58 protein-coding genes and 1 rRNA gene (1 of these 59 running past the window's edge) are annotated in these 57,671 nt (G+C 35.3%); 31 read left to right on the forward strand and 28 right to left on the reverse strand.

Annotated features, from left to right (window positions below):
- The first annotated feature begins 181 nt into the window (after nt 1-181).
- The 3 genes from rrf (at nt 182) to BUE24_RS11735 (ending at nt 1,938) form a co-directional block, all read left to right on the forward strand.
- Nucleotides 182-289: ribosomal RNA gene (gene rrf / locus BUE24_RS11725) — 5S ribosomal RNA — on the forward strand.
- Nucleotides 290-370: 81 nt separating this feature from the next.
- Entirely contained in the window at nt 371-1,216 is an 846-nt protein-coding gene (locus tag BUE24_RS11730; RefSeq protein ID WP_073316220.1) for a LytR/AlgR family response regulator transcription factor, read from the forward strand.
- A 116-nt stretch (nt 1,217-1,332) separates the two neighbouring features.
- Complete coding sequence (locus BUE24_RS11735; protein ID WP_139241985.1) at nt 1,333-1,938, forward strand: hypothetical protein; 606 nt, start codon at nt 1,333-1,335, stop codon at nt 1,936-1,938.
- 74 nt (nt 1,939-2,012) lie between these two features.
- On the opposite strand, the gene BUE24_RS11740 is transcribed toward BUE24_RS11735, so the two are convergent.
- From BUE24_RS11740 to BUE24_RS11755, 4 genes are all read right to left on the reverse strand, one after another.
- Nucleotides 2,013-2,579: a hypothetical protein gene (locus BUE24_RS11740; protein ID WP_073316222.1), complete on the reverse strand. Its 567-nt coding sequence runs from the start codon at nt 2,577-2,579 to the stop codon at nt 2,013-2,015.
- A gap of 112 nt (nt 2,580-2,691) precedes the next feature.
- Nucleotides 2,692-5,652, reverse strand: coding sequence for a DNA polymerase III subunit alpha (locus BUE24_RS11745; protein WP_073316223.1), 2,961 nt, complete (start codon nt 5,650-5,652; stop codon nt 2,692-2,694).
- A gap of 17 nt (nt 5,653-5,669) precedes the next feature.
- Nucleotides 5,670-6,881 carry a DNA polymerase Y family protein gene (locus BUE24_RS11750; protein WP_073316224.1) on the reverse strand — a complete coding sequence of 404 codons (1,212 nt, stop codon included), beginning with the start codon at nt 6,879-6,881 and terminating at the stop codon, nt 5,670-5,672.
- 173 nt (nt 6,882-7,054) lie between these two features.
- Complete coding sequence (locus tag BUE24_RS11755; RefSeq protein ID WP_073316225.1) at nt 7,055-7,876, reverse strand: hypothetical protein; 822 nt, start codon at nt 7,874-7,876, stop codon at nt 7,055-7,057.
- A gap of 292 nt (nt 7,877-8,168) precedes the next feature.
- Here BUE24_RS11755 and BUE24_RS11760 point away from each other — a divergent pair, with 292 nt between their 5' ends.
- Complete coding sequence (locus BUE24_RS11760; RefSeq protein ID WP_073316226.1) at nt 8,169-8,678, forward strand: DinB family protein; 510 nt, start codon at nt 8,169-8,171, stop codon at nt 8,676-8,678.
- A gap of 17 nt (nt 8,679-8,695) precedes the next feature.
- Here the strand turns inward: BUE24_RS11760 and BUE24_RS11765 are convergent, their stop codons facing one another.
- From BUE24_RS11765 to BUE24_RS11825, 13 genes are all read right to left on the reverse strand, one after another.
- Nucleotides 8,696-8,929 (reverse strand): DUF6095 family protein, encoded by a 234-nt coding sequence (locus tag BUE24_RS11765; protein WP_073316227.1) that lies wholly within the window; start codon nt 8,927-8,929, stop codon nt 8,696-8,698.
- Complete coding sequence (murQ, locus tag BUE24_RS11770) at nt 8,919-9,731, reverse strand: N-acetylmuramic acid 6-phosphate etherase (RefSeq protein WP_073316228.1); 813 nt, start codon at nt 9,729-9,731, stop codon at nt 8,919-8,921. The genes BUE24_RS11765 and murQ overlap by 11 nt, the downstream gene beginning before the upstream one ends.
- A 59-nt stretch (nt 9,732-9,790) precedes the next feature.
- Nucleotides 9,791-10,606 carry a DUF4249 family protein gene (locus tag BUE24_RS11775; protein WP_073316229.1) on the reverse strand — a complete coding sequence of 272 codons (816 nt, stop codon included), beginning with the start codon at nt 10,604-10,606 and terminating at the stop codon, nt 9,791-9,793.
- A 3-nt stretch (nt 10,607-10,609) separates the two neighbouring features.
- Nucleotides 10,610-12,988 carry a TonB-dependent receptor gene (locus BUE24_RS11780; protein ID WP_073316230.1) on the reverse strand — a complete coding sequence of 793 codons (2,379 nt, stop codon included), beginning with the start codon at nt 12,986-12,988 and terminating at the stop codon, nt 10,610-10,612.
- A gap of 259 nt (nt 12,989-13,247) precedes the next feature.
- Nucleotides 13,248-13,409, reverse strand: coding sequence for a hypothetical protein (locus tag BUE24_RS23955; RefSeq protein ID WP_170864595.1), 162 nt, complete (start codon nt 13,407-13,409; stop codon nt 13,248-13,250).
- 192 nt (nt 13,410-13,601) lie between these two features.
- On the reverse strand, nt 13,602-14,165 hold the full coding sequence (locus tag BUE24_RS11785) for an outer membrane protein (RefSeq protein WP_073316231.1): 564 nt from the start codon (nt 14,163-14,165) through the stop codon (nt 13,602-13,604).
- 11 nt (nt 14,166-14,176) lie between these two features.
- Nucleotides 14,177-14,827: a hypothetical protein gene (locus BUE24_RS11790; RefSeq protein WP_073316232.1), complete on the reverse strand. Its 651-nt coding sequence runs from the start codon at nt 14,825-14,827 to the stop codon at nt 14,177-14,179.
- Nucleotides 14,828-14,978: 151 nt separating this feature from the next.
- Entirely contained in the window at nt 14,979-17,201 is a 2,223-nt protein-coding gene (locus BUE24_RS11795; protein ID WP_073316233.1) for an NADP-dependent isocitrate dehydrogenase, read from the reverse strand.
- A 939-nt stretch (nt 17,202-18,140) separates the two neighbouring features.
- A complete protein-coding gene (gene rplS / locus BUE24_RS11805) occupies nt 18,141-18,491 on the reverse strand; it encodes a 50S ribosomal protein L19 (RefSeq protein ID WP_073316235.1) in 351 nt (116 codons plus the stop codon).
- 129 nt (nt 18,492-18,620) lie between these two features.
- Entirely contained in the window at nt 18,621-19,298 is a 678-nt protein-coding gene (trmD, locus tag BUE24_RS11810) for a tRNA (guanosine(37)-N1)-methyltransferase TrmD (protein WP_073316236.1), read from the reverse strand.
- A gap of 65 nt (nt 19,299-19,363) precedes the next feature.
- A complete protein-coding gene (locus BUE24_RS11815) occupies nt 19,364-19,984 on the reverse strand; it encodes a hypothetical protein (protein ID WP_073316237.1) in 621 nt (206 codons plus the stop codon).
- A 388-nt stretch (nt 19,985-20,372) separates the two neighbouring features.
- Nucleotides 20,373-21,821 carry a glyceraldehyde-3-phosphate dehydrogenase gene (locus BUE24_RS11820; protein WP_073316238.1) on the reverse strand — a complete coding sequence of 483 codons (1,449 nt, stop codon included), beginning with the start codon at nt 21,819-21,821 and terminating at the stop codon, nt 20,373-20,375.
- 145 nt (nt 21,822-21,966) lie between these two features.
- A complete protein-coding gene (locus BUE24_RS11825; protein ID WP_073316239.1) occupies nt 21,967-23,391 on the reverse strand; it encodes a S1C family serine protease in 1,425 nt (474 codons plus the stop codon).
- A 167-nt stretch (nt 23,392-23,558) separates the two neighbouring features.
- Here BUE24_RS11825 and dapF point away from each other — a divergent pair, with 167 nt between their 5' ends.
- The 4 genes from dapF to BUE24_RS11845 all read left to right on the forward strand — a co-directional run bounded on the left by dapF (nt 23,559) and on the right by BUE24_RS11845 (nt 26,908).
- Nucleotides 23,559-24,344, forward strand: a complete 786-nt coding sequence (gene dapF / locus BUE24_RS11830) for a diaminopimelate epimerase (RefSeq protein WP_073316240.1) — start codon at nt 23,559-23,561, stop codon at nt 24,342-24,344.
- Nucleotides 24,338-24,865: a GNAT family N-acetyltransferase gene (locus BUE24_RS11835; RefSeq protein ID WP_073316241.1), complete on the forward strand. Its 528-nt coding sequence runs from the start codon at nt 24,338-24,340 to the stop codon at nt 24,863-24,865. The genes dapF and BUE24_RS11835 overlap by 7 nt, the downstream gene beginning before the upstream one ends.
- Entirely contained in the window at nt 24,855-25,898 is a 1,044-nt protein-coding gene (gene mltG, locus BUE24_RS11840) for an endolytic transglycosylase MltG (RefSeq protein WP_073316242.1), read from the forward strand. Before BUE24_RS11835 ends, mltG begins: the two co-directional genes overlap by 11 nt.
- A 350-nt stretch (nt 25,899-26,248) precedes the next feature.
- Nucleotides 26,249-26,908, forward strand: coding sequence for a peptidoglycan-binding protein LysM (locus tag BUE24_RS11845; protein WP_073316243.1), 660 nt, complete (start codon nt 26,249-26,251; stop codon nt 26,906-26,908).
- Here the strand turns inward: BUE24_RS11845 and BUE24_RS11850 are convergent.
- From BUE24_RS11850 to dnaA, 3 genes are all read right to left on the reverse strand, one after another.
- Complete coding sequence (locus BUE24_RS11850) at nt 26,905-27,636, reverse strand: SAM-dependent methyltransferase (RefSeq protein WP_073316244.1); 732 nt, start codon at nt 27,634-27,636, stop codon at nt 26,905-26,907. The two genes, BUE24_RS11845 and BUE24_RS11850, sit on opposite strands and share 4 nt — an antisense overlap.
- A 115-nt stretch (nt 27,637-27,751) precedes the next feature.
- Nucleotides 27,752-28,216, reverse strand: coding sequence for a low molecular weight protein-tyrosine-phosphatase (locus BUE24_RS11855; RefSeq protein WP_073316245.1), 465 nt, complete (start codon nt 28,214-28,216; stop codon nt 27,752-27,754).
- Nucleotides 28,217-28,232: 16 nt separating this feature from the next.
- On the reverse strand, nt 28,233-29,660 hold the full coding sequence (gene dnaA / locus BUE24_RS11860; RefSeq protein WP_073316246.1) for a chromosomal replication initiator protein DnaA: 1,428 nt from the start codon (nt 29,658-29,660) through the stop codon (nt 28,233-28,235).
- Nucleotides 29,661-29,856: 196 nt separating this feature from the next.
- On the opposite strand from dnaA, the gene BUE24_RS11865 reads away from it, so the two are divergent.
- Nucleotides 29,857-30,276: an acyl-CoA thioesterase gene (locus BUE24_RS11865; protein WP_073316247.1), complete on the forward strand. Its 420-nt coding sequence runs from the start codon at nt 29,857-29,859 to the stop codon at nt 30,274-30,276.
- Here BUE24_RS11865 and BUE24_RS11870 read toward each other — a convergent pair.
- Genes BUE24_RS11870 through BUE24_RS11890 form a run of 5 tightly spaced genes read right to left on the reverse strand, consistent with a single transcriptional unit; the run spans nt 30,257 to nt 33,892 of the window.
- On the reverse strand, nt 30,257-30,871 hold the full coding sequence (locus BUE24_RS11870; protein WP_073316248.1) for an IMPACT family protein: 615 nt from the start codon (nt 30,869-30,871) through the stop codon (nt 30,257-30,259). The two genes, BUE24_RS11865 and BUE24_RS11870, sit on opposite strands and share 20 nt — an antisense overlap.
- Before the next feature lies 1 nt (nt 30,872).
- Nucleotides 30,873-31,745 (reverse strand): EamA family transporter, encoded by an 873-nt coding sequence (locus tag BUE24_RS11875; protein WP_073316249.1) that lies wholly within the window; start codon nt 31,743-31,745, stop codon nt 30,873-30,875.
- The gene (locus BUE24_RS11880; RefSeq protein ID WP_073316250.1) at nt 31,742-32,350 is read right to left on the reverse strand and encodes an HAD family hydrolase; all 609 of its coding nucleotides are present in this window, start codon (nt 32,348-32,350) and stop codon (nt 31,742-31,744) included. Before BUE24_RS11880 ends, BUE24_RS11875 begins: the two co-directional genes overlap by 4 nt.
- The gene (gene ribD / locus BUE24_RS11885) at nt 32,328-33,386 is read right to left on the reverse strand and encodes a bifunctional diaminohydroxyphosphoribosylaminopyrimidine deaminase/5-amino-6-(5-phosphoribosylamino)uracil reductase RibD (protein WP_073316251.1); all 1,059 of its coding nucleotides are present in this window, start codon (nt 33,384-33,386) and stop codon (nt 32,328-32,330) included. The genes BUE24_RS11880 and ribD overlap by 23 nt, the downstream gene beginning before the upstream one ends.
- Nucleotides 33,387-33,388: 2 nt before the next feature.
- Nucleotides 33,389-33,892 carry a hypothetical protein gene (locus BUE24_RS11890; protein ID WP_073316252.1) on the reverse strand — a complete coding sequence of 168 codons (504 nt, stop codon included), beginning with the start codon at nt 33,890-33,892 and terminating at the stop codon, nt 33,389-33,391.
- A 43-nt stretch (nt 33,893-33,935) separates the two neighbouring features.
- Between BUE24_RS11890 and BUE24_RS11895 the strand changes: the two genes are divergently transcribed.
- From BUE24_RS11895 to BUE24_RS12000, 22 genes are all read left to right on the forward strand, one after another.
- On the forward strand, nt 33,936-34,421 hold the full coding sequence (locus tag BUE24_RS11895) for a GNAT family N-acetyltransferase (RefSeq protein ID WP_073316253.1): 486 nt from the start codon (nt 33,936-33,938) through the stop codon (nt 34,419-34,421).
- Nucleotides 34,422-34,440: 19 nt separating this feature from the next.
- Nucleotides 34,441-35,292, forward strand: a complete 852-nt coding sequence (prmC, locus tag BUE24_RS11900; RefSeq protein ID WP_073316254.1) for a peptide chain release factor N(5)-glutamine methyltransferase — start codon at nt 34,441-34,443, stop codon at nt 35,290-35,292.
- Between the two features lie 7 nt (nt 35,293-35,299).
- On the forward strand, nt 35,300-35,890 hold the full coding sequence (locus BUE24_RS11905; protein WP_073316255.1) for an LOG family protein: 591 nt from the start codon (nt 35,300-35,302) through the stop codon (nt 35,888-35,890).
- A 62-nt stretch (nt 35,891-35,952) separates the two neighbouring features.
- Nucleotides 35,953-37,947, forward strand: a complete 1,995-nt coding sequence (gene ligA / locus BUE24_RS11910) for an NAD-dependent DNA ligase LigA (RefSeq protein ID WP_073316256.1) — start codon at nt 35,953-35,955, stop codon at nt 37,945-37,947.
- Nucleotides 37,944-38,636 (forward strand): lysoplasmalogenase family protein, encoded by a 693-nt coding sequence (locus tag BUE24_RS11915; RefSeq protein ID WP_073316257.1) that lies wholly within the window; start codon nt 37,944-37,946, stop codon nt 38,634-38,636. The genes ligA and BUE24_RS11915 overlap by 4 nt, the downstream gene beginning before the upstream one ends.
- Nucleotides 38,637-38,946: 310 nt before the next feature.
- Nucleotides 38,947-39,450, forward strand: a complete 504-nt coding sequence (locus tag BUE24_RS11920; protein ID WP_139241986.1) for a hypothetical protein — start codon at nt 38,947-38,949, stop codon at nt 39,448-39,450.
- Nucleotides 39,451-39,464: 14 nt separating this feature from the next.
- A complete protein-coding gene (locus BUE24_RS11925; protein WP_073316259.1) occupies nt 39,465-40,160 on the forward strand; it encodes a hypothetical protein in 696 nt (231 codons plus the stop codon).
- Nucleotides 40,161-40,259: 99 nt separating this feature from the next.
- Complete coding sequence (locus BUE24_RS11930) at nt 40,260-40,919, forward strand: hypothetical protein (RefSeq protein WP_073316260.1); 660 nt, start codon at nt 40,260-40,262, stop codon at nt 40,917-40,919.
- Between the two features lie 98 nt (nt 40,920-41,017).
- Nucleotides 41,018-41,539, forward strand: a complete 522-nt coding sequence (locus BUE24_RS11935) for a DUF6913 domain-containing protein (protein WP_244548141.1) — start codon at nt 41,018-41,020, stop codon at nt 41,537-41,539.
- Complete coding sequence (gene dapA, locus BUE24_RS11940; protein ID WP_073316261.1) at nt 41,536-42,411, forward strand: 4-hydroxy-tetrahydrodipicolinate synthase; 876 nt, start codon at nt 41,536-41,538, stop codon at nt 42,409-42,411. Before BUE24_RS11935 ends, dapA begins: the two co-directional genes overlap by 4 nt.
- Nucleotides 42,412-42,420: 9 nt before the next feature.
- Nucleotides 42,421-43,347, forward strand: a complete 927-nt coding sequence (locus BUE24_RS11945; protein WP_073316262.1) for an ion channel — start codon at nt 42,421-42,423, stop codon at nt 43,345-43,347.
- A gap of 222 nt (nt 43,348-43,569) precedes the next feature.
- The gene (locus tag BUE24_RS11950; protein ID WP_073316606.1) at nt 43,570-44,361 is read left to right on the forward strand and encodes an outer membrane protein assembly factor BamD; all 792 of its coding nucleotides are present in this window, start codon (nt 43,570-43,572) and stop codon (nt 44,359-44,361) included.
- A 14-nt stretch (nt 44,362-44,375) separates the two neighbouring features.
- Nucleotides 44,376-44,708 carry a DNA-directed RNA polymerase subunit omega gene (locus BUE24_RS11955; RefSeq protein WP_073316263.1) on the forward strand — a complete coding sequence of 111 codons (333 nt, stop codon included), beginning with the start codon at nt 44,376-44,378 and terminating at the stop codon, nt 44,706-44,708.
- A gap of 4 nt (nt 44,709-44,712) precedes the next feature.
- Nucleotides 44,713-45,945, forward strand: coding sequence for a bifunctional phosphopantothenoylcysteine decarboxylase/phosphopantothenate--cysteine ligase CoaBC (coaBC, locus tag BUE24_RS11960; RefSeq protein ID WP_073316264.1), 1,233 nt, complete (start codon nt 44,713-44,715; stop codon nt 45,943-45,945).
- A gap of 80 nt (nt 45,946-46,025) precedes the next feature.
- Nucleotides 46,026-46,913, forward strand: a complete 888-nt coding sequence (gene porD / locus BUE24_RS11965) for a type IX secretion system protein PorD (RefSeq protein ID WP_073316265.1) — start codon at nt 46,026-46,028, stop codon at nt 46,911-46,913.
- Between the two features lie 117 nt (nt 46,914-47,030).
- Nucleotides 47,031-48,686 (forward strand): DNA repair protein RecN, encoded by a 1,656-nt coding sequence (gene recN, locus BUE24_RS11970; protein ID WP_073316266.1) that lies wholly within the window; start codon nt 47,031-47,033, stop codon nt 48,684-48,686.
- An 82-nt stretch (nt 48,687-48,768) separates the two neighbouring features.
- On the forward strand, nt 48,769-49,587 hold the full coding sequence (locus BUE24_RS11975) for an enoyl-ACP reductase FabI (protein WP_073316267.1): 819 nt from the start codon (nt 48,769-48,771) through the stop codon (nt 49,585-49,587).
- Between the two features lie 76 nt (nt 49,588-49,663).
- Entirely contained in the window at nt 49,664-50,668 is a 1,005-nt protein-coding gene (locus BUE24_RS11980) for a glycosyltransferase family 2 protein (RefSeq protein WP_073316607.1), read from the forward strand.
- A 6-nt stretch (nt 50,669-50,674) separates the two neighbouring features.
- Nucleotides 50,675-51,646 (forward strand): CdaR family protein, encoded by a 972-nt coding sequence (locus BUE24_RS11985; protein WP_073316268.1) that lies wholly within the window; start codon nt 50,675-50,677, stop codon nt 51,644-51,646.
- A gap of 2 nt (nt 51,647-51,648) precedes the next feature.
- A complete protein-coding gene (coaE, locus tag BUE24_RS11990; protein ID WP_073316269.1) occupies nt 51,649-52,227 on the forward strand; it encodes a dephospho-CoA kinase in 579 nt (192 codons plus the stop codon).
- An 84-nt stretch (nt 52,228-52,311) separates the two neighbouring features.
- Nucleotides 52,312-53,880 carry a sensor histidine kinase gene (locus BUE24_RS11995; protein WP_073316270.1) on the forward strand — a complete coding sequence of 523 codons (1,569 nt, stop codon included), beginning with the start codon at nt 52,312-52,314 and terminating at the stop codon, nt 53,878-53,880.
- Between the two features lie 3 nt (nt 53,881-53,883).
- The gene (locus BUE24_RS12000) at nt 53,884-54,597 is read left to right on the forward strand and encodes a response regulator transcription factor (RefSeq protein WP_073316271.1); all 714 of its coding nucleotides are present in this window, start codon (nt 53,884-53,886) and stop codon (nt 54,595-54,597) included.
- A 37-nt stretch (nt 54,598-54,634) separates the two neighbouring features.
- Here the strand turns inward: BUE24_RS12000 and miaA are convergent, their stop codons facing one another.
- The 3 genes from miaA to BUE24_RS12015 all read right to left on the reverse strand — a co-directional run.
- Nucleotides 54,635-55,546, reverse strand: a complete 912-nt coding sequence (miaA, locus tag BUE24_RS12005; protein ID WP_073316272.1) for a tRNA (adenosine(37)-N6)-dimethylallyltransferase MiaA — start codon at nt 55,544-55,546, stop codon at nt 54,635-54,637.
- Nucleotides 55,543-56,298 (reverse strand): ion transporter, encoded by a 756-nt coding sequence (locus BUE24_RS12010; RefSeq protein ID WP_084549539.1) that lies wholly within the window; start codon nt 56,296-56,298, stop codon nt 55,543-55,545. Before BUE24_RS12010 ends, miaA begins: the two co-directional genes overlap by 4 nt.
- A gap of 107 nt (nt 56,299-56,405) precedes the next feature.
- Nucleotides 56,406-57,671: the 3' portion of a DUF3857 domain-containing protein gene (locus tag BUE24_RS12015; protein ID WP_073316274.1), read on the reverse strand. 699 nt of this gene lie beyond the right edge of the window; the window shows 1,266 of its 1,965 coding nt (coding positions 700-1,965); its start codon lies off the right edge, out of view — the gene reads right to left on this strand; the stop codon is at nt 56,406-56,408.

The raw sequence follows: 57,671 nt of genomic DNA on the forward strand, positions 1-57,671 counted from the left end.
TAGGCTATAGGTGTAAAGGCAGTAATGTCATAGCCGAGTAGTACTAATAACCCGTAGGCTTATGTCGCGATCTTCCCGGTTGCAAAACCGGGAGGGCGGTTTGCTTTGATGCATTAGTTTATCGTTTATGTTTTTCTAAATCAATATGTTAACTTATTATAGCTTAAAAGTGCTAAAAACTTAAGGTGGTTATAGCAACGGGGCTCACCTCTTACCATTCCGAACAGAGTAGTTAAGCCCGTTAGCGCCAATGGTACTACAATCGTGGGAGAGTAGGTCGCCGCCTTCTTTGAAAACCCTCATCATAATCGATGAGGGTTTTTTGTTGGAATAAAGTTTGTTACCTTTAGATAAGTGAACAAATATCGATATGAACTCTTTTATAGCAAATAGATTATTATCCAATATCCATTCTAAATCGGGAAAAGAAACAAGATTGCTATCCTTGATATGTGCTACGACCGTTTTTCTTTTGCTCATCTTTTTTCAACCATTACATTATAGATATCAATCTTTGGGGAGAGTTTTTGGGGATGCATTACTCACGGGTGGATTGGTAGTAATGATTACATTTATCTCTAGAAAAATAGTGGTCTTTCTATTTCAACCAGATGCTAAACGCATATATAGTTACGGTATGCAGATCATATTGGATGTGGTACTGTTTTTACTGTTAACTTTTTTGGTTAACCTAATTTCTGGTGGATTTCAGAATATCACTTATACCAAATGGTTAGGGTTAACCATTAAGTATGTCTTTATTTTTGAAGCTTTCTTAATCCCTCTTTCAATACTCCTAAACCATTATTTTGTTCTTTCATCACAAAATGCTGTAGTATTTCAGAAAGAAGAGGAATTAAAGTTGTGCTCTTCGAAATTATGTTTGAGATCCATCTCTAAGAAAGAACAATTAGAAGTATTTCCCGAAGATCTGATCATGATAAAAAGTGACGGAAATTATTTGGAGGTTTATTATTTTCAAAATGAAAAAATAAGATTTATGTTATTGAGAAATACAATTACTGCTATAGAAAATCATACAAAGAAATATCCTTTTTTGTTAAGGTGTCATCGCTCGTATCTAATCAATACAAATAAAATTGAGAATATAAAAGGAAATACTCGAGGCTATATAATTAACCTAGCAGGAATTGAATATAAGGTCCCTGTTTCTAGATCTAAAATAACTTCTTTTAAAGCATTTCTTAAAACTTAGTGAGGAATTTCATCAAACAAACGTTCCATTTCATCACAAATCATTCCTGTCGATCCCATAAATTAGATTCTTATCTTTTTTGAAGATTGTTTTGTAATCAGTTATTCAGAATAGTTATGAAATACTTTAGATTACACAACATCAGCAGATATATGGTATGTTTCCTTCTTATAAGTTGTGGGGCTTCAAAATCGGATAATTTATTGAACGCTCCGGAAACCTGGAGAAAAGAAGTATTGGAGTTTCCTTTGCTTTTTGCAAAATCATTACCTTATACCGGAGAAGAGCATATACGTTTTGCGGAAGGATGGGGAGAGCCAGAAAACGAAGAGTATTTCAGTTACGTTTTTGTATGGATTCTGGAAGAGGATCCAAATCTTGATGCTATAAAAATAACATCCGATATGGAAGCGTATTTTACAGGATTAATGAAAATGGGATTGCTAAGCAAACTCAGATTTTTTAAAAAGTTACCAAAAACCAAAGCCGCCTTTGTTTCATCTGGATCTGGGAATAAAAGATTTGAAGGAAGCATCGATGTTTATGATGCATTTTTTGCAAAAGAAACTATACGACTACATGTAAAAGTTTCTTCTTCATATTGTACAATACTAGAAAAACATCTGGTGTACTTTCGTTTATCCCCAAAAGCTTTTTCCAATGTTATTTGGACTGACCTAGAAGAAGTCACTATGAAACCTACGTGTAGTACTCAAAATTGAGCATAGTTATATCTACAATATTCATATTTTACAGTACTAAAATATGATAGCAGTTGATTCCTGTTTTTTTATGATCAATCCTGATTCCAGAGAATAGCATCTAATATAGTTAATACACCTATAGTGACACTCCCTGCAATCTCCATATTATTTTGATTTTTTTGTATCCGACGATCTTCTCTTACACGATCAATAAAGGACATATCTTCGCCATAACCATAGTGGTAAAGAAACTCATCATCAATATTTATTTTTACTGCAATAGCTTCAAAATATTTAGACGCGTATACCTCCTCTATATGTACATCTGGACCAAAATATCCTTGTACTCTATCTGTATATCCAGATTTGATAAATAGCAAGGCATTAGCACAGTTTTCCCATGCTTGATATTGTAAATGATCTAATACTTCTTCGTACGAAGCAAACTCATGTCCTTGTGCTTCTACCAGGCCAACTTTTTCATATGAGAATGGTATTTGTTCATCTTCAAAAAATAAATACATTGAAGAGGGAGGATTTGCACATGTACTGGTATTAATTTTTGTGTATTGACTTGCAGTAAATTCCCCATAAGTAAAACAGCCTTGAAGCATAATACTTGTGCCTACCAATAGAATTGCTAGAAGGATTCTTTTCATTAGTTATAGTCTTTTGATGATAGTTACCTTGTTATTTCTGTTGATTTAGGTATCAAACAATATGCCGAACAGTTATAATGTGCTAAAAGTGAGTTTAAAACTGAGAAAATGTTTAACTATACCTTGGGTCTTGTATATAATCTTGCTTCACAATTTTGATGATTTCTATACTTAAGAAGCCGAACTCTTCAACCACCTTACCATACATTCTATAAATACCTTTTCCTTTTAGCCTATATTTTTCTTGTACTGGAGGGAATAATACGGTATCGAATACGTCTCCATACTGGTCTAAAAATGTACCAAATGACATTCGCTTCCCGTTATGAGTTCTTGTATTTTTCATAGCAATAAGGTATCCGTAGATGTCAATTTTTTTATTTAGATACTCCTTTAATTGAAGCGCACGATTTTTATTTGCTGGGGGAGATGCCAATATGGGATAATATCCGCATACGGGAAAACCAAAGGATTCTATTTGCTCAAAAGCCATTTCTAATGACGACGTTATTAATTCGGGCAATTCATATTTAGTCCTTTTTTCATGAAATAGGAGTTGTTGGTTGGTATATGGAGTAGGTGTATGGTTGAGTTTGAAATGAGCTTCCCATAACAATTCGTGTTTGTTTTTTTGTGTAAATCTAAAAGCGTCAATTTTAATGAGAATACTCATTTGTTCGATGCCAATAGGTACGCGATCAATAAAATCGTCTAAACTAGAGTAGGAACCTTCTTTATTTCGATCCATCAAGATGGTTTCTATTGTTTTATGATCCAGGTCTCTTAAAATCATTAGTCCCAGAAAAATAGTTTTTCCTTTTAAGATATGTTCGTAATTACTGGTGTTTATACAAGGAGTCAACACGATAGCTCCTAGTTGCATTGCTTCATGTAGGTATACTTCTGGGCGATAGAATCCACCACCATTATTCAGTGTAGCAACCAAATATTCTATTGGGAAATAGGCTTTCAAAAACAGGCTTTGGTAACTTTCTACAGCATATGATGCCGAGTGACCTTTTGGGAAAGCGTATCCTGCAAAACTAGAGACCTGATTCCATATTTCGAAAATTAGAGATTCTGCATACCCTTCGGCTCTACAATTGGAGATAAACTTGTCTTGAACCTCTTTAAACTCTTTTCGGGATCTAAACTTTCCACTCATTCCTCGGCGCAACACATCAGCTTCATCAAGAGTGAGCTTTGCAAAAAAATGAGCTACTTTGATCACATCTTCCTGATATACCATAATGCCATAAGTGTCTTCCATTAGATCCAACATGATGGGATGAGAGTTTTTTCTTCTTTCTACATCATGTTCCCGTAGGATATACTCTCGCATCATGCCGCTTTTTGCTACTCCGGGACGGATAATAGAACTGGCAGCAACCAGACCTAAGTAATTATCGGTTTTTAATTTGCTTAGTAGCATCCGCATTGCTGGGGACTCTACATAAAAACAGGCAAGGCATTTGGCCTCTTTTATCAGTGTATTAATATTAGGGTCTTCTTTAAATCTTTTGATATCATGAATGTCAAAATCTGCTTTTTCAGGTTGATTATATGCTATAATTTTGATCGCTTCTTTGATTTTTGCTAACCCACGCTGGCCTAGAATATCATATTTGTATAAACCAAGGTCCTCGGCAATGATCATGTCGAATTGTACAGTAGGGAATCCTTTTGGAGGTAGATCGGTAGCAGAATAATAGTGCAATGGTTGTTCGCTGATTAAGATGCCGCTAGCATGAATACTGATGTAATTTGGCATGCCCTGGATAAGTTGACTATAGATAACTACCAGTTTATGGATATGATCCAGACTATTGTAGTTGTAATCCCCTTCACTAAGTTTATCAATCTCAAATTTGGGCAACCCAAATACTTTTCCGATTTCTCGTACAGCGCCCTTATAATGAAAGGTAACATAGGCTCCTAGTAATGCTACATTTTTGAATTCTTCAAAAATAAATCGTGTAACATCTTGTCGGTCTCTCCATGAAAAATCTACGTCAAAATCAGGAGGGCTGGTGCGATGTGTGTTGATAAATCGTTCAAAATAAAGATCTAATTCTATAGGATCTACGTCGGTAATACGTAATAGATAAGCTACGATACTGTTGGCACCACTACCACGACCTACATAATAATATCCTTGTTCTCGTGCATAATTAATAATCCTCCAGTTGATCAAAAAGTAAGCAACAAAGTTCATTTTGATGATTAGAGCTAATTCTTTTTCGAGACGATCAGTAACATCTTGTGTAACTGTTTTGTATCGATAGGGGAGACCTTCTTGGCAAAGTTTTCGCAATAGTTTGTTGTCTTCTTCTATCGTTCCTGTATATGTTTTTTGGTTGAGAGAGGGTTTGTTTTTTGAAAAATCAAAATCTATAGTACATTCTTTGAGAAGGTGTTCAGTATTGTGATTGATGAAATCAAATTCTGAAAAATGTTCTTTTATGCTATTTACAGGAATCATCTGTTCAGAAAAAGAAGCTTGTTGTTCTATAGGTAAGCGACTGAGTAAAATATTGTTATCTATGGCTCGAAGTAAACGATGCGTATTGAAGTCTTTTTTATTCCTGAAGGTAACAGGTTGAAGAATGACCAGTTTTTCTTTGAGGTGTACATATTTTGAAAATCGAAGTTTTGGGATTTCTTTGATAGAGACACCAATAAATTCGTTGGATTCAAATTCGGTTTTATGTATTGCAATTACTTGTTCTAGTGGATAGATAACAAATGCATGTTTGAAATGAGGTGCCAGAACGGGTAAATCAATTTTTTGGTGAGCATGAAATGATAAGAAATCATTAAGCTCTTTGTATCCTTCATTATTTTTGGCTAATGCTACATACAACGGTTGGTGGTTATTTCTGAAGTCGATACCAACGATAGGTTTTATTGCATACTCTCTGGCTTTTCTTACAAAATTTAGGCAAGCCGAAGTGTTGTTGATATCGGTTAAGGCCAGAGACTCTACATGGTTTTTTTTAGCCAATTCTAATAGCTCTATTTCGGAAAAGGTTCCGTAGCGTAAACTGTAATATGAATGGCAATTGAGATACATTACCGATATTATTTTGACTATTGTTTTCTATGGGCCAATACAACAGGAGGTTGCCCATTAAAAGGATTGTGCATTCTCCCGATAGTAGAAGCCCCCATAGCAGCCGCCCTGATGACACTTCGATCCCCGTATCGAATTCTTATGTCATCAAGGGCTTGATATAAATTGAGCTGCTTTTCATTGTCCTCAAAAAGATTAATCTGATAATTACCACTGACTAAATGGCTAAATCGAATCCCTATTAATCGTACCAATAATCGTTTTTGGTACAACTTTTCAAACAGTTCCAAAATTTTAGGTATAAGAATATGGTCTGCGCTGGTGTATGGTATTTTGAGTTGTTTGGAATAGGTGTTAAAATCAGAATATCTCACTTTTACAGCAATGCACGCTGTAAGCTTATCTCCTCTTCGCAATTGAAAAGCTAGGTTTTCGGTCATTGCGATCAGGATGTTTTTAAGTTTATATATATCGATGGTATCTCTATCAAAAGTTCGTTCTGTAGAAATTGATTTGCGTTCAGAAAACCCAATAACAGGAGTGTTATCGATACCATTGGCTCTTTTCCAGATGGTAAGACCATTAACTCCTAAAACACCTTTCATTACATCTGCAGGCATTTCTTGTACTGTTTTTACATAGCGAACACCAAGATTTCGTAATGTATGATAGGTTTTATCTCCTACCATTGGGATTTTTTTAATAGATAATGGAGCGAGGAAAGGTTTTTCGGTCCCGAAATCTATCTTTAACTGGTTGTTGGGTTTGGCTTCATTAGTTGCCACTTTGGAAACTACTTTATTGACAGATAAACCAAATGATATGGGTAAGCCAGTTTCAGTAATTACCTTTTGGCGTAACTCTGTTGCGTATTGATAGGCTCCAAAAAATTTATCCATTCCCGAGAGATCAGCATAAAACTCATCGATACTTGATTTTTCAAATACCGGAACTTTTTCTTTAATGATCTCTGTAACTACATCAGAGTATTTACTGTAGGTTCCGGCATTGCCTTTTATCACTACTGCTTCGGGACATAACTCTTTTGCAATTTTCATCGACATTCCTGAGTGTACACCATAAGCTCTTGTTTCGTAACTGCACGCGGCTACAACACCACGATCACTTGTACCACCCACCAACAAAGGTTTACTTTGAAGGGAAGTATCTATGAGCCGTTCTACCGACACATAAAAGGTATCTAAATCGAGATGTAATATTGTTCTCAAAACGCTGTATTTGGAATAATTCCAAAATTATGGAAAATTTCCAAACATATTGATGTTATACCTGATTTTTTATTAACACCGTGACATAAAAAAAACGACATCCAGATGACCGGATGTCGTTTTGTAAAAATTTTATTTTGGGGCTACAAAATAAAATTCAGCATTTGTTATCGTTAGTTCTCCAGGTTATAGCTAGCAAACTGTTGCATCGCTGTTTGGGTCAATTCTTTTGCTCTATTTACATAGAATGACTTTGTATCGTCTAAAGATTCGTTCTTTAATTCGTTTTCGCTTCTTAAATAATCTGATTGTGTTTCGAAACTAGACTCTTCGTTTAATACAACACTTAACTCTTGTAAAGCGCTCTCTAACTTCTTAAGTGCAGTTTCAGCTTTAGTCTTAACAATCGCTTGTTCTTTCAACTCAGCAGCGCGCTTTGCTTCAAGTTCAGCTTTCATTCTATTCTGCTCAGCAATTTGAGCCTCTAGTTTTTGTTGTTCTAATGCTAACTCACGACGTTGTGCTTCAAGCTCTTGCTGTTTTGCAGCCATTTCACTTTTCATCTCTGCAATTTCATTTTCCTCTTCTTCGATAGAAGCCTCATCTGTATATGCGTAATCACCAGCATTCGCCTGGCAAGTAGTCAATATATCTAATAATTTTGGACTAGCGTCTTTTGCTCTTTTCGCAAAATATCTACTACGTTCGTAAGTATCCTGCTCTAAAGCACTTTGCATATCTACTCTTGCTTGATATGCAATTTCGTTTGCAGCCTTACATCCGCATTCTTCAGCTAATGCTTCTACTTTTTCGAATGCCTCAATAGCTTTGTCTGCATATTCTTGAGTGTGATATACATTATTTGCACCATGCGCTTTTTTACTATGCGAGTACGCATAACTAGCAGCTGTTAGGGCATCATCATATATTTCCTGTGCATTAATCTGAAAAATAAAAAAAGATAATAATAAGGGAAGTGCAATTTTCTTCTTCATAATGGGGGCTTTTAAATCACATAGCAATTATACAATATTTTTTAGGTAACATCCAAAAAAATCCGTCATTAATCGATAAAATGCGCATTTTATCTTGAATTTTACGGGTAAACCACATTTTTAGTGAAAAATATCCTACTGTCTTGGTAAGAATAGGGGGATTTAATAACATCGGACTGTCCTTAACAACGCAGATATTTCGGTAATATTTTAAAAAATGCATAAAAAATAAATTTTCTATTCTCCTGGTTTATCTTGTAAGTTAATTGTGTATCTTACGTCTATAAATTTTATGAAAAGACAAATAATAGCATCAATTAATCATAACCTTGGCAGAGCGATTGCTTTGTTAGACGTAATAGACTCCAAAACCTATCAAGATACTTCTATCGGTCCTTACTATTCTAGTATTGGTTCTCATATTAGACATACGCTAGATTTTTTTGATTGTATCATTAGTGGATTAGACACCAATGACATTGATCTTACAGCTAGAAAACGCGATGAAGTTATCTCTACAGATAAGGACGCTGCAAAAGATCATATCTATAAAATTCAGGAGACACTAACCTCATATACTGATGTAAATACAGATTACCTAATCCATGTTACAGATAATATGGGGCAAGGAAAAATTACTGTTAATTATACGCTGGAGAGTATTTTGGCTCATGCCAATAGTCATGCTATTCACCATTATGCTACTATAGGGTATATGCTAGAACAATTGGGGGTATCTATCAAAATTCCTGGTTTTGGTTATAACCCTACTACGCCTGTAAATAAAAGAGAAGGAATTTAATTGTAATTGATATCCCTTTATTTCTTACCGAAAAGGGATTCCATGATGGTTCGAAGTCCTTTAAATGCCATAAAAATTGCGAAACCAGCACCAAGTAGCCCAAGGATTAATATGGGAATATACCAGGGATGATCTTGATTTTTGAAAGCAGAATGGATAATTACTGGGCTTATAAACATAAAAAGCAATGCCATAGCCATACGTTGTATTCCTTTTCCTAATAATTGTTTATCGGTTCTTTTAGGCTCCATAGTTTGTGATTGCATTACGAACACTTCCGTGTAGTTCTAATAATTCTGCTGCGGTTTCTTTGTCAATGTTTAACTCTTCCATAATCATTCTGGTTCCTCTATCTACCAGTTTGTTGTTGCTAAGTTGCATATCGACCATTTTATTGCCTTTTACTCTTCCCAACTGGATCATGGTAGCTGTAGAAATCATATTTAGTACCAACTTTTGTGCAGTACCAGCTTTCATACGAGAACTCCCGGTTACGAATTCTGGTCCAACGGTTACCACTATGGGATGCTTAGCGGTAGTAGCCAATGGGCTTCCTTGATTACAAGTGATACATCCTGTGCTAATATTGTTTTCATTACATTGTTGCAATGCCCCGATAACATAGGGTGTAGTCCCAGAAGCGGCAATACCGATTACCACATCTTTTTGTGAAATATTATATTTCTTGAGATCTTCCCATCCTTGATCTGTACTATCTTCTGCAAATTCTACTGCTTTTCTTATTGCCTGATCTCCTCCAGCAATTAATCCAATTACCAGATCATGAGAAACCCCAAAAGTAGGAGGGCACTCGCTGGCATCTACAATACCTAATCTTCCGCTGGTACCTGCCCCCATATAGAAAAGTCGTCCTCCATCTTTTAGTTTGTCTACGACGACAGAAATCAATATTTCTATTTGAGGAATCACTTTTTGGACTGCTAAGGGTACAGATTGATCTTCTTTATTGATATTGGTTAATAATTCATTAATGCTCATTTTTTCTAAATGATCATAATGAGAAGATTGCTCGGTAATTTTTGTAAACGTCATGATACAAAAATACTGATTTTTGAGTTGAGAAAAATAGATCTCGACGGGACTATTTGGGATTATTTTGCTTCGATAGTAAATTGAGAACGGTTAGCCTCAGAGAGATTAAAATACCCTAAAGGATAATTGTCTGGATTTGTTGTGTTTAAAATATTACCTCGCAATACCGCTGGAGGCGTTTGAAATGGGTTTCCTCCATCCTGTTCACTTTGTTCAATAAGTAAAGAAGAGTAATTAAAATAGCGTTCGTCTATTCCTAATATTTTGATAGTTACATCCTGTCCCGCAACCATATCTTCGTAGAAATAGGAGAAATTAAACGACTCTCCCTGGTAAAAACGGTCTTCGCTGGGTAGAAATAGGCTAAAATCAAAATCAAAAAGATAAAAATCATCTCGTGATCCATCATCGGTAAAGAAAATAATGACTTCAGTCTCATCTCCATCAAAAAGTGTGGCATCTCCTTGTACAATATTGTCGATAGGAACACCAGGTACCAGTTCTGTAGTTGCGATATAAGTTTCGTTGTCATGAACAACTGTAAGCGTATACGAAGTCCCGAATTCTGGAACAAAAACTCCAGCAGGAAGATAAAGCCCTTCTGTCGCTTCAAAAAAATTGATTATCGAGTCATCACTATTATTAGTTACAAAAACAGTAGCATCACTTACTGTGGGGACGTCATCATCAAAGAAAGGAGCAGATAAAGTAAGTCGAATTCCGCCTTCTACATCGATTTGGGGTTCGTTAAGATATACTTCAAAAGAAGCATCAATAACCAATCTGGGTTCTCCGGTAGGAAGATCAACATCTATCACATCTTCACAACTGGTAAACATAATAACAAGCAATAAAAGATATTGTAAATTTTTCATGCTCTAGAATTTAAAATTATAAGTCACTGCAGGAATGATTCCAAAAATGGATGTCCTGATTGCTTCATTGGCAAAGGTGTCTTGATTTCTACTAAAGGCAATCGAAGCAGCATTTCGTCGGTTATACAAATTATAAATGCTAAATACCCATTCTCCCTGCCATTTTCTACTTTGATTCTTTCTAGGCGTAAGTGTCGCAGAGACATCTATACGATGATACTCTGGTAATCGTTCGCTGTTTCGAAGTCCATCAAAAACAGGTACAGATAAGCCCTGAAATTCGAATTGTCCTGTTGGGAAATTTGTGGGTTGACCGGTTTGAAATACGAAATTAGCTCCAAATTTCCATTTTTCATTCAGTTCATAACTCCCGTTGAAGGATATATCATGCGTCTTGTCATATGGAGTGTTATACCATTCTCCATTATTAATCCCAGGCTCCAACGGAGTTCTCCCAGGTGTTCTTTGTTCTGATTTTGATAGGGTATAGGCTAACCAACCTTTAAATTTACCCTCGTTCTTTCTCAACAAAAATTCTAATCCATATGCTCTGGCCTCACCATTCAAAATATCTTGTTCGATGGCATTGTTGGCAATAAGTTCAGCCCCATCGATATAATCTATTCTGTTTTCGATCTCTTTATAGAAAACTTCGGTTTCTACAGAATACTCATTGTCTTTGATGTTTTTAAAAAAACCAAAGGCATATTGATTCAATAACTGTGGTTTGATGTATCTACCACTAGGAGTCCATACATCGAGCGGAGTAGGAGAGTTGGTATTTGATAATAGGTGTAAATATTGTGCCAATCGGTTATAACTTGCCTTAATAGAGGTGTTGTCGTTAAAAGCGTATGCCAGCGCTATTCTAGGCTCGAGATTGGTGAAGTTTTCGATTTGATCACTTCGGCTAAAACTTTCTGTTCCTATAGGTTCTGCAGATTCATAGATCTGTAGTTCTTGGTTAAAAAGTAATGGATTATCATTTTCGTAGACATTCAATTCGTTTTGTCCTAGTCTAATAAAATTACTGATTCGCAATCCGTATTGCAGGGTCAGTTTATTCGAGATTCGATGTTCGGCATCGATATAAGCTCCAAATTCGTTAGCATATTTATCGATCAGTTTTTCCCGGATAATACCGGATTCTTCACTATCCGGTTTTATTTCTCCAGGATTAAATCGGTAGTAGATGTTATTGATACCGTAATTCAACTGAAAATTATCACTCAAATAATGTTTCAGATCATATTTTACATTAAAATTTCGTATCCCAGAATCCCATTCGAAACCAACAAAGTCTAATTCTAACCCATAGAAATAATCCGAATAGATCAAAGAGAGATTAGAAAATAGTTTATCTGAAAACAGATGATTCCAACGCAGGTTAAGCACGGTATTGCCATATATATTTTCGAAACTTTCTGAAATGCCGAATACATCTCTACCAAAATAACCGGATAGATAAAGGTTGTTGTTTTCGTTAAGCTTGTAATTGAGCTTGGTATTTAAATCAAAGAAATAGGCCACATTATCATTATCGAATAAAGGAAGAAAAAGATGGGCATACGATGCTCTACCTCCAACCAAGAAAGCTCCACGATCTTTTACGATAGGGCCTTCTGCCAATAGCCTACTGGAAACAGCACCTAATCCTCCACTAGTCTTGAATTTTTTGCTATTCCCTTCTTTTTGATATATATCCAATACTGAAGAGACGCGACCACCATAACGGGCAGGGATTCCTCCTTTGTACAATTTGATGTCTTTGATAGCGTCTGGATTAAAAACAGAGAAAAAACCAAAAAGGTGAGAGGAGTTAAAAATAGTAGCTTCATCTAATAAGATTAGATTCTGATCGGCAGCACCCCCTCGTACATTAAAGCCCGAAGCTCCTTCGCCACCGCTGGTTACCCCAGGTAAAAGAATGATAGACTTAATGACATCTGCCTCTCCCAAAACCACAGGAATTTGCTTTATGGTATTGGCCGAAAGCTTGTTGATACTCATCTGAGGGTTTCGAATATTTAGTTTTTCGGTTTTTTCGGTAATCACAACTTCCTCCAACATTTCTGAGGATTCTGATAACTGAAAATTAAGTTTCATATCATCATTTAACACTACTTCCTGAACAATGTCTTTAAACCCAAGATAGCTTACCTGAATAGTATATGTACCTTCGGTAAGTGTAATAGAATAAAAACCATATTCGTTGGTAACGACACCATTCCCAATTTCTGGAAAAATTACGTTGACTCCAATCAAGGTTTCGTTACTTGATGCTTCGGAAATTGTGCCACTAATGGTGAATTTCTCTTGACTAAATATTGAAAAATGTAATGTACAAATGGCCAAAAGGCTCAATAAAATGTTCTTTTTCAAAAGCAATATTTTTAAAATTTGTACGGTTAGGAAGGTAATTAAATATATGCTAAAGTATCCAAAATTAATAAATAATCACTCTTCGTTGTTGAGTACATATCCTAAATAAATGTTATTTATCCGCAGGAATATACCAATAAGAAGAGTGTATCAACTAATTGTTACTTTAAAGAATTGTAAAATTATGTGGTTGAACAATTACGGTTGTGTTTGCCCATAGAGCACACTTAACCACAACCAGTATGGTTACATTGTTTAATTAAGATTCCCAGCAAAAGCTAATGGGTATCCATTCTGAGGAGTGTATAAAATTACTACTTCTGGATTGATCACCGGGATGGCATTTAAGATATACCTTGTCGTCTTCTGCAAATACATAGGCACTATTAATTTTGTTGGTTCGTATTTTGTTTTTTTTCATCCGGGGCTTGTTTAAAAGGTTTTTACCTATGTTTAGAGAATATCAATTACTGTGCCTAAAATTAAAAACAGCTTTTAACTAGCTTGTTTTACGGGGTCGAAGAGGTTGTTTTTTTTAATTTAAATTATTGAAAAACAGATGTTTATTTTGGGTTTGTGATTTTTTGGTTTTGGCTGTGTTTTTTTAAGTTTGTTAGATTCTATACCCTATTCCTATTTTCAAAATATTCACATTAGTGTTGAAAGTGGTATCAGGTACATCATCGTTTGTGCTTAGTTTTACAAAATCATATTGTAATTGAATAAAGAACTTTTTGAAAACATCATAAGCTATCCCTGCATTTAGGTTAATTCCACCTTCAGTTTCACTGGTGTTAATTGGAGCTATGCTAGATCCACCAGACGCATCAAAAAACATAATGGTGTATCCAACTCCAAGAGAAGGGTGCAATTTTTGAAGAGATGGAATGTTGAGTTCTCCAAAGATTCTAGGTTGCACTGCATATGCGGTGATATCGATATTTTGAAAGTTATCGTTGATGAATAGACTTCCATTTAAAGAAGCTCCAATTTTGATAAATTTTATGTTGGCAAATCTGTAATCTATACCCAGATCGATGATTCCATCATAATTCTCTCCTATAAAATTCTGATCGATAGGTAAAGGGTAGTTCAATTCTAAACTAATTTTAGAGTCTTGAGAAAAAGATGTACTTGCAAAGATTAAAAGCAGGGCGAATAATAGGTGACGTTTCATAATTTACAGTGTTAGTTTTGATGATCGTGTAATTGTTTTTTGTATCTATTTTTCCCTAAGTTGAAAACTCCAATTTTGGCGCCTAGCCCAATAGAAGTTCCATTAATGTTGTCTAGTACTGTAGGTACAGGATCAATAGGGGTAGAGAATCGGTATTTGATACCTCCTTCTAACTGGATGTATTTATTGAGGTTATAGAGAACGTTTATTCCTGGTTCTAATACTCCCATCATATCCGTGCTTTTTGTAAAATCGCCAGAACCGTCAATATATCCGATCCCTAGCAATACGGGTACAGATAATTTGACCTTCTTATTATTGAAGAATACATTCTCTACATGAAGTCCTCCGTAAATCCCTTGTAGGTCAAAATCCCCACCGGATGTTTTATCAATTTCTGTTAATCCAGAAAAAAGTGTTCTTACTGCTATTCCCAGTTCCATTTTCTGATTGGCTACATACGCCACTTTTATTCCAAAAATAGAGGTGTTATTTTTTCCATCGATTTTTCCATAGGCAACATCAAAACCCAGATAAACACCGTGAAGAATGTTTTTTCGATCGTTAAATTCTATATAGCCTTGTGATTCTTTTTTTTGGGAATGTCCAATGAAGTTGTATACCAGACAGCATAACAACAATAGTTTCGTTGAGGTTTTCATAGATGACGTTTAGTGTTATAGGTATAGACAATTCACTTTTACAGAGGTTGCATAAAACGCCAGATATTTTTATTTCCTAGATATCTACAAAATAAAAAAGGCTTGTAAAATATATATATCACAAGCCTTTCAGATGAAAATAGATCTTTTTCTATCCTATAATGTTGTTCAGCGTTTCACTTGGACGCATTGCGTTAGATACTTTTGACACGTTTGGCCAATAATATCCTCCCATATCCACAGCGCTTCCTTGAGCATCATTCAATTCATTGATGATGATGGTTTCATTATTGGCTAGAGCGTTTGCAATTGTTTCAAACTCATTTTTTAAGTCTGCATCTTTATCTTGGGCAGCTAGCGCTTGTGCCCAATACAATGCCAAATAATAATGACTTCCTCTATTATCAAGTTCGTTTACCTTTCTGGAAGGGGATTTTTTATTATCCAAGAACTTGATGGTAGCTTCGTCTAAAGCTTCTGCGATCACCAAAGCCTTTGGATTGTTGTTTACCTCTCCCAAATGCTCTAGAGAAACAGCAAGGGCTAAGAATTCACCTAAAGAATCCCATCGTAAATGACCCTCTTTATTAAATTGTTGTACGTGTTTTGGAGCTGATCCTCCTGCACCTGTTTCAAAAAGTCCACCGCCATTCATTAGAGGAACAATAGAAAGCATCTTTGCACTTGTTCCTAGCTCAAGAATAGGGAACAAATCTGTGTTGTAATCTCTTAATACGTTTCCGGTCACCGAGATGGTGTCTTTACCCTCTTTGATGCGCTCTAAAGAGAAACGAGTAGCTTCTACTGGAGACATGATTCTGATATCCAAACCTGTGGTATCATGAGCTGGTAAATAAGCATTTACTTTTTTGATCAACTCTGCATCATGAGCTCTGTTTTGATCCAACCAGAAAACTGCCGGAGTATTGGTAGCTTTTGCTCTATTTACTGCAAGTTTTACCCAATCTTTGATAGGAGCATCTTTGGTTTGACACATACGCCAGATATCTCCTTGTTCTACAGTGTGTTCGATCAACGTGTTTCCAGAAGCATCTACAATTCTTACGGTTCCGTTACCTGTAATTTCAAATGTTTTATCATGAGAACCATACTCTTCGGCTTTCTTCGCCATCAACCCAACATTTGGAACAGTACCCATAGTCACAGGATCAAAAGCACCATTCTTTTTACAGAAATCGATAGTTTCCTGATAAATACCTGCATAACTACTGTCAGGAATTACTGCTTTGGTATCTTGAGTATCTCCGTTAGTATCCCACATTTGACCAGAGTTACGTATCATTGCTGGCATCGAAGCATCAATAATTACATCACTTGGTACATGAAGGTTGGTAATTCCTTGATCAGAATTTACCATCGCTAATTTTGGTCTATTTTCGTAACATGCTTTGATATCTGCTTCTACTTCGGCTCGTTTAGCGTCAGGAAGTCTTTTAAGCTTATTGATTAAATCACCAAAGCCATTATTAACTTCTACACCTATTTCTTCAAGAGTTTCTGCGTGTTTACTGAAAACATCTTTAAAAAAGATTTCTACCGCATGGCCAAAAATAATTGGGTCAGATACCTTCATCATAGTGGCTTTCATATGCAATGAAAACAACACATTTTTGTCTTTGGCGTCTGCTATTTGCTCTTCAAGGAAAGCGATAAGCGCTTTTTTACTCATTACCGTAGCATCAATCACTTCACCTTCTAGTAATGGAGTTTTTTCCTTTAAAACCGTAACGCTTCCACTATCATCTACAAATTCAATTCGTACATCTCCTGCTTGACTAATAGTTAATGATTTCTCATTAGATCTGAAATCACCACTAGACATGGTAGCTACATGAGTCTTAGAATCAGCGCTCCATTCTCCCATAGAATGAGGGTTTTTTCTGGCATATTGCTTAACTGGTTTAGGAGCTCTTCGGTCAGAGTTTCCTTCTCTTAGTACTGGATTGACAGCACTACCTTTAATTTTATCGTATCTTGATTTGATATCCTTTTCGAAATCGTTCTCTGGTTCTTCTGGATAATTAGGGAGGTCAAATCCTTGTAATTGTAATTCTGCGATGGCTGCTTTTAGCTGCGGAATTGAAGCACTGATATTAGGAAGTTTAATGATGTTAGCTTCAGGTTTTTGAGCAAGTTCTCCTAACTCGGCTAGTGCATCAGCTTGTTTTTGCTTATCTGATAATTTTTCGGGAAAATTAGCTAAGATTCGTGCAGCAAGAGATATGTCTTTGGTTTCGATATCTATGTTGGCCGATTTTGTGAATTTTTTGACGATTGGTAGAAAAGAATAAGTAGCTAAAGCTGGTGCTTCGTCAGTTTTGGTATAAACAATCTTTGAGGTGTTAACTCCCATATTTCTTGTTTTTTCAGGATATCTGGTTGCAGTGTTAGAACCCGTGATATCAAATTAAATTATGATGTTGTTTTATAATGGAAATAATTAGTCGTTTGTATTTACGATGACAAACAAAATGTTCAAAAAAAGATCAATGTTTTGTTTGATCGGACTTATCAAATTTTTTCCGTGCGCGAAGATACAAATCTACTCACCCATATGCAACCTGAGGGATGTTAGTTTTGAGTTAAAGAATCTGTATTATAGAATACTAAAAATAAAGGGAGTATATTATGAAGAAGGGTAGAAAAGTACTTCAAAATTGGGATTTTGACAAAAAATAAAAAGCCATATCAAGAATACGAATATTTTGATATGGCTTCATTGGAAATACTACTACAATGTTAGCTGTTTTACCCGCAATAAAATAAAAACTTTCGTTTTTTATACCATAGAGTCCTATTTCCGGTTTGAATAGACTTAAACTTTCAAATCGTAATTTGTATAATTTACTTCTATTCATACGACTAATTCGAATGCTTTAAATCGCTGTACGATTTTCCTATATTCATTCGACAAGTCTAATGCCGTTTTAAATTAAAAAGGTGTCAAAACTTAATTTTTTCTTTTGAATTTCATTTTGAAATGATTTCAAAGTAAAGCCCTTTAAAGTTATTTCAAGGATGTACTCAAAAAAATAACTTTCGTCTTATATTTATTTTAATTTAATCTGGTCTTAAGATGTTCAAAGAACGTATTGTGTGAATTACATATCAGGAATCCTTTTGTCATCGCTAAATATTGTAATTTCTATATTAAATATAGTGAAATTTGATGAGGTAATCAAAAAATACTATAATCTTAGTTATCAACTATTTATGAACTAAGGTTGTTAACTTTTGTTCATAAAAAAAGCCGCTCGTTTGAGCAGCTTTTTTTGTATGCTTTACTAAAAAATTAGTTTCTTTTTTCTTTGATACGAGCTTTCTTACCAGTAAGACCTCTAAAGTAGAAAATACGTGCTCTACGTACTTTACCTCTTTTGTTTACTTCAATCTTTTGAAGTGCTGGTAAGTTAACTGGAAAAATACGCTCTACACCAATGGTTCCAGACATTTTTCTAATAGTAAATGTTTCTGTAGCTCCAGAACCTCTTCTTTGTATAACAACTCCTCTAAAGAACTGTGTACGTGTTTTATTTCCTTCCTTGATCTCGTAGTATACTGTGATCGTGTCTCCTGCTGAAAACTCAGGGAATTCTTTTTTGGTTACAAATTCGTCTTGTACGAATTTTACTAAATCTTCCATTTTGATATAGTTTCTTAGGTTTCTTTAAAGCAACATTCACGATTTTCGCCAGAGGTTGTTCTAATCAGGCTGCAAAAATAAATATATTTTGTGTATTCACAATGTTTTTATTGTATTTATTTTCAGGAGTTAATCATTTAATAGATCAGGTCTTCTTTCTTTGGTACGTTGATAGGCTTGTTCTTCTCTCCAGGCTTCAATTTTTGGGAAATTACCAGAGGTTAGAATTTCAGGAACTTTCCATCCTTTGTACTCTGCTGGGCGAGTATAAATAGGAGGAGCCAACAGATCATCCTGAAATGAGTCGGTGAGGGCAGAAGTTTCATTACCCAACACACCCGGAATTAATCGTATGATGGCATCGCACAAAATTAGAGCCCCGAGTTCGCCCCCAGATAAAACATAATCGCCTACTGATATTTCTTTGGTTACAAAATGGTCCCTGACTCTTTGGTCCACTCCTTTATAATGACCGCAAAGGATGATTAAATTTCCTTTTAGTGATAGTTGATTGGCAATCCCTTGATTAAGGGTTTCTCCATCTGGTGTCATATAGATCACTTCGTCATATTCACGTTCTGATTTCAATTTGGAGATACATTTGTCAATAGGTGCTATCATCATCACCATACCAGCACCTCCGCCAAATTGGTAATCGTCTACTTGTCGATAGTTATCGTTGGTATAATCTCTGAGATTGTGTAGGTGGACTTCTACTAAGCCTTTTTCTATTGAACGCTTCATGATTGAAGCCTCAAACGGACTCTTTAAAAGGTCTGGTACTACTGTTATGATATCAATGCGCATCTTTCATCATTTTCCTGAGAGCTGCAAAGATGCAAAAGAATATGTAAATAATCTAGAAATAGTACTTACTTGGCGCCAGCCTTTCGTTGCTTATTAATTTCATCCTGAAGTTTACGCATCACCTTTTGTTCGCGCTCTAGTGCTCTTCGTCTATGATCTTCAAATTCGGCTTCAGTCTCTGCTAATGCTTTTTTAGCTTGTACAGTCACCGCATTACTATTTTTGAATTTGAAAATAAAGAAACTTAATAATAACACAAGCCCACCAACAATGAGCCACATAATGGTCTTATAACTGGACTTTGAAACCGAAGCTCCCACAAAGCTCATACTGTCTTTTTCGTTAGTCACGGCTGCCAAATCTTCGTTTGTTTTATTTAGAGACTCTTGTAGTCCACTAATCGTGGTTTTCTGCTGTTCAATCTGTTGATTAGAAACAGTAAGTTTTGATTCCAGTGTTTTAATCGAATCAATGGTGTTGGATTTAAGTTTATTTAACCAGACTTGTTTTACTACCTTATATTCCTGGTATCTTCCGGATTTTTTAATCACTACATCAAATTGCCCTTCAATACTTTCTTGTTGCAAAGCCTGTTCTGCAGATAAATTTTCTTCCTGAGCTTTGGCTTGGTTTGAAAATGATAAAGTGATTATGATAGAAAAAAATAGATACTGTAGTAATTTCATGTGAATAGTATTGTTTTTGGTCGTTGAATGTAAGATGGAATACCTAAGTTATTTAAAAATGTAGTAGCAAAATAACCCACTAGACTCCTGACCTGGGTTCTAATGAATTTTTAGCTCCTTATATCTACGTTATAATTTCTTCTGTAACGGTAATAAATGTACGATATTGTAAGTAATTATGAAGATTTTTTTGTGATAAATTACTTTAGGTTGGTTTTTCGATTAATTGCCTGGATGTGAATCGATTGTTTCTAAAGATTTATATAGAGTTTTTTGTTGCTTCTGGGGAAAGAAGTATTGAGGACGGAGTAAAAAGAAAAAAATGATATAAAATAAAAAGGTGACTATTCAAAATAGCCACCTTTTCTTGTTTCTGTTATGAAGCTTTCTAGTAGTAGGTAAAACGTCTTACTTTGGCAATGTATTTTGATAGTCGAATTACCTGGTGACTATATCCATACTCATTGTCATACCATACATATATAATCGCATTATTCCCATTTGCATCCACAATGGTAGCATTACTATCATAAATAGATGGAGCTGAAGAGCCTACGATATCAGATGATACTAATTCGTTGTCTAATGAATATTTGATTTGCTCTACCAAGTTTCCTTCTAGTGCATATTTTTTGATTACTGCATTAAGACTTTCTTTAGAAGTCTTTTTCTCAAGATTAAGGTTTAAGATTGCTAAAGAACCGTTTGGTACAGGAACACGAATAGCGTTAGAAGTCAATTTGCCTTCCAAACTCGGTAATGCTTTTGAAACGGCTTTACCAGCTCCTGTTTCAGTAATTACCATGTTTAAAGCCGCAGCACGACCTCTTCTGTATTTTTTGTGCATATTATCTACCAGGTTTTGGTCATTGGTATATGCATGAATGGTTTCTAAGTGACCGTTTACTACACCGAAACTCTCCTCGATTGCCTGCAAAACAGGAGTAATGGCGTTTGTTGTGCATGAAGCCGCAGAAAAGATATTCACCTTATCTGGATCATTCTCTTTGTGATTTACTCCGTGAACGATGTTAGGGATTCCTTTTCCAGGAGCAGTAAGTAAAACTTTGTCTACTCCTTTTGCTTTTAAATGACGGCTTAATGCTTCTTGATCTCTGAAAGCACCTGTGTTATCTATTACCAAAGCATCATCAATTCCGTAAGTTGTATAATCGATGTCTTCTGGATTATTGGCACTAATAATATGTACGGTGGTTCCATTAATGATTAATGAATTGTTTGCGATATCTGTCTCCACAGTACCGGCAAACTCTCCATGTACAGAGTCATTTCTAAGTAAAGAAGCTCTTTTTTCTAAAACTTCTTCAGTAATTGCTCCGCGAGTCACTATAGCTCTAAGACGAAGTTGACTTCCTTTTCCGGTAATGGTCATTAATTCTCTTGCAACCAAACGCCCAATTCTTCCAAATCCATATAATACTACATTTTTAGGAGAGATAGGCTTGAATGTTTTGGCATCTTTCAATTTTTCCTGTACAAAACGATTTACAGAACCAAATTCATCACTTGCCAGATGGTACTCATAAGTTAGTTTACCAATATCTAATTTAGAAGGCGGTAAATCCATCAATTTGATCGCTTGGGCAATCTCTACCGAATCAAAAATAGAAATTGGTTTTTGAACAAACTCTCCAGCATATTCATGTAGATTGATGATTTCGCTTACGTTTTTGTCTATCAATTGGTTTCTAAACAATACCAATTCGATAGAGTTGTCGTACCATAAATCACTCACAGTCTTGATAAACGCTACTGTTGCTCGCCGTCTGTCTGCTTGGAAGGCAAGTTCTTTTTCATAAACTTCGTTAGAACTCATAATTTTGTTGTGTTTTTTACAGTCTTGAAATTTCGTGCAAAAGTATATATTTCAAACGTTTTCGTAAAACCTTTTTTAATAAAAAACTCCCATTACTTTTTGATTGCAATGGGAGCCTTTATTTTATAAGGGTTTTATATCTGTTTTATTGAAAAACAAACTCTCTTTTTTCTCCATCTCTGTCTATCAAACTGATGGTTAAGTCTTCGTCGTCATACTTGCTGTCGATAATTTCTTTAACCTCCATAACATTTTTGACTTTTTTACCATCAATCTCGCTGATGATTAAACCCTTTAGGTTATACCGCTGCATTCTTGCACTTAGTGCTTTTGAGATGACCACACCATGATCTGTATTAAAACTTTTAAGATAATCTTTTGGGGGATTAGCAACTTCTACACCTACATCCTGTAAAATATACTGTTGGATAACGTATTTGCTTAACCGAACAGGTTTTATAAGTTCGTTATTATCTCTAACAATTTTTACATTAATCACATCATTTGGGCTCTTACTGCTTACATATCCTGTCAGGTCAGCGAATTTTCTAATACGTAATCCATCAATTTCTTTAATTAAATCTCCTTCTTGTAAACCTGCCTTTGCAGCTCCACTATTTTCTTCGATACCTGCGATGATTACTCCTTGAGATTCGGTAATCTTATATTTCTCTTTGTAATCCTCTGTGAATGGAGCTGCATTAATACCGATAATGGCTTTTTGCACATCTCCAAACTCCAAAATATCTTCTACAATTTTTTTTGCATTGTTGGAAGGCACGGCGAAAGCATATCCCACATAGCTTCCCGTTTGTGAGGTAATCGCAGTGTTGATGCCAATCAATTCTCCACGGGTATTGACCAAAGCACCACCGCTATTACCAGGATTGATGGCGGCATCCGTTTGTATGAATGATTGGAAATTTCTGTCCAACTCGTTTAAATCTCTTGATTTTGCACTGATAATTCCTGCGGTAACCGTAGAGGTAAGGTTGAAAGGGTTTCCTACCGCTAATACCCATTCTCCTATTTTTGCGTTGTTTGAATTTCCGAAAGGGATATAGGATAATTTTTCTTGTGGATCGATCTTAATTAATGCGATATCCGATTGTGGAGAAGTCCCTACAACTGTAGCCTTGTATGATTTGTTATTGTTTAGAGTTACTTCCAAATCTGTAGCTCCATCAATCACGTGATTATTGGTTACAATATATCCATCTTCGGTGATGATGACCCCAGATCCTGCACCTTGAATTCGTCTTTCTTCTTCACCGCCGTTTCTGAAAAATTCCATTAAATTTCGCGGAGCTCGTGTAACTCCATATTGTTTAACGTGCACAACAGCATTTACTGTTTTTTCTGCGGCAATGGTAAAATCTGCCCCAACTTCTGCAGCGGCATTTAATTTTGTGTTAGCTACGGTATAAGCCGTGGGGATCGCGCTAGTCTTGGATTCACTTTGAGTGATTACTACTTTGTCTGGTTCTGGTTCTAAAAAGGCTTTGTAAGCACCCAGGGTAAGCACTCCTGCTAGAATTGCCACCGCCAATAAACTCAAAAATCTTTTCATATGCTTAACTTTTTATATTTTACTTTGACTAATTATTACTTGAATAGACTATCAATAACTATTAAAATTACAACTATAGTATACTTTTTTTATGATTTTTAACTCACAATTAACAGCGGTATTATGTCATCATTCTTTGTACCTTTGCCTTTTACAAAAAAAGAATAATGATCCTTACATTTTATAAATATCAAGGTACCGGAAATGATTTTGTAATTATTGATAATCGTGACGGTATAGTGTCCAAAAATAATACCAAATTGTTTGCGAGACTTTGTGACAGGAAATTTGGAATAGGGGCAGATGGTTTAATGTTATTGGAACAACCTCAAAATGATGGAGATGACTTTGTTATGGTGTATTTCAATGCCGATGGAAATGAAAGTTCGATGTGTGGTAATGGAGGTAGATGCCTTGTTGCTTTTGCGGCTTTTTTGGGTATTGTAGAAGATAAAGCAACGTTTACCGCAATTGACGGGAAACACCATGCAGAGATTAAGGATGGTCTTGTTCGTTTGCAAATGCAAGATGTACAAGAGATTGAAAAATACGAATCTCACCTTTTTTTAGACACAGGGTCGCCACATCATGTAACCATGGTAGAGCGGCTGGCAGAGTTTGATGTTCAAAACATGGGTAGATCTATTAGGAATGGAGCACCCTATTTTGAATCTGGTAGTAATGTGAACTTTGTCGAAAAAAAGAATGGTAATTTGTTTGCTGTAAGGACTTATGAAAGAGGTGTAGAGGATGAAACACTTTCTTGCGGTACGGGAGTAACAGCAGTAGCACTTTCGATGCATGCTACTCAACAAGTGGATCAGGAAGAAGTGGATATAGATACTCCTGGGGGAGCGTTGAAGGTGACTTTTAAGCCTACGCCTGAGGGATACAAGGATATTTTTCTGATTGGCCCTGCCGAACAAGTTTTTAAGGGAGAAATTGAATGTTAACATTAAAAGGAGAACATATTTATTTAAGGGCACTTGAGCCTGAAGATCTTGATTTTGTTTATGTTATTGAAAATGATGAACAAATTTGGGAAATGAGTTCTACACAAACCCCGTATTCGCGATTTTTAATCAAACAATATCTCGAAAATGCGCATCAGGATATTTACGAAGTCAAGCAGTTGCGATTAGTGATTTGCACCATAGACGATGCTGCGATAGGACTAATTGATTTATTTGATTATAATCCAACTCATAATAGGGCAGGAGTAGGGATTATTATTGCGGAAAAGGTGAATAGAGGGAAAGGATATGGAGCGGAGGCGTTACAATTAATCATACAATACGGGTTTACCCATCTTAGATTACATCAGTTATACGCCAATATTTCTGAGGATAATTTAACCAGTATTAAGTTATTCGAGAGTCGAGGTTTTCGAAAAATTGGAGTAAAAAAGGATTGGAACCATATCAATAACACTTACAAAGACGAACTTTTATATCAATTGTTATATGTACATTAAAAAAATATTATTGATAATAGCTCTTATGGGATTAATAGGAGGAGGGATTTTTGCTTACAATGTGTATCAGGCGGTTTTTTCTCCAAACACCAACTTTGAGGAAGATTCGGTTATCATACAAATCCCAACAGATGCTACTTATACAGAGTTAATCGAAATCATTTCGCCATCCATCAAGGATATTTACAGTTTTGATAGGATTGCCAGTAGAAAAGGGTATTCAAAAAATATAAAGGCTGGTAGATACATTATTAAAAAAGGACTGAATAATAATGATATTGTAAATATATTGAGAAGTAAAAATACTCCGATTAATGTTACTTTTAATAATCAAGAACGATTAGAGAATCTTGCAGGGCGTATAGCGCAACAAATAGAAGCTGATAGTACTTCCTTAATTACTGCTTTTAAAGAAGAAGCTTTTGTGCAAGAGCATGGTTTCTCCCTAGAGTCTGCATTGTCAATGTACATTCCTAACAAATATGAATTTTTCTGGAATACTTCGGCAAAACAGTTCAGAGATAGGATGCTCAAAGAGTATACCCGTTTTTGGGAGGGGAAGCGTACTGCTAAAGCAAAAAAAATAGGGCTTACACCTACTCAGGTAATTACTGTAGCATCTATAGTACAAAAAGAAACCGCCAAGGTCGATGAACGGCCAAGAGTAGCTGGGGTGTATATGAATCGATACAATAATGGATGGAAACTAGATGCGGACCCAACCGTTATTTATGCGATAAAAAAACATAGGAATGACTGGCAAACAGTGATCAAAAGAGTTTTGTACAAAGATCTTGAACTAGATAGTCCTTATAACACCTATAAGTATGCAGAATTGCCTCCAGGACCTATTACAATGCCAGATATTTCTGCAATCGACGCCGTTCTTAATTACGAGAAGCATGAGTATTACTTTTTTGTAGCTAATGTAGAAAATATGGGATACCATAAATTCGCGAAAAGTATAGAGCAACATAATCGTAATAAAAAGCAGTATATCGATTGGATAAATAAGCAAGGAATTAGACGATAATTTTACTTCGCCAAAAAAAGGTTAAACAAGCTTTTCTACTTCATTTTACGGTTTTAAAAACAAAATTTATTCACAAAAAGTCATTTTTTTTGTGAATAAACTCATGAATTGCGTGATCAATTTTTATCGACGAAGTAACTTTATTTGACGTTTAAGTGTTTGGTTTTAGTGTTTTTGATGCTTTTTTTAAGCTTTTTTTAGATATTTTTAAAGCTAACTATTTGATTTACAACGTTATAATTTATTTAACACTTTGTAATTTGTTTGTAATAAAAAAGCTGTATCTTTGCACGGCAAAAATTTAAGTAGAAGGGGAACACTTTTAGGGTGTCTACTTAGAAATTTTTTATATGATAAAGAAGATAACAGGATTATCTATTTTGCTTACAATTGGGGGTTTATTTCTACTGAGCTTTAGGGCTGAGGAAAAGGTAGATTTAAGTTCATACAGCACTGCAGATTTGGACTTGTTTTATGTAGCTCCAAATTTTAACGAAATAGAAGAAGAGGAGGAAAGTATAGTTGTTTCTCCTAAACTGGGAAAATCTTATATCGGTTTTAAGGAAGCGATCGCTTTTAAAGAATCTAGGGGAGATTACGGTGTAGTGAACCAGTTTGGATACATGGGGAAATATCAATTTGGAAAAGGAACTCTGGCTCTTATTGGGCTTAAAAAGATTAATAGAGAAGAGTTTTTGACAAATCCAGCACTTCAGGAAAAGGCGTTTTACGCTAATCTTTCACGAAACAAATGGGTACTACGTAGAGATATCAAATGGTTTGAAGGAAAAAGGATGAATGGGGTAATGGTCTCTGAATCTGGTATTCTAGCTGCCGCACATTTGGCAGGTCCTAAAGCGGTAAAGCGTTACTTGCGTAGTGGTGGTGTTGAAGGCTTTGCAGATGCATTTGGTACGACTATTCGCTATTATATGAAGCGCTTTGAAGGTTATGATACTTCGTTTGTAGAAATGAATCGGTATGCAAAGGTAGAAAGAGAGCTGCTTTAGTGGTCTCTTTGTATGATATAGATAGCAGGTCTTTTGTGTAAATCAACTTCTTCTGGGTTCCATTCTTCAACACGTTTGGTGGCTATATATTCTGTAGTCAGTGTAATATCACAAGCGACACATAATCGGGTGTTTGGGTGAAGTATGGCTTTAAGATCGGCTAGCATTTTATCATTTCGGTATGGGGTTTCAATAAAAATCTGCGCCTGATTTTTTTCTAATGATATTCTTTCCAGCTGCTTGATGGTTGATTTGCGTTCTGCTTTGTCAATAGGTAAATAACCGTTAAACGTAAAGCTTTGTCCATTCATACCGCTACTCATCATCGCCAGTAATATCGATGATGGACCTACAAGAGGAGTGACCTGGATTCCCTTTTCGTGAGCAATCTTAACAACTTCGGCTCCAGGATCTGCGATTCCTGGACACCCGGCATCAGACATTAGTCCGATAGATTCGCCATTTAAACAAGGAGTTAAATAACTTGGGATTTCAGCAGTATCTGTGTATTTATTTACGGTATGAATTACTAATGAGCGCTGAGATTTACTAGGGCTTACTTTTTTAATAAATCGTCGGGCAGGTTTCTCGTTCTCTACAATGTAGTGATTGATTTGTTCCAAAACCTTTTTTATAGAGATGGGTAATACTTCTAAAGGGACATCGTCTCCTAATCGAGTAGGAATCAAATATAATTTTCCTTTGGGATCTAGGGGTTTAAGCTCCATAGGGTTGTTAGTGGATTGTTTTAGGTTTATTGATTTGTGTTACTATTGGCAGGGTGTTGGTTGTATTACATCCTTATTTATAGCTAAATATACAAAAACTTTAGGTCTGGAAAAGTTAAGTTGTGCTTTCTAGCTTTGAAGCGATAGTGTTGCAAGCTTGGTCTAGCATTTCAAAAACTTCTTCAAATCCTCTTTCGCCTCCATAGTAAGGGTCAGGAACATCTAGGGTCTCGTTGAGCTGTAATTCGTCCAAAATTAGTTTTACCTTCGATTGGTCCTCGGTATTACGAGCTAACTTTATAATGTTTTGGTAATTGGAACGATCCATTGCATAGATAGTGTGGTATTGGTCAAAATGACCGGTACTAAATTGAGCGGCTCTTTGATCAGTAATGTCTATATGGTGTTCTTTTGCAACTTTAATGGATCTGGTATCAGGTTTGCTTCCGATATGATAACTGCTTGTTCCGCAAGAGTCTACCTGATATTTTTCTGGGTCTAGTTTGGATTTTAATATACCTTCAGCCAAGGGAGATCTACAGATATTGCCAAGGCATACCATCAAAATCTTAGTTTTCATACTGCTAAAGGTTATGTTATAATGTAAGTTTCTTGCCTAGATCTTCTACGTACTTTCTAAATTGTTTGTCGGTAGAGGATAAGTTGTCTACTGTTTTACAAGCGTGAAGTACTGTGGCGTGATCTCTCTTTCCTATTTGTGTTCCAATACTCGCCAAAGAAGCTTTGGTTAGTTTTTTTGCAAAAAACATAGCTAATTGTCTAGCTTGAACAATATGTCTTTTTCTTGTTTTGGATTGTAGGGTTTCTACATCCATTTGGAAATAATCACTTACAACTTTTTGTATGTAATCTATAGAGACTTCGCGTTTTGTATTTTTTACATAATTGTCTACAATCGCTTTGGCCAGATCAATGGTAATATCCTTTTTGTTGAAGGAAGAGTGTGCAATCAAGGAAATTATAGCACCTTCCAACTCTCTGATGTTGGTTTTGATATTGTTGGCCAGGAATTCAACAATCTCTTCTGGCATTTCTACACCATCTCGATACAGTTTGTTCTTGATAATAGAAACTCTTGTTTCGAAATCTGGTTGGTGTAACTCTGCAGATAATCCCCACTTGAAACGAGAAAGTAGTCGCTGCTCGATATCTTGCATATCTACAGGAGCTTTATCACTAGTAAGGATTACTTGCTTGCCGTTTTGGTGTAAATGGTTGAATATATGGAAGAACACATCTTGAGTTCCTGCCTTACCCGATAATAATTGAATATCGTCAACAATAAGAACATCTATAATTTGATAGAAATGAATAAAGTCGTTTCTATTGTTCTTTTTTACAGACTCTATATATTGTTGTGTAAACTTTTCCGCTGAAATGTATAAAACCGTTTTTTCAGGATAGTTGTCTTTAATATTTACACCTATAGCATGAGCTAAGTGTGTTTTTCCTAGTCCTACCCCTCCAAAAATTAATAGTGGGTTAAAAGATGTTCCTCCGGGCTTGTTGGCTACAGCCATACCAGCTGATCGTGCTAATCTGTTGGAATCCCCTTCAAGGAAATTATCAAAATTATAGCTCGGATTAAGTTGCGACTCAATTTTTACGTTTCTAATCCCAGGAATTACAAAAGGATTTTTTAATTCTGGATTTTTACTTTTAATAGGAACGTCTACTTCTTGAGTGTTAACCGGAGTGCGATTTGCACTAGGAATCTTTTCGGTAAACGGTTTTTTGTTGCCGTAAGTGTTTTCCATTTTAATTACATAAACCAATTTTGCACTTTCGCCCAGTTCACGAGTTAAAGACACCTTCAAAAGGTTAACATAATGTTCTTCTAACCATTCATAGAAAAATTTACTAGGTACCTGAATACTCAAAGCACTATCTGTAAGTTTTACAGCTTTAATTGGTTCGAACCAAGTTTTAAAAGCTTGAGGTGTAATGTTGTCCTCTATAAAAGACAGACAGTTATCCCAAACAGATTGCGCAGTTACATTCATTCGAGTGGCCGGATTTACTATTTTTATTAGGTTATGTAAAAGAAATTGTTGAAAAACTCCTTACTATTTTTGCATGACAAATATGTGAACAAAAAATGTAAAAAAAAAACGATTTAGGGGTTGAATTTTAATTATTTTTTTCGCATAATTTGATAGTGTTTCTATTAAAAATGTTAATAATCATTTCAAAAGATATATGCTAATCACTTCAGAAACAGGACTCAGAGTACGTTATTCCGAAACAGACCAAATGGGGATTGTCCATCATGGAAATTATGCACAGTACCTAGAGCTGGCACGAATTGACTGGCTATCCCGATTAGGGATTTCTTATAAGTCTATGGAAGAAAATGGTATAATGCTTCCTGTGTTTACTTTAGACTTTAAATTTAAGAAATCTGCTTTCTTTGACGACGAATTGATTGTTAAAACTCATTTAAGGAAAATTCCTACAGTTAAGATTATTTTCGATTACGAAATATATAATCAACATCAAGAATTGTTAACAACAGCTTCTTCTATATTAGTATTTGTTGATGCTGCAACTAGAAAACCGATCCCTTGCCCTTCTTTTTTATTAGAAAAAATAAAAGCGGTTAGTTATCCAGCTTCCTAATTTCTATTTCATACAACGGGGAAAAAACCTCATTTATTTTATGGGTTATTTTTTTTCTTACCGAAATGTAAATTTTACAACTTAATTCTAACTCTTGCTTGGTTATTTTTAGGTTGTGTTCCTTGATTATGCGCATTACTTTGTTCATGTCTTTATACTCAAAGTTGATGACATAATCAATGTTAATCGTTTTTTCGACAATAACTGAATTTTGTAGCGCTAACTGTGCGCTGGTTTTATAGGCGTTTATCAGTCCGCCAACCCCAAGTTTTGTTCCACCAAAATATCGAACGACCACCACAAGAACATTAGTTACGTCAAATGATTGGATTTGTCCGTAAATCGGCTGCCCGGCAGAGTTCGATGGTTCTCCGTCATCATTGACCCGATGTTTTGTTCTTTCGGTGCCTATTTGCCATGCATAGCACCAATGTCTTGCGCTGTGATGTTGTTTTTTAAGACCATCAAGTAGATGTTTGGCTTCCTCTTCTGATGCGATAGGGAAAGCGTATCCGAAAAACTTACTGTTTCTGTCCTTGAAAAGAGTTTCATCTCCTGGTTTTTCAAGCGTATTATATGTGTCTTTGGTGTCCAATTTACACTATTGAAAGAGCTACTAATATAATACTAATTACCGCCAGGATGATTCCGATCCAATTTTTGGGGAGTAATTTTTCTTTGAAAAAGAAGATTCCTGCTAATGTTGAAACTAATAGGATAGAAACATTATTGATAGTGAACACCGTAGAGCTATCCATTACATCATGTCGTAGGGCTTTTATTAAAAAATAAATAGAAAAATAGTTAGGAACACCTAGTCCAATTCCTGCAATGATATTTTTGACAGAGATTTGTAAGGGTTGTGTAAACGATTTATAGAGTAGTGTGAGTATGCCTATAGAAGCTGCAAATCCAAAAATAGTAGCCGAAAAGATAGAAACATCGTTTTTTGCAACATAATTGGTTTCCATATATTTTAGACTCGTATCTATAATTCCACTACCTATAAATACAAGCAATGGGAAGATAAGATTTCTTTTGGTAAGAGAGGATCCTTCTTCGTTTTTCATCGAAGTCAAATACACCGCAATAAGTGCAATGACAATTCCAATAATTTTGACTACTCCAGTACTTTCTTTATATATAATGATTCCAAAAATGATCGGTATGGCCAAGCTCATTTTTGTAGCCACTGCAGCTACAGAAAGTCCATTTTTTTGAGTGGTTATGGCCATGAGATTAAAAACGGATATAAATACAACTCCCAATATCATCGCTCCATAAAACCAGTCCTGTTTTGTTATATACGTAATGCTAACGGTATTTCCCTGTGCGATAACTCCAGAAATACAGGCAACTACATAATTTACGATTATGGCTTGTAGAGTATTTACATTGTATTTTGCAAAAAGCTTGAAGATTACAAAGATCAAGCTTGAGGATAAAATGCTTAAAATAAGGTATATCAAAATAAATCAGATTTTGAGGTAAATAAATCAATAACATCGTCTGCTTTTGGATTGTTATTCCATATGTGAACACCTAATTTTTGGGCAGCATCCGTGTTTTCTTTGGTATCATCCACAAAAAGTGTTTCAGTGGGTTGGATTTGATGCTCTTGGAGCACAAATTCAAAAATGTCAGAGTTTGGTTTTCTATATTGAATCTCGTGTGATAGATAAAATGAATCAAAACAAGATTTAAACTCTTCATAAAAAGAAATGTGTTGCTTGATCCAGTTGATGTGCAATTCGTTGGTGTTGCTCAAAAGAATTAATTTATAGTCTCCGGTAGCGGCAAGATGTTTTACGAAATCTAGTCGGTATTTAGGGAAATCCAAAAGAATGGCATTCCAGGCTTCAATAAGTTGTTGTTCTGTTGCTTGCGGTAAGAGGTTGTGATAGCTTCGAATAAATTCTTCGGTAGTGATCTTGCCTACTTCGTATTGGTTGTTAAGATCTTGTATCGAATTGTTGAATTGAAAATCGCCTAGTTGTGATAATTCTCTTAAGGTTGCGGGTTTGTCTAAGTTGATGAATACATCTCCAAAGTCAAAAATTATAGTCTTGATCATTTTGGTATATGCTAAGAGTATCTTTTTCTATTTTTTTTGTCAAAGGTAATCTTTTAGTAAAATTCGGAGCTAAGATTCCCTTTTCAAAGGTGAGGTTGCCTTCAAAAACACGAGCTTCATCCCATAGATTTTCATCCATAAAAGACTGAAGCGTTGTGGTTCCTCCTTCAATAATAACGGATTGGATATCGTGTTTGTGTAAAATGGTACATATTTCTTGAGCGATATTTTTTTTGGTACTTACTTCTTCGTAAATCAAAGATTCAGTGCTTTCTTTTAGATGTTGCTTCGATGTGAGGACAATAGTTTTGATCGAATTGTCTGTTACAAAAGAATCTTTAGGTATTTTATTGGATCTGTCGATTACAATTCGAATAGGATTTTGACCATGCCAATCTCTTGCATTTAATTTAGGATTGTCTTTAATAACGGTTTGGTTTCCTACTAATATAGCTTGTTCCTCTGTTCTCCATTGATGAACTAGTTGTCTAGAATAAGGATTAGTGATCCAAACTGGTGTTCTCTGATTCTTGGTATCTGGAGCAATATATCCATTACTGGTTTGGGCCCATTTTAGAATGATGTAAGGACGTTTTTTCTTATGGAATGTAAAAAATCGTTTGTTGAGCTCGTTGCATTCTTTTTCCAATACTCCAACGGTAACATCACAACCTGCATTCATTAGTTTTTTTATACCGGCGCCAGAAACTTTTGCAAAAGGATCTATGGTGCCAATCACTACTTTTTTAATGCCTTTGCTGATGATCAAGTCACTGCAAGGAGGTGTTTTGCCAAAGTGACTACAAGGTTCTAGACTTACATAGATAGTGGAACTTTCTAAGAGAGAGGCATCTTTTACAGAATTAACAGCATTTACTTCGGCATGAGCTTCTCCAGATTTGTAATGCCATCCTTCACCAATAATTTTTCCATTATGAACAATTACGCAACCCACCAAAGGGTTGGGGTAGGTAGTGCCTAATCCATTTTTAGCGAGTTGGGTACAACGTGCTATGTAATTCTCGTGAGTATTCATACTTATTTGGATACTGCAATTTTTTGAGTTTTTTCTATCTCATAGGGGTAAGAAAAATTTCCCAGATGATATCTCAAAACTCCTTTGTATTCTATTTGTAAAGAATCTGTTTGAATTACTTTTAATACACTTCCTAATAAATTTTGTTTGTGTTGTTTGTAAATTTTAGAAAGTGAGAAGGTTCCTTGTAATGGAATAGAAAATTCATCTTTGGCTGGAACTTCAAATTCTCTGGTAGAGATGGTTCCCACTGCTATGTTATCAACAAAAACTTGAACATCTTCTATAGATAAGGTTCCGCCGAGGTAGTTAGGATTGTCAAAAACAGCATCTGCATGTAGTGTTATATCCCGAAGACTTACGTTTTTAACCTCTAAATTATCAATGTGCTTTAATTGTGGTTTTTTGGAGAATGAGCATCCAGAAAACAAGGTGATTATTGTTGATAACAATAGAATTTTCGTCATTGATTCCTGTGCGGATTTGGCGTATATTTCAGTATTCATACTCTGCCCTTTTAGAACAACGCAAAAGTAGTATTAAAAAGTAATGGATGCTATAAAAATTAGAACAATTGAAAAGAAAGATAATGAATTCATCGCCAGTATTATAAGAGAGGTATTGGTAGAAATGGGGGTTCCAAAGGTGGGAACCGCTTATGAAGATGAATCTTTGGATAAAATGTTTGAGACGTATAACCAGCCCAAAAGTGTGTATTATGTGGTAGAGGAAAATGGTGTGATTTTGGGTGGCGGTGGTATTGCGCCCTTAGAAAATACGGATGAAAATATTTGCGAGCTTCAGAAAATGTATTTCTTACCAAGTCTTAGAGGTAAAGGGATCGGAAAAAAAGTAATTCAACAATGTTTGGATTTTGCGAAAGCCTCAAAATACTCAAAATGTTATTTGGAAACCATGCCGTATATGAAAGCGGCACGTGCGCTTTATGAAAAAGTAGGCTTTTCAAATTTGGAACAACCGGTTGGGGATACAGGACATTATAGTTGTCAGGCTTGGATGATAAAGGAACTCTAATGATCATAAAAATATCAATTTGAAGATAAAAGATTTACGTACTCATTTCAAGAATGCGCTGTCAAAAGCATATGATGCCGAAGAAGTGATGTCATTTTTTTATTTGCTTACAGAAAAAAGATTAGGTTTACGTCGTGTAGATATTGCACTACAATTGGAAAGGGAGCTTTCTGAAGATGCACTAGCATTTTTTAAGGAAGCCGAAATCAGGTTATTGGACTTTGAGCCTGTTCAGTATATAATTGGGGATACGGAGTTTTTTGGTCTGTCCTTTTTGGTCAATGAAAATGTACTAATTCCTCGACCTGAAACCGAAGAATTAGTAGATTGGATCCTGAAGGATCATTTAGGCGTAGCCTATGAGTTGAAAATATTGGATATCGGTACTGGGAGTGGCTGCATTGCCATTACCTTGGCAAAAAATCTTCCTAATGCAAAAGTATATGCGATTGATGTTTCTGAAAAAGCGTTAGCCCTTGCCAAGCAAAATGCCGATAAAAATCAGGTGAAAATTGAGTTTATTCAGCTAGATGTTTTGAAAGAAGAGATCGATGAAGCCAACTTTGATATTGTGGTATCGAACCCTCCGTATGTTAGAGAGCTTGAAAAAACAGAAATGAAAACAAATGTGTTGGAGAACGAACCTGCTCTAGCGCTTTTTGTGTCGAATGATGACCCTCTCATTTTTTATAGAAGAATTAGCGTGTTGTCTAAACAATTGTTGACAGAGCACGGGAGGTTGTATTTTGAAATCAATCAGTACTTGGGGGCAGAAACTAAAGAGCTTATAGATAAGTTACAGTTCAATACTGTAACTTTACGTAAAGATATTTATCAAAATGACCGTATGATACGGGCCGATTTAAATTGATTAAAATATGAATGTATTAAATTCGATTTGTGTTTTTTGTGGAAGTAGCGAAGGAAATCACGAAGAGGTTATATCACAAGCTATTCTGCTTGGAGAAAAGTTGGCTGAACAAGAGATCGCTTTGGTATACGGAGCAGCCAAAATAGGTATCATGGGGCATGTGGCCAAAGGAGCATTAGATCATAATGGTAAAGTGATTGGTGTTATCCCAGAATTCTTAAAACTCAAAGAAGTTGTGCATCAGGGGCTGAGTGAATTGATCACAACAGAAAATATGCACCAAAGAAAAATGAAAATGCATGACCTAAGTGATGGGTTTATTACATTACCAGGAGGATTTGGTACCTTAGAAGAGTTGTTCGAAATTATTACCTGGTCACAACTGGGATTACATCAAAAACCGATTGGTCTGCTCAATGTGGGAGGGTTTTATGATCATTTATTAGGGTTGTTAGAGAATATGGTGAGGAGGGGATTCCTGAAAATGGAAAACTTCGAATTGCTATTGGTCGATGACAATATCAATGGTTTGTTGGAAAAAATGAGGGCTTTTAAACCAGCTCAGGTTCCAAAATGGTTAAAACCTAGCAGAACGTAGGAACAATAAAAAATGTAATTAATAATCAAAGTTTGCAATAGTAAACAAGGTGTGTAATAGAAATGAATACAGAAGAACAAATTAATCAATTAAGGGAAGAACTACGTCAACATAATCACAATTACTACATTTTGGATGCACCTACCATCAGTGATTATGAATTTGATATGAAATTAAAAGAGCTTCAAGCTTTAGAAGATAAACATCCAGAATATTACGATGCTAATTCTCCCACCTTAAGAGTAGGCGGAGGGGTTACCAAGAATTTTGAAACCGTGGTTCATGAAGAACGGATGTATTCCTTGGATAACTCCTATTCTAAAGAGGATTTGTTGGATTGGGAAAAGCGGATTAAAAAAATTGTTGATGGAGAAGTAAATTATACTTGTGAACTTAAATACGATGGAGCTTCTATTAACCTCACTTACGAAAATGGAGCTCTAGTTAGTGCAGTGACCAGAGGAGATGGTATACAAGGGGATAACGTAACCACTAATGTAAAGACCATAAAATCTGTTCCGCTTAAACTAAAAGGGGATTATCCGCCAAAATTTAACATCCGTGGAGAGATTGTGTTGCCTTATGATGGTTTTACAAAGATGAATCAGGAAAGAATCGCGGCCGGAGAAGAGCCTTATGCTAACCCTCGTAATACGGCTTCAGGGAGTTTGAAACTTCAGGATAGTAGTGAGGTGGCAAAACGTCCTTTGGATTGTTTATTATATAGTATCAAAGGAGATCGATTGGGGATTAAAACGCAATTCGAGAATCTGGACAAAGCAAGACAATGGGGGTTTAAAGTTCCTGTAGAGTCAAAGTTGGTAAAAAATATCGATGAGGTACTGGAGTTTGTGAACTATTGGGATGAGCATCGTCATGATTTACCCTATGAGACCGATGGAGTGGTGATCAAAGTAAACGATTTGCAGCAACAGGACGAACTTGGGTTTACAGCAAAAGCACCCAGGTGGGCAATGGCTTATAAATTTAAGGCAGAGCAAGTTGCTACGGTGTTGAATGAGATTACGTATCAGGTAGGGAGAACTGGGGCTATAACACCAGTAGCAAACCTCGATCCGGTTTTGTTGGCTGGGACTACGGTAAAAAGAGCTTCCTTGCATAATGCAGATCAAATTGAAAAGCTGGATATTCGAGAAGGAGATACTGTTTTTGTAGAGAAAGGAGGAGAAATCATTCCTAAAATTGTTGGAGTAGATTTTCAGAAAAGAAGTCAGGATTCTCAACCCACTCAATATATAACCCATTGTCCCGAGTGTCATACCGAGTTGATTAGAAAAGAAGGAGAAGCACAACATTACTGTCCTAATGATAAAGGGTGTCCTCCGCAGATTATTGGTCGTATTCAACATTACATTTCTCGAAAAGCCATGGATATTGAAGGTCTGGGTGGAGAAACTGTAGCCTTGTTGGTAAATGAAGGACTGATTACAAATTATGCAGATCTTTACGATTTAAGAAAAGAACAGGTTATTCCTTTAGAAAGAATGGCTGAGAAAAGTGCCGAAAACCTGGTAAGTGGAATAGAGAAATCCAAAGAGATTCCTTTTGAACGGGTGCTGTTTGCTTTGGGAATACGATATGTAGGAGAAACCGTGGCCAAAAAGCTGGTTAAGCATTATAAAACTATAGATGCTATTGTGAATGCTAGCGAAGAAGAATTGGTGAATGTGGATGAAATTGGGATTAAAATAGCGCAAAGCGTTAAGGAGTTCTTTGCTTCAGAAGAGAATAGAATCTTGGTAAAACGCCTTGAGGAATATGGGGTTCAATTAGAGATATCGGCAGAAAAGCTTGCAAATCAAACTGATACGCTTAGTGGACAAACTTTTGTAGTGTCTGGAGTCTTTGAAAAAGTGTCTCGAAATGAGCTTAAAAAATTGATAGAAGATAATGGAGGCAAGGTTTCAAGTTCTATATCTTCCAAAACATCTTATGTTGTTGCGGGAGCTAATATGGGACCAAGTAAACTCGAAAAAGCAAACAAATTAGAAGTACCTATAATAAGTGAGGACGATTTTCTTGATATGGTTAAATGAAAATAAGAACGCTGATTAAAATATTGCTTTTAATTGCAGGGGCACTTTGTGTTCTTAGCACAGCGTTTCAGTGGCCAATGATAGAGTTGTATGCAAAACCGACAACGGTTCCTCTTTTTTTTATGTTATACTGGTTTCAGGTAAAAAAAATAGATGGACTTTTTTTGGTGATATTGTTCTTGTGCTTTTTGGGGGATATCTTTCTGCTGATTGATTTCCAGAGCAGTTTTATGTTTGTGCTACTAAGTTATACCATTTGCTATCTCATCTTATTTTACTATTTGTACAAAAACTTTAAACCTATTGATTATGGAGTTACAGATATTATATACTTGATTGTTTTCTTTGTAGCGTGGACATTTATTGTATACGAGATTTATGATGTAACCGAAAAAGAAATGGGAGATATAAGACCATATGGAGTGGGATATATTATTATACTTTATCTACTACTTATCGGTGCTGTTTTTCAATATGCTAATGTGAGATCTTCAAAATCGTTATGGTTTTTGATAGCGGTTTTGAATTTTGTGATTAGTGATTCTTGTTTTGCTCTTAATAAATTCTACATTCCTTCTATAGAATTTGAAATTATAAATTCTATATATCAGCTATTGGCGGTATTCTTCTTGGTGCAGTTCAAAATATCGAGTCCAACACCGTTAAAACTAAAGGATATCCAGGGCTAAATTTCTGAAAGCCATTTATTTGTTAAATTTTAGTATATTGTTAATTCATTTCTCACAATATATTAATGGGCTGTACTTGTGATATAAAGCTGTAAGCTATGGGTGCAAAAAAAGTTTAATGGATGGCAAAAAAATACTAAAGTTTTTAATTTCTTTTTTGATTATTATACAGGTTTTGAGTTTTGTGTTTAAAATTGATCTTTTAAACGCAATTTCAAAAATCACCCTTTCTATATCCATCCCTATTTTTTATTGTATCAGAACGGCGAAAATTAAAATATATCATCTGTCTGTAATAATGTTATTTGCTATGGGAGATTTGATTGTTTTAACGAATTTCAAAAACACCATACGATACGATATGGTTATTCATATCGTGGGTTATGTGCTATTATTTTACTTCTTGTACTATAACCATAGGTCTTTTGAGTATAACAGTCGAGATGTTTTTACACTGGTACTAGGCAGCTTGTTATATACGGTGATTTTTGTTTTGACATATACCGTGCTCAGAACTCCAATGGGCGATATGAATATATTGGGCTTTTTGTTGTTGTTATTATTATATGTGTTATTGATTGTGGCTGCAATGCACTATATCAATACACGATCAGAAAAGTCGCTTTGGTTTTTCCTGGCGATTTTAAACTTTGCGTTTAGTGATTTTATGTTGTTGCTTAATGCTTTTTATGTGCAATCGTATGAGTTGCAAGTTTTGATGTTGTTGTGTACTCCAATGGCCTGGATCTTTTTGGTGAATTATATGATTACTAAGCCTCTGAAATTAAAAGCAGAAGAATTCGATGCGTATTAAAAAGAATTGATTTTTTGAAAACAGAAAAATTAGCATATCAGTCATTTTACATTACAAGTTTTGTTTTTGTGGTGATTTCTATTTTTGCGCAACATCTGTCTGTTTTCTTTAAACCTCCTGTAATTCTTACTTTGTGTTTTATTTATCTAATCAAGTCCCAGGATAAGAGAATTTTAGTGCTGTTAGCAATGTTGGTCATTTTGATTGCAGAGGTACTCACTATGAAGGATTTTATAGGCTATTTTAGATTGTTAAATGTATTACTCTCCATATATTATCTACTTAATATCATTTTGCTTTGGGAGAGTCTGAAAAAAATAAAGATCAAACTGAATAAAGTGTTTACTGTACAGCTCCTGATCACAATGGGATTGATTACCTATGTGTTATCTTCGGTGGCAGGATTAATATTGCCAAGTGTGCGAGAAGATCGAATGTTTCTATTCGTTCTTATTTTGTTTTTTGCCTCCTTTATTGGGATTTGTTACTATATCTATTTAAATAGTAAAACTGTCATTAGTTCTTCACTAATGGTGGCGGCTTCGTGTTTTTTGATTGTAAATATTATAACCGCCTTGTATAAGCTGTATGTGTTTCTAGAAGTCTTTGTAATTATTGCAAATTTATTACAGGTGTTTGGACAATTTTTCCTCATTAAATTCTTTATAGAACAACGTGAATTAACACCAAATGGTGAAGATTTTTTTTAAAAATTAGTATCGATTTAAATGCTCTAAGTATCTTTAGTTACCATTTGAGAGTCTTTGAGAAGTACTAACATTACATATGCGTTATTTTACATTTCCTTTTTGACAGTTCTTGCGGTTGCTGTTTTTTTGGAAAAGAAATACCTTTTGTACGTAAAGCCTTTGGCTACAATTTCCTTGATTTTGTTATATCTGGACCATGCGAAAACTAAAAATGTTTTTGTGATTATAAGTTTGTTGGTGATTATAGCGACCGACACATTTACCTACATGGATTTTGAAGGATATTTTGAAAGAATAACATCATTGATAACAGTTTTTTACTCTTTTTGCGTTTTGGCATTACGAGGGTATCTGTCAGAAGAAGAGGTAAACCCGGCAAAGTTGATTTCTGTACCTGTGATTATTAGTGCTATTCTGATTTCATATCTCATATATACTATTACCGAGATGGTTTTTCCTAAAATAGAGGACTCTATAGTTTTTGTGGTAATGATTGTGATTAGTTTGGTAACGTTCTTTTTGATCTGCTTTTTTATCTATGTGGCCGATAGATTCGAAAAGTCAATATTTCTTTTTGTTGCGGGATGTTGTACCATGTTTGTCGATGCGCTTTTGGCGGTAAATGAATTGTATTATTACACTACGGTTTTTACGGTGTTGATCAACTTTGCTGAAATACTGGGGCTCTATTTCTTTATACGCTTTTTTATACAAGCAAAGCCCAAAGACATGCAGTCTTTGACTAAAGAATACTTTTGAAGATGCTGATTTACAGGCTTTTTCTTTTTCTTGAGAAAGACTGGATGATTTTAAACTGTAAAATAGCTACATTTGTGGCTTCTTAATCTTTTGGATAAATGATTTTAAAGGGTCTTAAAAGGAATGCAATAAAGAAGAATATTGAATCTCATATCGAGAAAAGAAATTCTTCTTCACCAAGTATTTCCAGTCTTAATACTCTTGCTATTCTTATAGATGCAACAGAGCCCGTAAACGTTGTGGCTTTGGTTAAACTAGCTAACGAACTAGGGGTGAAATCTGAAAACTTAAAAGTAATTGGCTATAAGGAGGATAAAGATATTATTGATGAAAAAGGAGCGTCATATTATAACGACAAAAGTTTTGGGATGAATGGTTTGATCAAAAACCAAATGTTGCAAGACTTTATTCGTAAAGACTTTGATGTTTTGATTAGTTTTTATACCGAAGATAAGATAGAGTTACAATATGTGGCTGCTGCTTCCAAAGCAAAACTAAAAGTAGGCTTTGCAGAAGTAGACCACAGAATAAATGATTTGATAATAGGATCGACTATGAACAATGCGAATCTTTTTATAGTCGAACTAAAAAAGTATTTAAAAATATTACAAGTAATATGAGTAGTTTTCTGAGAGGAACGGGTGTGGCCTTGGCAACACCATTTAATGCAGATGGCACGATAGATTTTGAAGGAGTTACAGCTTTGGTGGATTTTTGTATTGAGGGAGGTATAGATTACTTAGTGGTTTTGGGAACCACTGCAGAATCCGTAACTCTATCCAAAGAAGAGAAGAAAGAGTTGGTAGCACATATTGTTTCTGTAAATGATAAAAAACTTCCTTTGGTTTTAGGAATAGGAGGGAACAATACAAAAGCTATTTTGGATGAAATAGCACAAACAGATCTGTCAAATTTTGCAGCAGTACTCTCTGTAGTGCCTATGTATAATAAACCTACTCAAGAAGGAATATACCAACATTATTTTGCAATCAATAATGCAAGCCCTATTCCAGTGTTGTTGTATAATGTTCCTTCTCGTACAGGAACCAATATGACTGCAGAAACTACGCTGCGATTAGCGGAGTTGGATAAAATAGTTGGGATCAAAGAAGCAGTTGGAGATTTTACACAAGTGCTAAGTATATTAAAAGACAGACCAAAAGACTTTTTGGTAATATCTGGAGATGACACTCTGGCTTTACCTTTGGTTGCTGCAGGTGGTGATGGAGTAATTAGTGTTATCGGACAAGGTTTTCCTGAAGAATTTTCTAAAATGATCCGTTTAGGGTTAGAAGGAAACACTGAAGAAGCATTTCAAATTTTGTATCAATTGTTACCGGTGATCGATTATGCTTTTGAAGAAGGAAACCCTGCTGGGATCAAAAACATTCTAAAAGTAAAAGGAGTGTGTAAAGATCATGTTCGTTTGCCTTTGGTTGCTGCTTCTTCGGCTTTAGAAGGTAAAATTGAAAATTTTATTGAGAACCTGTAGTGTATAAAGATGGCTAAAAAAATAAAAGATCCTGGAATCGGAAGGTCTTCTAACCAAAATGCAAGGCGTTTCATCAATCCCGATGGTTCTTTTAATATTAAGCACATCAATCGACCAAATTCGGTTTCCGAAAGTTATGATTACCTAATCAATATTACCTGGACCAAGTTCTTTTTGTGGGTATTGCTAGGGTATACTCTTATCAACATAGTTTTCGCTCTGATCTATACACTTTTAGGAATTTCCAGTATTACTGAGCCTTCAGGTAGTTTTTTTCGTGATTTTTTAAATGCTTTCTTTTTTTCAGCGCAAACGGTTACTACAGTAGGATATGGGGCTATGGCGCCCAAGGGATTACTTTTTGGGATTATTTCTTCTTTTGAAGCCCTTGTTGGTTTATTGAGTTTCTCTTTTGTAACTGGATTGTTATATGGGCGATTTTCTAAACCAAGAGCTAACATTCAGTTTAGTAAAAATATGGTGCTCAGAAAACATAATGGGGAAGACTGTATTATGTTTAGATTGATGAGCCGTAGTGTAAATGTGATGATTAGGCCTAGGATAGAAGCTACATTGTCGTTATCACTAAAAAACAAGGATGGTAAATTTGTTAATAGTTTTTATAATCTGAAATTAGAACGTAACTCAATTACCTATCTTCCTACGACCTGGACTGTAGTGCATCCTATTAAAGACACCAGCCCTTTGTTTGAATTTGATAGTGATAAAATAAAAAAGCTAAATGGAGAGGTTCTGATTCTGGTGAGTTATTACGATGAATCTTTTTCACAAGAGGTACATCAGGTGCATTCTTATGTGCTTAAAAATTTAAAAATGAGAGAACGATTTGTTCCTGCTTTTTACTACGATGACGATGGGTATACGGTCTTGGATCATGATAAGTTGAACAAGACAATGCCTGCAAACGAGGACTAGTTTTTACAAATTTCTTATTTCCTTATCATTTTCTGCAACAAAAGAGATAGCATATAGTTATTAAATTGAGTATGCGTAGTAAGATGATTAGCTATCTGAGAGCTGTTTTTTGATAAGATCTATGAAGCCCAGCAGAGCTAAGGGGGCATCGTGATGATTTGATTGTTTAAAGTTTTTGTAATACGGCAGAAATATCTATTTTTGCCAGATGTTTTTTTACCTATGAAAAGATTACTGTATTTATTAATTTTTATTTTATTCTTAGGCTCTTGTAGCGAGTACCAAAAGGTAGTAAGAGAAGATGATGTGGCTGCCAAGTATAAAATGGCTGAGGAGCTTTATAAAGAAGGGAGATACAAAAAGGCACTGCGACTTTTTGAGCAAATCGTTCCTCAATACCGAGGGAAACCTCAGGCAGAAAGAATAATGTATTATTATGCAGATACTTATTATCAGTTAGAAGATTATTATTTGTCGGGTTATCAATTCGATAGGTTTACAAAATCATATCCTAGAAGTGATAAAAAAGAAGAGGCAGCTTTTAAAGGAGCTCGCAGTTATTATTTTTTATCTCCTAGGTCTAGTTTGGATCAGGAAGAAACTACGCAAGCTATAGAAAAGCTTCAAACGTATATTAATGCATATCCGGAGAGTGAAAACTTGAAAGAAGCCAATGCAATGGTGGCGGAGCTTAGAGAGAAGAAGGAGAAGAAAGCATACGAAGTAGCAAAGCAATACCATCATAGAAGAGACTATAAAGTTGCTATTTCTGCATTTGATAACTATCTTGTGGATTACCCAGGATCGATTTTTAGAGAAAAGGTATTGTATTATAAATTAGAATCAGAGTATCTTTTGGCGATCGGAAGTTATGAGAGTTTAGTAAAAGAGCGTCTGGAAACGGCTCAAGGTTTTTATAGTAACTACAAAAAATACTATAAAGAAGGAGAGTATACCCAAAAAGCAGAAGAGATTGCTGAAGATATTAAAGTGAGATTAGAACAAATTAACTAGAAAACACGTAGAAGATGGATTTGAAAAAAAGTAATGCGCCGGTAAATACGACTACTATAGATAAAAACTTAGTAGATCAACCTACAAATAATATTTACGAGGCGATTTCTATAATTTCTAAAAGAGCTACACAGATTAATACTGATATTAAAAAAGAGCTTTTAGAAAAGTTAGATGAATTTGCTACTTACAATGATAGTCTAGAAGAAATCTTTGAGAATAAGGAGCAAATTGAAGTATCTAAATTCTATGAAAGATTACCTAAACCACATGCGTTAGCAGTACAAGAATGGTTAGAAGGTAGAATCTACCATAGAAATACAAAGACAGACTCAGAATCACTATAAGTCTATGTCAATTTTAAGCGGTAAAAAGGTTTTATTAGGAATAACCGCTGGTATTGCTGCTTACAAAACAGCTTCTTTGGTACGCTTATTTATCAAAGCAGGTGCAGAAGTGCAAGTGGTGATGACACCAGCGGCCAAGGATTTTGTAACTCCGCTTACCTTATCTACATTATCTAAGAATCCGGTTCATTCCTCTTTTTTTGATGAAGAAGACGAGAATGCGGTTTGGAATAATCATGTGGACTTAGGGCTGTGGGCTGATTTCATGATCGTAGCCCCGGTAACGGCTAATACGCTTTCAAAAATGGCAAGTGGGAATAGTGACAATCTACTATTGGCTACCTATTTGTCGGCAAAATGTCCGGTATACTTTGCGCCAGCTATGGACTTGGATATGTATAAGCATCCATCTACTCACGAAACTTTTGATAAGCTGATATCTTTTGGCAATATCATGATCCCTGCAGAGGCAGGAGAGCTGGCAAGTGGTTTGGTAGGACAAGGTAGAATGGCAGAACCAGAACATATTGTGGATTTTTTAGAAAAAGACCTATTGAGTAAATTACCTTTAAAGGGAGAGAAAGTACTAATTACTGCTGGCCCTACATACGAAGCCATCGACCCTGTTCGATTTATCGGAAATCACTCTAGCGGTAAAATGGGGATAGAGTTAGCGCTAGCTGCTGCCAATCTTGGGGCTCAGGTCGATTTAGTTTTAGGACCATCTTCCCTAAAAATAGATCATGGCTTGGTCAATGTTATTAATGTAGTAAGTGCAGAAGATATGTATCAGGCTGTTGTGTCATTGTATGACAGATGTACCATAGCTATAGCTTCGGCGGCAGTTGCAGATTATAGACCTAAACAAGTAGCTTCGCAGAAAATTAAAAAGTCAGATTCCGAATTTTCAATAGAACTAGAGCGCACCAAAGACATCTTAAAATGGATGGGCGAACAGAAGAAGCATCAGTTTTTGGTTGGATTCGCATTGGAGACCGAAAACGAAGAAGAAAACGCGAAGAACAAACTGATCAAGAAAAATCTGGATTTGATTGTTTTGAACTCACTTAATGATAAAGGGGCAGGTTTTAAGGGAGCTACAAATAAAGTAACCTTGATCAATCATAAATTTGAAAGTAAAGCGTTTGAACTAAAAACGAAAGCTGAGGTTGCCAAAGATATTTTTGATGAAATTGACCAGATGAAGCGTGTAGCAGATTTGGCTACCAACGGATAGCGTTGTATAGCCATTCGTTATTTTTTAGGCGAGGGGCAAATGCATATAAATCGAATACTCAAAAATTTAAACTCGAAAAAATGAACAGAATCTTTCTTATTGTACTTCTTGTATTTGGATGTAATGTTTATGCTCAAGAGTTTAATGCAACGGTTGTGGTAAATGCAGAGCAAACCGGTAACCCTAACTTACAAGTGTTTAAAACCTTGGAGCGGTCGTTAACTGAGTTTATTAATAATACAGTTTGGACTAATATAGATTACCGTACCGAGGAGCGAATTGATTGTAGTTTTTTTATCACCGTAGTTGGGTTTGATAATGATGCGTTTACAGCAACGCTACAAGTACAAGCTTCTAGACCTGTTTATGGTTCTAATTACAGTACAACTATTTTGAATGTAAATGACCGACAGTTCAATTTTAATTATTTAGAGTTTCAGCCTCTAAATTACAATCCCAATAATTTCGAATCGAATCTCATTTCCGTTGTATCCTTTTATTTATATATGATTCTAGGGGTTGATGCAGATAGTTTTGCGCTCAATAGTGGTACCGATTTTTATCAAGAAGCCAAAAATATAGTAGGTAATGCACAAAGTAGTAATGCTTTGGGGTGGAATCCTGCAGATGGACTACAGTCAAGATTTAGGTTTAATGATGATCTATTGTCTGGGACTTTTGATGGATATCGTGAAACGATGTACACCTACCATCGCGAAGGTTTGGATCAAATGCACAACAATGTAAAACAAGGGAAGCAAACCATTCTAAAAGCAATGAAATCCCTGGAGAAATTGCATAGTGTTCGACCAAATTCCTTTATTATGAGAGTCTTTTTTGATTCAAAGGCCGGAGAAATTTCTAGCATACTTTCTGGAGGACCTTCTGTAAACATTGCAGAAACAGTAGGGATCTTGAATAAGATAGCTCCAACCTATGCAGATAACTGGAAAGATATCAAATTTTAAAAATCTTTAGCTGTTGAAAAGCAGGTGAAAAAGTTTTATTTTTTCATCGATAATCCCGCACAATCTTCTGAAATCTATAGTATATTTACAAGCTAGAACGACTAAAAAAATTATCCTTTGCTTGGAGCTCTTTCCATAAAAAATTTCGCGTTAATAGAACAATTACAGGTTTCCTTTGATGCCGGGTTGATTACTATTACCGGGGAAACCGGAGCGGGTAAATCCCTATTGTTGGGGGCCTTGGGGTTGTTGTTGGGGAAAAGAGCAGATTTAAATAGCGTAAAAGACAATTCTCAAAAATGCGTTATTGAAGGAGTTTTTAGTATTGCACAATATGATCTCGAAGCATTTTTTGATGAACAGGAACTGGATTATGAAGAGGAAACCATCATTAGAAGAGAAATCCTTCCTTCGGGTAAATCCAGAGCTTTTATTAATGATACTCCGGTTACTTTGCAGGCGCTATCCGGTTTGGGAGCTAGGTTGATCGATATCCATAGTCAACATCAAACGTTAGAGGTGACCACCAATGATTTTCAGTTTGAAGTACTCGACGCACTGGCACAGGTGGATCGTGAAGTGAAATCCTATCAAAGAGGTTTGAAGCTATTGAAAGAAAAACAAAAAGAAGTTGATCTCCTGATGGCCAGTAAAGATAGTTTTACCAAAGAATATGAGTATAATTCGTTTTTGTTAAAAGAATTGGATGAAGCTCAATTAAAGCCCGGCGAGTTGCAAGAGTTAGAAGAAATGCATGATCGTCTCAATAATATAGAGGAAATTCAGGAGCGACTTTCTGGTTCGATAGCAATTATAACTTCTGAAGAAGTTGGGGTTGGAGATCAGTTGAATATCATAAAAGCGAATCTTTCAAAAATAGCTTCATATTCTGGTCCTTTGAATGACTTGTCAGAAAGGATTCAGAGTTTGTATATAGAGTTAGATGATGTTCAGGAATCTTTGCTTAACGAATTAGAAAAATTAGAAGCAGATCCAGAACAGCTGGAGAAAGCAAGCCAGCGATTGCAATTACTTCATAACCTTCAGACAAAGCATAATGTAGCAAGTGTTGAAGAATTGTTGATCATACAGGAAGAACTTCAGCAAAAAGTGTCTCAAACAGAATCCCTTTCAGGAGATATTGAAGCACTTCAAACCGAAATTGATACTATAAAAGATCAATTGGACGAAGTTGCAAAAAAGATTCATGAAAAAAGAAATAAAGCGTTGCCAGGGTTAATTGAAGAGTTAGAAGAAATACTAAATGCTTTAGGTATGCCTAATGCGAGTTTTAAAACATCTTTGACATTACAGGATGCTTACTTCTCTAACGGGAAAGAAAATCTGGAATTTCTGTTTTGTGCTAACAAAGGAGGGAGCTATGGAGAACTTAAAAAAGTAGCTTCAGGAGGAGAGTTGTCGAGGATAATGCTGGCAATAAAAGCGATTCTTTCTAGGTACGCACAGTTACCAACAATCATTTTTGATGAGATAGACACTGGAGTATCCGGAGAGATTGCACACAAGATGGCAGATTTGATGTTGAATATGAGCAAGAATTTGCAGGTGTTTAGTATTACACATTTGCCTCAGATAGCGGCCAATGGACAAAGCCAGTACAAGGTATTTAAGCAGGATATCAATGATACAACGGTTACGCAACTCAAATTATTAAATCAGGAAGAGCGAATTACTGAGATTGCTGAAATGATCGGAGGAAAGAGTATTTCGGAGTCCGCGCTATCGCATGCCAAATCTTTGCTGCTTAATTAAGCTAAAATTACACGGAAATAGTATCAGTTTAGGCTGTTTTGTTATCTTTACAGCTTGTATAACGATCTTTAATTTACAACTAATGTCACACAATTTATTAAAAGGCAAAAGAGGAATTATTTTTGGAGCACTTGATGAGAGTTCAATTGCTTGGAAAACAGCCGAAAAAGTTTTTGAACAAGGAGGGAGTTTTGTGTTAACTAATGCTCCGGTAGCTATGAGAATGGGAGCAATCAATACCCTTGCAGAGAAAACAAATGCTCAGGTAATACCTGCAGATGCTACATCTATTGAAGATCTTGAGAATCTTGTAGAAAAATCGATGGAGATTTTAGGCGGGAAGTTGGATTTTGTTTTGCATTCTATAGGAATGTCTGTCAATGTTCGAAAAGGTCGTCATTATACAGATTTGAATTACAGTTTTAGTGAAAAAGGATGGGATGTATCGGCATTATCTTTCCATAAAACCATGCAGACTTTGTACAAGAAAGATGCAATGAACGAGTGGGGGAGTATTGTAGCTTTAACCTATATGGCTGCGCAACGTGTGTTCCCTGATTATAATGATATGGCAGATAACAAAGCATATTTAGAATCTATAGGGCGTAGTTTTGGATATTTCTTCGGAAGAGATAAAAAAGTACGTGTGAATACGATTTCGCAGTCTCCTACACCTACCACAGCAGGAAAAGGAGTAAAAGGTTTTGATGGCTTTATTGAATATGCCGATAAAATGTCTCCTCTTGGAAATGCAACAGCAGACGAGTGTGCAGACTATACGATAACTTTGTTTTCGGATTTAACCAAAAAAGTTACACTACAAAACTTATATCACGATGGTGGATTCTCAAATATGGGAGTTAGTCAAATGGTGATGGATAAGTTTGTAGATGAACAATAAATACTTACAAATAACGTAATAGTAAAATCCCATTACCCGAGAGTAGATGGGATTTTTCTTTGATACATCTCGCTTTATGCAATTTGATTTTTCTTTTATTATACCGGTATATAATCGACCCAATGAGATTGATGAGCTTTTGGAAAGCATGTTGGCTATGCAGTATTCCAAATCTTATGAAATCGTTATTGTAGAAGATGGTTCTTCGGATACGGCGGAGCAGGTGATAGAAGGATATCGCGATAAGTTAAAGATAAGCTATTATCAGAAAGAGAATACGGGCCCTGGAGACTCTCGTAACTATGGAATGCGAAAGGCAAAAGGGAATTACTTTATCATTTTGGATAGCGATGTTCTGATGCCAGAGGATTATCTGGAAAAAGTGGATGCATTTTTATCAAAGAACTTTGTGCATTGTTTTGGAGGACCAGACGACGCTCATCAGAGCTTTACGGATCTGCAAAAGGCGATAAGTTATAGTATGACTTCTTACCTGACTACAGGAGGAATTCGAGGACGAAAAAAAGTAGTAGGCAAATTTCAACCGCGTAGTTTTAATATGGGGTTGTCTAAGGAAGCTTTTGAGGCTTCCAAGGGTTTTGGTAATATTCATCCGGGAGAAGACCCTGATTTAACGATACGACTTTGGAATTTGGGGTATGATACTGCTTTAATACCGGATGCAAAGGTGTTTCATAAACGAAGAATCTCCTGGAAAAAGTTTTACATGCAGGTGAATAAATTTGGACTAGTACGCCCAATTCTTAATAAATGGCATCCAGAGACGGCAAAAATTACCTATTGGTTTCCTACCTTATTTCTGTGTTTTATTGCGTTCTCCTTGGTAACTGCACTATTTGGATGGTGGTATTTCCTTGGATTGTTAGGACTGTATTTTGTGTTTATATTTTTTGGAGCTATCGTTGCTTACAAAAAACTTTCTATTGCATTGAAGGCGATTCTGGCGGTTTTGATACAATTTTATGGATACGGAAAAGGATTCCTGAAATCTTATTATTATATTCATCTACTCAATAGGGTCCCACAAAAGCAATTTAAGAAGTTGTTTTTTGAAAAGTAATAGCATATGTCAAACCGAAAAAAGAAGACTTTTTTATTCAAAAGAAGCAGTGTAAAAACTTTTCTGTTTTTTTTAGGTTTTACTTCTCTTTTATGGTTATTCATTCAATTTTCTAAAAATTATACAAAGGAAGTAGAGGTAGGTATTCGGTATACCAACTTGCCTGAGGGTAAGATCTTTAATGAAACCAGTGATCAAACCTTAAGAATGACCTTGAATGGTAATGGTTTCCGTTTGATCAATCATAATTGGCAAAAACCTATCCTGGAATTTAATGCCGAAGATGCTGTGTCCAAAAATGAAGATCATTTTTTGTTTTTTGTGGATAAAGAGTCTTCAATTTTGCAAAGTAAACTAGATTTTAAGGGACGGGTGTTGGCCATACAAAAAGATACACTTACTTTGAAACTGGATATTAATCTTGAGAAAAAGGTTCCTGTAGCTATTCTTCAGGATATACAATATGCAAATGGGTATGGGAGTGATAAGGGTTTGGTGATTACTCCGGATTCGGTGATGGTCAGTGGTCCTTCGGTTATGATAGATACTTTGCAACAGGTACAAACAATACCATTAAGTTTAGAAGGACTTAATGTAGATTACGCTTCAGAATTAGAAATCGACACTCAGGTTTTGCCAACTAATATCAAGGTATCTCCTGTTCAATTAAAAGCTGAGGTATTGGTAAGTAAATTTACAGAGGGAAGTCAAAGAATTCCAATTGTGCTTAACAATGTGCCTGAAGGGGTAAATATTAAAATCTTTCCCAAAGAAACATCAATTGTATATCGAGTTGGCCTGGATAAATACAATGAAATTACCGAAAGAGATTTTCGAGTAGTAGCTGATTATGCCAAAGCATCAGAGGAAAGTGTATTTCTAACTTTAGAATTGACGGATATTCCAGAGTCGATTCATGATGTGCGGCTTCAGGAAAAACAAGTGCAGTTTGTTGTTCTTAAACAAGAGAGTAATTAAGTATGAAAGTTGTTGGTCTTACCGGTGGTATTGGAAGTGGTAAATCCACAATTGCCAAGATGTTTGAGGACTTGGGAGTTGCAGTTTATATAGCGGATATCGAGGCTAAGAAACTGATGAATGAGGATCCCGCGGTAAAAAAAGAAATTACAGATTTGTTTGGTGAGGAGGCTTATCGGAATAATACCTTAAACAGACCTTTTATCGCCAATATTGTTTTTAATGATTCGACTCAGCTCGAGAAATTAAATGCTATCGTTCATCCTGCGGTAGCTGATCATTTTGACAAATGGAAAGACCGCCAAAACGGTAATTATGTAATCAAAGAAGCCGCTATCCTTTTCGAAAATGGCGGGTATAAACAGTGTCATCATACGATCCTTGTCGTGGCTCCATTAGAATTGAGAATTTCCAGAGTATTGAACCGAGATCAATCCACTAGAGATGAGGTTTTATCCAGAATAAAAAACCAGTGGGATGACGATCAAAAAATTCCTTTGGCCGATTTTGTTATACAGAACATCGATTTGCAAGATACCGAACAACAAGTCAATGAGATACACCAGAAAATATCTCGCTAACTACCTTGTAATCCTAATCCTTCATTTTGTTAACATTTGGTTAAACCCTAAAGTAGCTAAATGTTAAAGTCTTACTTTTGATCTATGAATAAAAGGTTATTCGTATTGCTGATAATCCTGATGAGTTTATCGTTGATTGGGATTATTTTTGTTCAGGGATATTGGATTAACAACACTGTAGAGAATAATGAAGAGCAGTTTTCTTTTAATGCAAAGCAAATTCTGATTTCGGTATCCAATGGGATACAATATCGAGAGTTTGAAGAAATGTTTTTTCCTTTACGAGAAATCATTCACAGCATAGAAGAGCCCGATAATAATACAATTCGTCAGCTGTTGAACCTTAGTATAGACAAAAGAACAAAACCTTTTGAATATGCTAATGAAATTTTGGAAGAGGATGCAAAATTATTCTCTTCGTTCATTAATTTCAATATTGATACAGTTCGTTTAAAGAGTATTTTAAACCGAAATGTAGAAAACTCTTTACAAGAAACCCAGAGTAGTAATACAGAGCTTAGTGCAACGTCTAAGTTAGAAAGAAGGATAAAAGGGTTAACAGACCTGCAGAGAAAGGACTATGAAATTTTAATAGGAGAAATTGCGAGTTTTATTCCTATTCATAGAAGGGTAAAGAAAAAGGAAATTGAATATTTATTAAAAAAAGAGCTTGAAGAAAGAGATATAAAGGTAGGTTTTGAATATGCGATTTACAGCCGTTCTCTTGCTACCAAAGTACGTTCTGAAGATTTTAATTTGGATCACCCTGCAACTTACGCTATTGCACTATTTGCAGATGATCAAGGAGCTAGCGAATATCAGTTATTAGTTAATTTTACTGGTAAAAAACAATATGTGCTTTCCACTATAAAAGGAATGGCCATACTTTCTATCATTTTTACGCTGATTATTGTAATTGCTTATTCGAGTGCACTGTCGCAGTTGATGCAACAACGACAGATCTCCCAAATTAAGACCGATTTTATTAATAATATGACGCATGAGCTAAAAACTCCTATCGCTACCATCAACCTTGCTCTGGATGCTATCAAGAATCCTAAAATTTCGGGAGATAAAGAAAAGTTGCAACGGTATATGACAATGATAAGAGAAGAAAATAAACGAATGCATGCCCAGGTCGAAAATGTTTTGAGGATTTCTCAATTAGAGAAAAATGAACTTAACATCAAAAAAGACAGACAGGAATTACATGATATTATTGAAGATGCAGTGACACATGTCTCTTTGATTGTTGAAAATAGACAAGGGTATATCAAAACACATTTAGGAGCTTTAAAAACAACTATTTTGGCAAATGACAGTCATATGACCAATGTAGTTGTAAACGTTCTGGATAATGCAATTAAATATTCAGAAAGTGAACCCAAAATAGATATATATACTGAGAATGTAAAAAATAGTATCGTTCTTAAAATTCGTGACCATGGAATTGGTATGAGCAAAGTGGCGCAGAAAAAGATTTTTGAAAAGTTCTTTAGAGAACATACTGGAGATCTGCATAATGTAAAAGGACACGGATTAGGACTAACATATGTGAAACGAATTATAGACGACCATCATGGTCAGATATGGGTAGAGAGTGAAAGGGGAAAAGGCTCTACATTTATAATTAAATTACCGTTAATATCATAAAATATGGAAACAGAAAACAAAAAGATTTTGCTTGTAGAGGATGATCCGAACTTTGGAACGGTTCTAAAGGATTATCTAGTAATGAATGATTATGATGTTGTGCATGCTAAAAATGGTATGGAAGGCTTCGAAAAGTTCAAAAAGGATGATTATGACATGTGTATCTTAGATGTTATGATGCCTTATAAAGACGGGTTTACGTTGGCAAAAGAAATCCGTGATAAAAATGAAGAGATACCTATTATCTTCTTGACGGCAAAAGCAATGAAAGAAGATGTGCTAAAAGGATATAAGGTAGGTGCAGATGATTACCTGAATAAGCCTTTTGATAGTGAGGTATTATTAATGAAAATACAAGCTATTATGCAACGTAAGAGTACAGAGTCTGTTGCTGATAGTAAACAATTTGAATTCAAAATAGGAGGTTTTCACTTGAATTCAAAACTAAGATTCTTGACTTACAAAGAAGAAGATCCTATAAAATTATCTCCAAAAGAAAATGAATTACTTCGTCTTTTGGCACTACATCTTAATGACTTAATGCCAAGAGAACTTGCGTTAACTAAGATTTGGAGAGATGATAACTACTTCACATCAAGAAGTATGGACGTATACATCGCTAAACTAAGAAAGTATCTAAAGAAAGATGAGAATGTTGAAATATTAAACATTCATGGAGAAGGGTTTAGATTAGTCGTAAGAGGCGAAGAAGTATAGAGAGCATATAACGGTACTATTTCATAAAGCATCATAATTATTTTATGGTGCTTTTTTCTTTTATATAAGTCACTACTTCCTTAACATCTCCGGTATACGGGAACCATTTGATTTCTGGGTCCTTTCTAAACCAGGTGAGTTGTCTTTTGGCGAAACGGCGGGTGTTCTTTTTGATTTCCGAAATGGCAAAATCTAATTCCCATTTCCCGTCAAAATGGGTAAATAGTTCTTTGTATCCTACAGTATTAAGTGCATTCAAATTTTTGTGTGGGAGTAAGGATTTAACTTCGTTAATTAATCCTTGCTCGACCATGAGATCGACACGTTGATTGATACGATCATAAATAACTTCTCTATCTGCTGTAATCCCTATTTTTATAATCGAAAAAGGTCTGTTTTTTTTGATAGCAGTTGTAAAAGAAGAATAAGGCTGACCACTACTAATACAGATCTCTAATGCTCTCATTACTCTATGAGTATTTTGTTTATCTACTTTGGCGTAATACTCGGGATCTAAAACTTTTAGCTGAGCTTGAAGGTGTTCTATGCCTTTGGTTTCATAAGTGATATGTAATTCTTTTCGAATTTTGGGGTCAACTTCTGGGAATGTATCTAGTCCTTTGGTGATTGCATCAACATACAGTCCTGATCCTCCGACAAGAATGACAAAATCATTTTTTTGAAATAACCTATCTATTGTGTCTAGGGCTTCTTTTTCAAAATCTCCTACACTGTAGGGTTCTGTAATACTTTTGTGTTGTATAAAATGATGAGGTGCCTGAGCTAATTCTTCTTTTGAAGGAACGGCGGTGCCAATATGCATTTCCTTAAAAAACTGCCTGCTATCTGCAGAAACAATTTCGCAATCCAAATGATTGGCTAGCGCAATACTAAGACTGGTTTTTCCAATCGCGGTAGGTCCTATAACAACAATCAGATTTTTATTCATTTCAATAGATCTTCACCGCATTTATGACAAAACTTGGCATCATCTCTGTGGTTACTTTCGTTACAGTTATTGCAGGATTGTGTGTTGAGATGAACTTTTTTGGTTTGGTGCGTATATTCTGCACTAACAATACCTGTTGGTACGGCAATGATACCATAACCCATAATCATTATGATAGCTGCCAAAAATTGGCCCAAAGGCGTAACCGGTGCAATATCTCCGTATCCTACCGTTGTAAGCGTAACGATACACCAATATACACTTATAGGAATGCTTTTGAAACCACTTTCTTCACCCTCTACGATATACATAACCGTTCCCATGATGATACATAATACCAAAACGGCGAATAGAAATACCAATATTTTGGCACGACTATCTTTGATCGCTTTTACTAATTTGTTGGATTCTCCAATGTATCGGGAGATTTTTAAAATCCTAAATATTCTTAGTAGTCGTAATGCACGAACCGTAAGTAATGCACTGGATCCTGCAAAGAAAAAGGATAGGTACAATGGAATGGTAGATAAAAGATCTATGATACCATAAAAACTAAAAATATATGAGGTGGGTTTCTTGATCGAAATAATCCGAGCGATATATTCAAAAGTAAAAAATATAGTGATTACCCATTCGGCGTAGTACAGGAATTCATAAATATCAATAGGAAGTCCTTTTACACTCTCCAGCATTACGAATACAATACTCAATACAATAAGGATTAATAAGGTAACATCAAATACCTTACCCATAGGAGTATCTGCCTCATAAATTATCTCATGTAATTTGTTTTTCCAGGTTTTATGATCTGTGTCTTTTGTCAAACTAAAATGTTTTGTTTAAAAATACTAAAACTAGTTTATTTTTTTATTGATATCACGGTATCCCTTTCAATGTCTACTATTAAATTAAAAATTTCTTTCAAAGCTGGGTAATATTCGATAGGATAGTAAGGAGCGTTAAAATTTATTCTATGGTTAATCAGTAATTTTTTACCATTGTTTTGGTAATTAACAGTTACCGTAGCTAATTTATTAGGCAATGCGAATCCTTGATTTTTTGGGGTATCAATAAACTCATGATCTTCGTCGATGTTTATGGATACCAAATAAGTATATGAATCTTTGAAACCAAAATCTACCGGAAAAGTTCTTTCATTTAATGTGAATGGGTTTTCGCTAAAAAAAGCTTCAGAAAAAGGCCTGATATATATGATATTTTCAATTTGTTCTGTTGGAGAATTATAATGAAACTCCTCAAGGTATGATTTTTCTGTGTTTTCTTGGTTTTTGATAGTAGCGTTGGTAATGATGCGATCTGGATATTGTTGTTTGATAGTTTCTCCTAAATTCTGAGAGGTATTTGCATACATTTTTTTTCTTTTATAGTATGCCGGATATCCCTGGAAAGCGTGAGTTACTTTACCTCTTATCATTAAATCGTCATTCAACGTTATATCTTCTTTGTAGTAATGAGAAGAGCGAAGTCTTGGCTCAATATTGATCCAACTGCTACCATTTTTAAAATCAAGTAATCGCCCATATTGATTTAAACATCTGAATGGGACCTCACCAAAGTTTAATGTCTTTTCTGTAGCATCCAAAAGGTAGGAATTGTTTTCTAAAGACAAATGTACAATCAGATAGTTGAAATCTGTAATCACAGGATATAATTTTGTAACATAACCATTGTCTCTGGTAGACATTAATACAGGTAATACATCAAATCCTTGTTGTTTAAGTGCATTATGCAATAATATGTTGATGCTCGAAACATTTCCTACTTTGGTAGAGATTACTTTTTTAATATCCCCATCAGTAAAAATTCTGTTTTTCTTATTCCAGGTATAGTGTTTTGCAATGTAACGATATATGGCTTTTGCTTTATCAATGTTGTTAGGTAATGATTGGATTTCCAGCGGTAGTATGTTTTTGGTTAAATTTACTTTTTTGAGTTGAACGCCAATACTAACTTCCTTTTTTATTTTATTATCTACATCTTCCCATGTTTCGCTGAACTTTTTATTGACCCCATCAAAGCCTTTATATTCCCTCAACTCGAAGTCTATTCTCGAAAAATAATTTTCTTTTGCGGTCATGTATTCTTCCTCAATGAACGCGGGAAT

Source organism: Aquimarina spongiae, from assembly GCF_900141785.1.
Lineage (GTDB): Bacteria > Bacteroidota > Bacteroidia > Flavobacteriales > Flavobacteriaceae > Aquimarina > Aquimarina spongiae.

Excerpts from the sequence above, each read along its gene's own strand:
- BUE24_RS11730 (WP_073316220.1), top strand. The coding sequence starts at position 371 with ATGAACTCTTTTATAGCAAATAGATTATTATCCAATATCCATTCTAAA.
- BUE24_RS11735 (WP_139241985.1), top strand. The coding sequence starts at position 1,333 with ATGAAATACTTTAGATTACACAACATCAGCAGATATATGGTATGTTTC.
- BUE24_RS11740 (WP_073316222.1), bottom strand. The coding sequence starts at position 2,579 with ATGAAAAGAATCCTTCTAGCAATTCTATTGGTAGGCACAAGTATTATG.
- BUE24_RS11745 (WP_073316223.1), bottom strand. The coding sequence starts at position 5,652 with ATGTATCTCAATTGCCATTCATATTACAGTTTACGCTACGGAACCTTT.
- BUE24_RS11755 (WP_073316225.1), bottom strand. The coding sequence starts at position 7,876 with ATGAAGAAGAAAATTGCACTTCCCTTATTATTATCTTTTTTTATTTTT.
- BUE24_RS11760 (WP_073316226.1), top strand. The coding sequence starts at position 8,169 with ATGAAAAGACAAATAATAGCATCAATTAATCATAACCTTGGCAGAGCG.
- BUE24_RS11765 (WP_073316227.1), bottom strand. The coding sequence starts at position 8,929 with ATGGAGCCTAAAAGAACCGATAAACAATTATTAGGAAAAGGAATACAA.
- murQ (WP_073316228.1), bottom strand. The coding sequence starts at position 9,731 with ATGACGTTTACAAAAATTACCGAGCAATCTTCTCATTATGATCATTTA.
- BUE24_RS11775 (WP_073316229.1), bottom strand. The coding sequence starts at position 10,606 with ATGAAAAATTTACAATATCTTTTATTGCTTGTTATTATGTTTACCAGT.
- BUE24_RS23955 (WP_170864595.1), bottom strand. The coding sequence starts at position 13,409 with ATGAAAAAAAACAAAATACGAACCAACAAAATTAATAGTGCCTATGTA.
- BUE24_RS11785 (WP_073316231.1), bottom strand. The coding sequence starts at position 14,165 with ATGAAACGTCACCTATTATTCGCCCTGCTTTTAATCTTTGCAAGTACA.
- BUE24_RS11790 (WP_073316232.1), bottom strand. The coding sequence starts at position 14,827 with ATGAAAACCTCAACGAAACTATTGTTGTTATGCTGTCTGGTATACAAC.
- BUE24_RS11795 (WP_073316233.1), bottom strand. The coding sequence starts at position 17,201 with ATGGGAGTTAACACCTCAAAGATTGTTTATACCAAAACTGACGAAGCA.
- rplS (WP_073316235.1), bottom strand. The coding sequence starts at position 18,491 with ATGGAAGATTTAGTAAAATTCGTACAAGACGAATTTGTAACCAAAAAA.
- trmD (WP_073316236.1), bottom strand. The coding sequence starts at position 19,298 with ATGCGCATTGATATCATAACAGTAGTACCAGACCTTTTAAAGAGTCCG.
- BUE24_RS11815 (WP_073316237.1), bottom strand. The coding sequence starts at position 19,984 with ATGAAATTACTACAGTATCTATTTTTTTCTATCATAATCACTTTATCA.
- BUE24_RS11820 (WP_073316238.1), bottom strand. The coding sequence starts at position 21,821 with ATGAGTTCTAACGAAGTTTATGAAAAAGAACTTGCCTTCCAAGCAGAC.
- BUE24_RS11825 (WP_073316239.1), bottom strand. The coding sequence starts at position 23,391 with ATGAAAAGATTTTTGAGTTTATTGGCGGTGGCAATTCTAGCAGGAGTG.
- dapF (WP_073316240.1), top strand. The coding sequence starts at position 23,559 with ATGATCCTTACATTTTATAAATATCAAGGTACCGGAAATGATTTTGTA.
- BUE24_RS11835 (WP_073316241.1), top strand. The coding sequence starts at position 24,338 with ATGTTAACATTAAAAGGAGAACATATTTATTTAAGGGCACTTGAGCCT.
- mltG (WP_073316242.1), top strand. The coding sequence starts at position 24,855 with ATGTACATTAAAAAAATATTATTGATAATAGCTCTTATGGGATTAATA.
- BUE24_RS11845 (WP_073316243.1), top strand. The coding sequence starts at position 26,249 with ATGATAAAGAAGATAACAGGATTATCTATTTTGCTTACAATTGGGGGT.
- BUE24_RS11850 (WP_073316244.1), bottom strand. The coding sequence starts at position 27,636 with ATGGAGCTTAAACCCCTAGATCCCAAAGGAAAATTATATTTGATTCCT.
- BUE24_RS11855 (WP_073316245.1), bottom strand. The coding sequence starts at position 28,216 with ATGAAAACTAAGATTTTGATGGTATGCCTTGGCAATATCTGTAGATCT.
- dnaA (WP_073316246.1), bottom strand. The coding sequence starts at position 29,660 with ATGAATGTAACTGCGCAATCTGTTTGGGATAACTGTCTGTCTTTTATA.
- BUE24_RS11865 (WP_073316247.1), top strand. The coding sequence starts at position 29,857 with ATGCTAATCACTTCAGAAACAGGACTCAGAGTACGTTATTCCGAAACA.
- BUE24_RS11880 (WP_073316250.1), bottom strand. The coding sequence starts at position 32,350 with ATGATCAAGACTATAATTTTTGACTTTGGAGATGTATTCATCAACTTA.
- ribD (WP_073316251.1), bottom strand. The coding sequence starts at position 33,386 with ATGAATACTCACGAGAATTACATAGCACGTTGTACCCAACTCGCTAAA.
- BUE24_RS11890 (WP_073316252.1), bottom strand. The coding sequence starts at position 33,892 with ATGAATACTGAAATATACGCCAAATCCGCACAGGAATCAATGACGAAA.
- BUE24_RS11895 (WP_073316253.1), top strand. The coding sequence starts at position 33,936 with ATGGATGCTATAAAAATTAGAACAATTGAAAAGAAAGATAATGAATTC.
- BUE24_RS11905 (WP_073316255.1), top strand. The coding sequence starts at position 35,300 with ATGAATGTATTAAATTCGATTTGTGTTTTTTGTGGAAGTAGCGAAGGA.
- ligA (WP_073316256.1), top strand. The coding sequence starts at position 35,953 with ATGAATACAGAAGAACAAATTAATCAATTAAGGGAAGAACTACGTCAA.
- BUE24_RS11915 (WP_073316257.1), top strand. The coding sequence starts at position 37,944 with ATGAAAATAAGAACGCTGATTAAAATATTGCTTTTAATTGCAGGGGCA.
- BUE24_RS11920 (WP_139241986.1), top strand. The coding sequence starts at position 38,947 with ATGGGAGATTTGATTGTTTTAACGAATTTCAAAAACACCATACGATAC.
- BUE24_RS11935 (WP_244548141.1), top strand. The coding sequence starts at position 41,018 with ATGATTTTAAAGGGTCTTAAAAGGAATGCAATAAAGAAGAATATTGAA.
- dapA (WP_073316261.1), top strand. The coding sequence starts at position 41,536 with ATGAGTAGTTTTCTGAGAGGAACGGGTGTGGCCTTGGCAACACCATTT.
- BUE24_RS11945 (WP_073316262.1), top strand. The coding sequence starts at position 42,421 with ATGGCTAAAAAAATAAAAGATCCTGGAATCGGAAGGTCTTCTAACCAA.
- BUE24_RS11950 (WP_073316606.1), top strand. The coding sequence starts at position 43,570 with ATGAAAAGATTACTGTATTTATTAATTTTTATTTTATTCTTAGGCTCT.
- BUE24_RS11955 (WP_073316263.1), top strand. The coding sequence starts at position 44,376 with ATGGATTTGAAAAAAAGTAATGCGCCGGTAAATACGACTACTATAGAT.
- coaBC (WP_073316264.1), top strand. The coding sequence starts at position 44,713 with ATGTCAATTTTAAGCGGTAAAAAGGTTTTATTAGGAATAACCGCTGGT.
- porD (WP_073316265.1), top strand. The coding sequence starts at position 46,026 with ATGAACAGAATCTTTCTTATTGTACTTCTTGTATTTGGATGTAATGTT.
- BUE24_RS11975 (WP_073316267.1), top strand. The coding sequence starts at position 48,769 with ATGTCACACAATTTATTAAAAGGCAAAAGAGGAATTATTTTTGGAGCA.
- BUE24_RS11980 (WP_073316607.1), top strand. The coding sequence starts at position 49,664 with ATGCAATTTGATTTTTCTTTTATTATACCGGTATATAATCGACCCAAT.
- BUE24_RS11985 (WP_073316268.1), top strand. The coding sequence starts at position 50,675 with ATGTCAAACCGAAAAAAGAAGACTTTTTTATTCAAAAGAAGCAGTGTA.
- coaE (WP_073316269.1), top strand. The coding sequence starts at position 51,649 with ATGAAAGTTGTTGGTCTTACCGGTGGTATTGGAAGTGGTAAATCCACA.
- BUE24_RS11995 (WP_073316270.1), top strand. The coding sequence starts at position 52,312 with ATGAATAAAAGGTTATTCGTATTGCTGATAATCCTGATGAGTTTATCG.
- BUE24_RS12000 (WP_073316271.1), top strand. The coding sequence starts at position 53,884 with ATGGAAACAGAAAACAAAAAGATTTTGCTTGTAGAGGATGATCCGAAC.
- miaA (WP_073316272.1), bottom strand. The coding sequence starts at position 55,546 with ATGAATAAAAATCTGATTGTTGTTATAGGACCTACCGCGATTGGAAAA.
- BUE24_RS12010 (WP_084549539.1), bottom strand. The coding sequence starts at position 56,298 with ATGGGTAAGGTATTTGATGTTACCTTATTAATCCTTATTGTATTGAGT.